Source organism: Chondromyces apiculatus DSM 436 (genome assembly GCF_000601485.1).
Classification (GTDB): Bacteria; Myxococcota_A; Polyangia; order Polyangiales; family Polyangiaceae; genus Chondromyces; species Chondromyces apiculatus.
The window spans coordinates 1-57,208 of sequence record NZ_ASRX01000028.1 but is presented as its reverse complement, the minus strand read 5'-3'; the positions used below and the strand labels follow the sequence as shown (position 1 = coordinate 57,208).

The window sequence follows — 57,208 nt, the reverse complement described above, 5'->3', positions numbered from 1 at the left end:
AGCCGTCCCGAGTCGGGCCAGTACGAAGTCGCGCTCGTCATCGCGGATGCCGCGGATGGTGACCTGCGCCTGCCCTTCTTCAGCCGCGTCACCCTCAGGAGCGCGCAGCGACATCTTGAGCTCATGGGCTACCGGCTCACCATGACGAAGGCGCCGGTGGAACCATAGCCCCCGAACGCAACCTCGTGCCGCGTGGCTCCTTCCGGTCGCTGAGCTACGCGGCGGCCTCGCGCCGACGCGCGTGGGCCTCGGGTGCCCCCATCCGCAACGACGACCGCCGCCTCGGCCCCTCCGCGGGACCAAGGCGGCGATCCCCCCGCCGGGAGCTACCCCGCTGAAGGGTGTGCGCTGCCCTGCTCGATCATCGCGACGAGCTTGAGCAGGTCGACCGGCTTCGTGGCGTGGCGGTCGAAGCCGGCCTTGGTGGCGCGAGCGACGTCGCTTTCCTGGCCATAACCCGTCACCGCGACGAGCAGCACGCCGCGGCCGAGCAGCTCGCGGACCTTGCCGGCCAGCTCGTAGCCATCCATGACGGGGAGGCCGATGTCGAAGAGGCCGATGTCCGGCGCGTGGTCCTGGAGGAGGCCCAGGGCGGTCGGGCCGTCGTGAGCGACGTGAACCACGTAACCGAACGCGGCGAACGCCTCGGCGAGCATCTCTGCCGCATCGATGTTGTCGTCCACGATGAGCATGCACTTCGCGCCGGAGCTCGGGCCCAAGGCCAGCACCCCGGCTCGCGGAGGCTCGGGGGGGGCCGACGCATGGAGGTGCAAGGGGACGTGGATCGTGAATGCGCTGCCCTGGCCGTGGCCGTCGCTGTCGGCGCTCACGGTGCCACCGTGGAGCTCGATGAGGCTCTTCACGATGGCGAGGCCGAGGCCGAGGCCCCCCTCGGAGCGCGCGAGGGTCCGCTTGGCCTGCACGAAGAGATCGAAGACCTCCGGCAGGAGCTCGGGGCCGATGCCCATCCCCGAGTCGCGGACCGTCAACGCGATCTTGTCCCCTGCCCGGTGGGCTTCGACCTCGATCCTGCCCCGCGGCTCGGTGTACTTCGCGGCGTTCGAGATCAGGTTCGTGACGACCTGGACGAGCCGGCCCTCGTCGGCGTCGACGAGGAGCCCCGCAGAGGGCACGTCCACGGTCAAGCGATGCGCGCGTTGCTCAAGGAGGGGGCTCGTCATCTCCAGGGCGCGGGCGACCACGCTGGAGATCTCGATGGGGCGCTTCTTCAGCTCGATCCTGCCGCGCGTGATGCGGGAAATGTCCAGGAGGTCCTCGATGAGGCCCACGAGATGATTCGCCTGCCGTTCCAGGATCGCCCGCTCCTTGACGAAGACGTCTCCGCCGCGCAGGCGCATCAGCTCCAGGGCGGTGAGGATGGGCATCAGCGGGTTGCGGAGCTCGTGCCCCAGCATCGCCAGGAACTCGTCCTTGCGGTAGTGGGCGGCCCGGAGCTGGTCGACGAGCTGGAAGCGTTCCGTGACGTCCTGGAGGAGCACGAGGTAGCCGGGTCCACCGGCGCTGACGGGCAGGGGGACGGCCGTGACCTCGATGCGTACGTTGCCATCGGTCCCGGCTTCGAGCACCTCGGTCGGCCGCGCCTCCGCCTCGTCGTCGACCTCCCGGAGGAGCGACACGACGCAGGCGGAGGCGTCGGGCCCGAACACCTCCAGGAGAGGGCGGCCGACGATCTCGCTGTCCCGCTGCCCGAGAAGCGCTGCGGCGCACGGGTTGACCGCCTGGACGTGCATGGCGCTGTCCGTGGCGAGGACGCCGATCGGCGCCACGTCGAACAGGTGACCCAGCACGCCGAGGGCGACAGGCACGGCGGTGCTGCCGGTCTCGAGCTGGCGGTTCCTGGCCGCGAAGGTCTCGCGCTGTTGTCGACGGAGGCGGGCCCGGTCGAGGGCGGCGCTCACGGCATCGACGAGCAGCGGAGGAGAGGAGCAGGACAGGCAGTGGATGTCCGCCCCGACGAACGGTGAGCGTCGCAGCCGCTCGGACAGGAGTGCGCATTGGCCCTTGGCGCAGACCAGGACGATGGGAATGTCGGGCGTGGCCAAGCGCGCCCGGTAGGCGACGCGGACCGGATCGGGGACCTGGCCGACGAGGACCGCCAGGTGCTCGTCAGGAGACTCGTCGAGTCGCTGCAGTCCACCAAGGGCGTCGATGGCTACATCCCAGAAGGGCGCGATGTCTCGCAACAAACAGAGCGCGTGAGGGTCGAGATCGAGGACGAGGAGGGAAGCCACAGTGGTTCTCCAGGGATGGGAAGGCGAGGAACGCCCGCCCCGTCCAGGTGCGGTCCAGGGTGGTGTCCAGGTTCATCGCTGCACCTGGGCCGGCGTCGTTGAAGCACAGGCCTTGTTCCAGGCCATTGCGTGAATGGCGGCCGCAACACAATGGCTTACCTGGCGCTATGAAAGAGCGCAACGCTCATGGACCGTAGGGCACGGGACGTCAGGTGTTGCCGTACCGCGAACCGCGGAGAGTGCTTGAGCGGATCCCGAGGCCGGCGTGCCATGCGCAGAAACCGGCTTGCACCGAAGGACTTGATTGCTGGGCAGCCGGAGGATGGGCATCGCTGGCGTCCTGCTGCGAGCCGTGGTCGAGGGCGGCACACTGAGCTTTCGGGCGAAAGGCGCCGACAACCTCGGAGCGCCAGACAGGGGCGCCATTTCGGGTCGCGTCGATGGTATTGAGCCATTCAATGAATGGTGCGGGCGACACCGCCGTCGTCAACCGGACGCAATGCGCGCCGCTCGACTGATGACGCTTGGCGTTGTGGCGGGGGTGGGCGCACCATCGCGTCATCATCGCTGGCGTCTCCTGCTGGACGCGAGGGCAGGACAACGGGCGTTCCTCGCGAGGGCCATGGTTGCGCGTGACTCTTTGCGGTCGCAGCGCTACGCACGACACCACCTTGAAGCTCTACGACTGCGTCGATCCCATCGGCACCTGGCTGTACGCGGAGCGCTACCTCGGGGTCGGCACGAGGGCGTACAGCTCGTTCTCGGAGGACCTGGAGATCGCCGAGGCATTTCACCCGCAGCGCGGGGCGGCGAGCTTCACGGTGCCCACGTTCCGGCTGCCGGACAGCGCGGGGAGCTACCTGCAGAACACGCTGCCCTCGGCGCTGCACGCGCTCTACCGTCAGGAAGGGGGCTTCCTCCTGCCGGTGCACCCGGAGACGCTGGCGTTCGAGGGGCTGCACGAGCGGGGAAAGCTCGCGACGTTCGCGGAGGGGCCGCCCATCGAGGTGGTGCCGCTGGCGAATGCGCGCACGGTGTTCGTGAGGGCGATCGGCGGGGAGGCGGTGACGCCGCATTTCCTGAAGCTGCATTACCCGGAGCGGCTCTCGCGGTTCACGCGGCGGCTGCGGAGGCCGATCATCGCGCTGCAACTCTGGGTGGCCGAGGAGCTGTTCCGGGTGGGAGTCCCGTTCCTCGGCGAGGTCGGCGGGGGGGTGTTCGGCCACGACCCCAAGGAGGCATGGGGGTATCTGATCCGCGAGTGTCGTGCGGTCGGGGAGGACGCACCGGAGTTCACGGTGCCGCTGTTCGCGCTCTATGGCGGCGATTACCGCGCGCCAGAGGAGCCGAGCTTGCTGGAGCAGCTCGTCGCAGTGAGCGGGCAATCAGGGGAGGCGTACCTCGCAGAGCGCGTCATCGAGCCCATGGTGGCGCTCTGGGCAAAGGCGTTGCTCACGACGGGGTGCGCGGCGGAGCTGCACGGGCAGAATACGCTGTTCGCGTTCTCGAAGGACGGGGCGCGGAGCAAGATCGTCTACCGCGACTGCGCGATCTACATCGATCCAGCAATCAGGGAGGGGCTCGCTCTCCGGGACCTGCCAGGGCTCAACGTGATCTCCCGGGACATCCGGATGCCGAGTGAGCAGGTGCTGAGCCTGGTGTACGACAGCTTCATGGGGCACCACGCGCTCACGTTCCTCGCCAGGCTCGCCGAGGAGCGGCTGGGGGTGCGGCGCGCGGCGTTGCACGAGGCGGCGAGGGAGGCCTTCGCGAAAGCCACGGGCGGGAGGCGGCTCTTGCCCGAGACCATTTACTATTACGACGACAAGATTCACGCGAATGGCAAATGGCGCCTCGTCGATACGGGCGAAGCGCCGGTGTGGCGATAGCGGCGGAACGAGGGGGGAGGGCACGCCCGCGGCGCCGCGCGGCGTCAGTCTTCCCAGAGCACGCCGAGCTCGATCTCGGAGGCCTCGAACGGCTCGGTGTGCACGGTGGCCGTGCCGCGCCAGGCGCCGATGCGGCTCCAGCGGCCGGACTCGTTGCGGTAGACTTCCAGGGTCTGGGTGCGGGGGTCGAGGAGCCACAGGTGGCCGACGCCCTCGCGCGCATAGATGTCCATCTTGTCGGCGCGGTCGATGGCCTCCGTCGCGGGGGAGAGGACCTCGCAGACCCAGTCGGGCGTGATGAAGATGGCGGCATCCTTCATGGGGATGCGGGGCATCTTGTCGCGGCGCCAGCCGGCGATGTCGGGGACGATGATGTCGGGATCGGGGCCGAGGTGAAGCTCGGGCTCGTCGAGCAAGGCCCACTTGCCAGGGCCGCCGATGCCGCGGCGGAAGGGCAGGTACAGCTCGCCGGCGAGGACGGAGGCTGCGTTGCGGTAAGGGCGCGCCGGGCGGGGGTTGGTGTGGAGGACGCCCTTGAGGATCTCGGCGCAGTGGTTGGGAGGTACGTCGAGGAGATCCTGGTAACTCGCGCGTCGCTGGGAGTCGGTCATGGGGCTCTGGTTCCTTTCTGCGCGCGGTCAGGCGCGGGCGAAGAGCTTCGCGGGGTCCTTGAACGACTTGAACTCGATGGCGTTGCCGCCCGGATCGGTGATGAAGAAGGTGGCCTGCTCCCCGGGCTCGCCAGCGAAGCGGATGTGCGGCTCGACGAGGAACGAGGTGCCGGCCTGCCGGAGGCGGTCGCGGAGGGCGTGCCAGGCCTCCCAGGGCAAGACGGCGCCGAAGTGGCGGACGGGGATGTCGTCACCATCGACGGGGTTCGTGGCAGCTTCGTGGGCGGGGCGGTCGACGAGGTGCGCGGTGATCTGGTGGCCGAAGAAGTCGAAGTCGATCCAGCGGTCGCTCTCGCGGCCGAGTCCACAGCCGAGGAGGGACCCGTAGAAGCAGCGGGTGGCCTCGAGATCGGTGACGGGAAAGGCGAGGTGAAAGGGGGGGCTCATGGTCATGGGCGCTCTCTCTGCGGCTGCATCCTAGAGCACGGGGACGGTGTCGCGGAGGGCTTCCCGATCCGTCTTGTCGGAGCACAGGCCTGACCCGTACCTTCGGACGCCAGCATGAACCGTCCGTCTTCCGTGCTGGTCGGGGTGGCGCTGGCGTCGGTGGCCGGTCTGGGGCTCGGGTGCGGCAAGCACGAGGGGTCGGCAGGCGCGCCGGCTTCGTCCGCGACGCCCCAGGGCTCGGGTGCGAGCACGCCTGGCGCCATGGGTGCTCCGGGCGCTCCGGGCGCTCCGGGTGCCGGGGGGACGCCGGCAGGCGCGGCGAGTCCGTTCGCGGTGGTGCTGGAGTCGGCGTCGGCGATCACCTTCTCGGGGGTGAGCGGCGGCGTGTGGATCGGGCACGAAGGACACGCGCGCATGGCCCAGGCGGTCGGCGCGGGTGACCTCGTGGAGGGGAGCTTTCCCGGAGGGTTGCCGGCAGGACCAGGGCGGGTGGTGCGCGTGGCGGGGCGGTCGCCAGGGGCGCTGTGGCTGTCGTTCGAGGAGACGCTCGCCGAGGGGAAAGGGGGCGCGACGCCGCTCTTCCGGATCACGCGGGGGGAGCTGCGCAAGGTGGCAGACGACTGGTTGCCGCAGATCGCGACGTGGTCGAAGAACCGGATCCTGTCGGCGTCGACGTCGTCGGGGAAGCTGAAGATCAAGGTGCTGGAGCCGCACCAGGAGGCGCCACCAGCGGACATCCCCGGGGCGCGGCTGGACGATGCGGGGTGCGCGCGCTCGTTCAAGCTGAAGCAGCTCGGGGCGCTCGCGACGGGTGAGGTGTTCGGCGCGGGGACGTGCACGCCCGAAGGCGCCAAGACGGCGAGCTACGTGGTCATCCGCTGGGCGCCGCCGGACGGAGGTGGACCCGATGCGGGAGGCGCAGGGCCAGATGCCGGGAGCGCAGGGCCAGATGCCGGGAGCGCAGGAGACGCAGGTTCTCCGGGAGATGCGGGGACCCTCGTCGCTCCGGGTGAAGCCGCGAGCACGGCAGGAGAGGGCGTGCCGGAGCCGGAGGTGGGGCTCCCGGGGGTGGTCTCGGTCGTCCCGGGGTCCTCCGGTCTCGCGTCCCATCGCGCGCTCCACGCGCGCAGCAGCACCGAGGTGTACACGGCAGCGGTGGACGAGCGCCGCGGGACGTCCCACCTCGCGCGCTTCGATGGGGCGGTGTGGAGCGTGGAGCCGCTGCCGGCCACCGCCGAGCCGCTGCGCGCGCTCTCGGGGACGGCGGGTGGGACGCTGTGGATGGTGACTGCACGGGAGGTGTGGCGGCGCAGCCCCGCGGGTGGGTGGGAGCAGGTGCCGCTGCCGGTTCCGGCGTTCACCGGAGGCACTGCGGGCACTGCGAGCGCTGCGGGCTCCGCGGGCGAGGGGCGCTGGGAGCCGCTGGACGTGTGGGGCGGCGGTGGCGAGGAGGTGTGGGTCGCGGCGCGCCACACGACGGGAGACACGGCGCGCCACGTGGTGCTGCGCGCGCGGCAAGGGGCGACGCCGCAGGGTGCTCCGGGGGGTGCCCCCCCTGCCCCACCCGTCGTGCTGCGCTGGCCCTGACCTCGCGTTGAAGGGCAGGCGCGAGGTAGACTGGCTCTCCCTGGAGGCTCCCATGCGCTTTCGCCGTTCGTTGCTCGCGCTTCTCTTGCCGGCTGCCCTCGTCTTCGGGACCGGGTGTAGCGGCGCATCGATGGAGAAGAGCGCGTCCTACGCCTCGGCACCGCCGAGCTATGGCGGCGGCTTCGGAGCAAGCGCGCCTCAGGGGTACTCCTTCGCGGCCGAGGAGTCCGTCAGCACAGGAGGGATGTCCTCCGACGCGGCAGCCGAGGCCTTCGAAGAGCGGAGGGTCGCCGAGGTGGTCACGGCGAGCCGCGACGAGTCGGATTCCTCCCCTCCGGCACCTGCGCCGCCCTCCGAACCTCGTTCGGAAGCCGCGCCTCCGCAGAAACGCGGCCCCGAGTTCCCGGCGCCGCATGCCCCTCCGAAGCCGAGCACGACGCCAGGTACCGCCACGGCGCCCGGCACGGGCGGGCCGGGGGAGTCCACCGAGGTGGCCCAGGTGCGCCGCCCCATGCTGATCTACGTCGCCGGGCTGTGGGTCGTTGTCGACGAGCCCGCGAAGGCGCTCGCGCAGCTCGAAGCCATGACCCGCGAGATGGGCGGGTTCCTCTCGAAGCGCGACGATGCGTCCATCATCCTGCGCATCCCCGTGGCGCGCTTCGAGGAGGCGCTCGCTCAGGTGGGGAAGCTCGGCGAGATCGTCCGCCGCGACGTCTCGGTGGAGGACGTGACCGAGGCCTTCGTCGACATGGAGATCCGCCTGAAGAACCTCCGCGCCATCCGCACGCGGCTGGAGCGGCTGCTGGAGAAGGCAGCCTCGGTCGCGGAAGCGGTGGCGATCGAGCGGGAACTCGCCCGGGTGAGCGGCGAGATCGAGAGCATCGAGGGGAAGATGAAGCTCCTCCAGGAGCGCGCAGCGTTCTCCACGCTCACGGTGTACGTGGCAGCGCGGGGCCGCGAGGTGGTGGGCAGCTCCGCGGCACAACTGCCGGTACCCTGGCTGGGTCAGCTCGGGCTCGGGCGGCTCTTCTCGCTGTAGAGGGAGGGGGGTGAGGCGAGGGAGCGCGCGGCCCCCTCGCCGTCAGCCGGGGGCGATCAGCCCATGTGCTTGATGATCGCGTCGGCGAACTCGGAGCACTTCACCTCGGTGGCGCCCTCGGTCAACCGCGCGAAGTCGTAGGTCACAGTCTTGGCGCCGATGGCGCCGTCCATGCCCTTGTTGATCAGGTCCGCGGCCTCGATCCAGCCGAGGTGCCGGAGCATCATCTCGCCGGAGAGGATGACCGAGCCCGGGTTCACCTTGTCGAGGTTCGCGTACTTGGGCGCGGTGCCGTGGGTCGCCTCGAAGATCGCGTGGCCGGTGACGTAGTTGATGTTGCCGCCGGGGGCGATGCCGATGCCGCCGATCTGCGCGGCGAGCGCGTCCGAGAGGTAGTCGCCGTTCAGGTTCAGGGTGGCGATGACGTCGAACTCCTTCGGGCGGGTCAGCACCTGCTGCAGGGTGATGTCGGCGATGGAGTCCTTGATGCGGAGGAGCTTCTTCCACTTGCCGCCGCCGTGGGTGTCCCACAGCTTGAGCGCCTCCTCGACCTCGGCGCGGAACTCCGCCTGCATCTCGGGCGGGGCCATGTCGTAGCCCGGCTCGATCTCGCGCGCGTTCTGCTCGACCGTCATGTCGGGGTTCTTCTCCTTGTTGCCGAGGATCCACGACTCACGCTCGGTCACGACCTTGTCGCGGAAGTCCTTCTGCGCGAGCGCGTAGCCCCAGTTCTTGAAGGCGCCCTCGGTGAACTTCATGATGTTGCCCTTGTGGACGAGGTTCACGCTCTTCCGGTCGAACTTGAGGGCGTACTCGATGGCCGCGCGCACGAGGCGCTCCGTGCCCTCGCTGCTCACCGGCTTGACGCCGATGCCGCTCGTCTCGGGGAAGCGGATCTTCTTCACCCCCATCTCCTTCTGGAGGAACTCGATGACCTTCTTCGCCTCGGCGCTCTCGGCCTCCCACTCGATGCCAGCGTAGATGTCCTCCGTGTTCTCGCGGAAGATCACCATGTCGACCGAGCCCGGGTCCTTCACGGGTGAGGGCACGCCCTTGTACCAGCGCACCGGGCGGAGGCAGACGTACAGGTCGAGGAGCTGCCGGAGCGCCACGTTCAGCGAGCGGATGCCCTTGCCGATCGGCGTCGTCAGCGGCCCCTTGATGCCCACCAGGTACTTCCGGTAGGCGTCCACCGTGCCATCGGGCAGCCAGCTATTGAAGGTGTTGTAGGCCTTCTCGCCCGCGAACACCTCGTACCAGGCGATCTTGCGCTTGCCGCCGTACGCCTTCGCGACCGCAGCATCGAAGACCCGCACGCTGGCGCGCCAGATGTCCGGCCCCGTTCCGTCCCCCTCGATGAACGGGATGATGGGTTGATCCGGCACGTTCAGGGTGCCGGCAGTCGACATGGTGATGGGTTGCCCGTGGGTGGGCTCGGGGAAGGTGGTCATGGTGCGGGCGCTTAGCGCGCCATGCTTGCTGCGGCAACGGCCAGAACGGCAGCGCACGTCCGCGCATGCCCTGCTCTACGCACGGAGAGCCTGGATCCAGCCGGATCCATATGGTACGGAGGCGCCTGGATGCGTCGACTCCGTCACCTCGCCGTCGCCGGCCTGCTGCTCGCCTCGCTCTCCAGCGCCACGGTCGCACAGGCCATCATCGTGGAGCGCATCGTGGCGGTCATCGGCGACCGCCCCATCCTCCTCTCCGAGCTGCGGCGCCGCGCCCGCCCCTTCCTGATCCAGGTGCACCAGAAGGTGCCCCCGGGCGCGCAGCAGGCCGCCGCCGAGTCGCAGATCTTCCGCGACATGATGGAGAAGATGATCGAGGACGAGCTCATCGCCCAGAACGCCGAGAAGGCGAGCATCACCGTCAGCTCGGAGGAGCTGGACAACGCGATCCGCAACCTGGCCGCCGCGCAGGGGACGACGGTCGCCGGCATCGTCAAGCTCGCCCGCGAGTCGTCGGGCCTGACCGAGATGGAGTACCGCGACGAGATCCGGCGGCAGATCCTGGAGGGCAAGATGCTCCAGCTCCGGGTGAAGGGGAGGCTCCGCGTCACCGAGCAGGACGTGATCGCCATGTACGATCGCGTGGTGAAGGCCGAGCTGCGGCGCCGCGACTACCGCCCCGCGTGGATCGTGCTGCGCGTCTACCCGGGCTCCAGCGCCGAGGTGGTGGAGGAGCGGATGGCGCTCGCGCGGACCATCTCCGAGCGGATCCAGAAGGGCGAGGACTTCGCGGCACTGGCGCAGCAGTTCTCGGACGACACGCCGACCCGCGATCAGGGCGGAGACCTGGGCATCCGCGCCCCGCGCGGCAGCGAGGCGGCAACCGCGCAGCGGCGGCCGGTGATGGACGCGGCGCTGGAGAACGCGCTGATGGCGCTCGAACCCGGGCAGATCGCCGAGCCGCGCCAGGCCGGCAACGACATCGTGATCCTCAAGCTCCTCAGCCGTCAGCCGTCCCGGTACACCACCCTCGAAGCCGCCCGCCCCGAGCTGATGCAGCGCCTCCAGCAGGAGACGATGATGAAGGCGCGCCGCCGCTGGATCGACGGCCTCAAGCGCCGCAGCCACCTCGACGTGCGGCTCTGAGGCCGCGAGCGTCCCGAGCAGGGCCCCGGCCATGCGCCGCCGCAAGGATGACGAGCCGCCCGTCCCGGAGGACTGCACGACCTGCGGAGCGTGCTGCTTCTCCACCCTCCCGGAGTACATCCGGGTCTTCGGCATCGACCACGAGCGGATGGACGACACGGCGCAGGCGCTGACCCATTTCGTCGGCAACCGCTGCTTCATGAAGATCGAGGACGGGCACTGCGCAGCCCTCCGGCTCGATCCGGTGGAGGGCCGGTTCCTGTGCTCCATCTACGCGATGCGGCCCGACTGCTGCCGCGCCCTGGATCGCGGGAGCGGCGCGTGCCGCGGCGAGCTGCACGAGAAGCGTGAGCGGCCGCTGATCGCGCTGGAGAGGCTGCGCCGCGGGTAGCAGCGCGAAGCGTGCAGCGCTAGACCGTCCCCCGGTGGCCGGTCTCGACCCTGGGCACCGGCGTGAAGCTCGGTCGAGAGGCTCCCCGAGATGGCCCAGGAAAAACGCGAAGCTCCGCTTGCATCGACACGCCTCCCCGCGCGCGGCGCGAAGGCCCCCGTCACCCGCATCACCCCGGACCAGAAGGCTGCCGCGGCGGTACCTTCGCCCGCGGAGGAGAGCAACGACGGCTGGGGCTACACCGACACGCGCTTCGTCGTGAAGCCCAACGGCAGCGTGGTGCTCACGGGTCAGCGGTACAACATCAGCAACGTGGAGCTGCCCTCGCTCCTGCCGTGGATCTCCGCCACGCTCGGCGCGCCGCTCTCCTACGACAACCGGAACGAGCCCCACTACCCGCCGTCCGTGCCCGAGGCGCGGGAGGCCCCTGCGCTCGTCGCGGCGCTGCGCGGCTTCCTCGCCGAGGAGCAGATCTCGACGGATCCGCTGGTGCGGCTGCGGCGCGGCCACGGACACACTGGCGCCGAGATCTGGGCCATCCGCTACGAGCACCTCGACCGCGTTCCGGACCTGGTGGTGTTCCCGACCTCGCACGAGGAGGTGGTGAAGATCGCCGAGGCGGCGAAGGCGCACGGCGCGTGCCTCATCCCCTTCGGCGGGGGCACCAACGTCACCGACGCGCTTCGCATCTCCGTGAAGGAGGAGCGGGTGGTCGTCGCGGTCGACATGCGGCGCATGAACCGCGTGCTCTGGCTGGATCCCGTGAACCGCATGGCCTGCATCGAGGCGGGCGCCACCGGGAGGCACATCGTCGCCGAGCTGGCGAAGCACGGGCTCACCATGGGCCACGAGCCCGACAGCCTGGAGTTCTCGACGCTCGGCGGGTGGATCGCCACCAACGCGAGCGGCATGAAGAAGAACCGCTACGGGAACATCGAGGATCTCGTGCTCGACATGCAGGTGGTGACCGCCCGCGGCGTGGTCGAGCGCCCCCAGGTCGCTCCGAGAGAGAGCGTCGGATCGAACCCGAGGAACTTCATGTTCGGCAGCGAGGGAAACTACGGCATCGTCACCAGCGCCGTGGTCAAGCTCTTCCCCCTGCCCGAGGTGCAGCGCTACGGCAGCGTGATCCTGCCCGATCTGGAGCGGGGTCTGGCCTTCCTCTACGACCTGCAGCAGTCCGGCGCGGTCCCGTCGAGCGTGCGGGTCATGGACAACACCCAGTTCCACTTCGGGCAGGCGCTGAAGCCCGCGGCCTCCGGCGTGCTCGCGCGGCTCAAGAGCGGCGCCGAGAAGCTGGTGGTGACCCGGGTGAAGGGCTTCGATCCCCACAAGATGGTGGTCGCCACCATCGTCTTCGAGGGCTCGGCAGACGAGGTCGCGTTCCAGGAGAACACGCTCTACCGCCTCGCCGAGCGGCACGGGGGCATGAAGGCCGGCGCGACGAACGGGGAGCGCGGTTACCAGCTCACCTTCGGCATCGCCTACATCCGCGATCTCACCTTCGAGCACTGGGCCATCGCCGAGAGCTTCGAGACGAGCGTGCCGTGGAGCCGCGCCCTGGAGCTGTACGACCGGGTGCACAAGCGCGTGCTGCGCGAGCACGAGCAGCGCCGCCTGCCGGGCCGTCCGTTCTTCACCGGGCGCATCACCCAGGTCTACCCGACCGGGGTCTGCATCTACTTCTACCTGGGCTTCTACGCCAAGGGCGTCGACGATCCGGTGCGCCACTACGCGGAGATGGAGCACGCCGCGCGGGAGGAGATCCTGGCCTCCGGCGGGTCGCTCTCCCACCACCACGGCATCGGCAAGATCCGGCAGGACTTCGTGAAGGAGATCTACTCGGAGGGCGCCCGCGAGTTCACCCGCCAGGTGAAGCTCGCCGTGGACCCCGACAACCTCTTCGGCGCGGCGAACCACGGCGTCCTCGGCCAGGTCCAGCTCGAGCGCGGCGAAGGGCACGAAGGACGCGAGGAGTAAGGAAAGGAGGCGCGCCATGCACGGCCACGGCGCTCACGCCGCCACAGCGCCCGTGGTCAGGGCGACTCGTCGCGAGGCGCTGCGTCGACGCCGGCATCCTGGGCGCCGCGGTTCACCCGCAGGGTGACGTCGAGCAGCACCGTCTGGCCCGCGGCGATCACCACCTCGCGCTTGTCCTCGGGCGCGTTCGGGTGCCGGAACGTCACGTAGTGGCGCCCGGGCACCACGGGGATCGCGCGTCCGATCGGCGTCACGTCCACCAGGTCTCCGTCGAGCACCACCTCTGCCCACGGCCGCGCCAGCACCCGCAGGTAGCCTCGCGGCCCCGCGGCCTGCTCCGAGCCCTCGACGACTCCGAGCGCCTCCGGCTCGTCGTGGTCGCGGAGGCCGATCTCGATGGCGGCGCCGCCGAGCACCACCAGCGCCAGGATCCCCAGCAGCGGCCGCGCCTCCACCCAGAGCGGCGTCCGCTGCACCGGCGCCGGCAGCCGCGCCGGCTCCCGCACCCGAGCGGCAGCCTCGCGGCGCGCGGCGCTCACCCCCACCCCCTCAAGCTTCGCGGAGACCAGCGCGCGCGCGACGAGTGCCTTCTCGGCCCCCTCGGCGTACCCCCGCTCGGCGAGGACTTCCTCCAGGGCCGCCGCCACCACCCTCCCGCTGGCGTAGCGCTGGTCGGGCTCTTTCTCCAGGCAGCGCAGGGCCACGATCTCCAGCCCCCGCGGCACCTCGGGCAAAAGCCCCCGCAGCGGCCGCGGCGGATCCCGCCGGACACGGTGCGCGTTGGTCCAGGCGTTTGTCTGCGTGCTCGCCCGCGTGCTCACCAGGGCGTTCGTCGGCGCGTTCGCCCGCGTGCTCGCCTGTGCACTCGCCGGCATGTTCGCCTGCGCGCTGGGCAGCGCCTCCGGCCGCCCCTCCGCGGGCGCCGCGCCGAAGGGCCCCTCGCCAGCGACCATCTCGTAGAGCAGCACCCCCAGCGCGAACACGTCGGCCGGCGGCCCTGGCGGCTCGCCAAGGATCTGCTCGGGCGCCATCCCCTCGGCACGACCGAGCTCCAGCGCCTCGAACGGCTCGTCCTCGGCGCGCCCCCCGATCTCCCGCGCCGCCGACAGGTCGAGCAGCTTCACGCCTCCGCCCGGCAAGATCCCCACGCTCTCCGCCGCGAGTGCGCAGTGCACCACGCCTCGCTGGTGGAGGTGCCCCAGGCCGCGCGCGAGCTGCAGCGCGATCGCCGCAGCCACGTCGGGGTCGAGGCGCTTCGTGCGCGCGAGCATCGCGGCGAGCGTCGGCCCTGCCACCGGCTCCAGCACGAGGCCCAGCGCCCCGCCCTCGCGCCGCACGTCCTGGATGGCCACGACGCCCGGGTCGTCGAGCTGCCCGAGGATGCGCGCCTCGCGCTCCAGGCCCGCGGCGAGCGGCCCCCCGGGCGCCACCGACGCCTTGAGGACCTTCACCCGCGCCTCGCGCCCGATCTCCACGTGCTCTGCCCGGAAGGTCGCCGTGAACGCGCCCGACGCGATCTCCTCGCGCAGCACGTACGGCCCGAGCCGCCTCGCCTCCGTCACGGTCCGGTCACGCGGGCGCGCGGAGCGAGCGCCCCGTCATCCCTGCAGGCTGCGGGAGACCGAGGATCTCCAGCAGCGTCGGCGCCACGTCTTCAAGGCGTCCGCCGGACCGGAGCGACACCGCGGCGTCGGCCTCGTTCACGTAGTAGAACGGCACCGGAGCGCGGGCCAGCTCGCCGTGCAGCCCCTCCTGGTTCTCTGCCGGTTGCGCCGTCTGCGCGCCGCTCCCGTGCGCCGCGGTGATCACCAGCGCCCCGCCCGCCGCGCGCACCGCGTCGGCGATGACGCCGATGCCCGCGTCCACCGCCGCGAGGCCGCGCCCTGCCGCCTCCACGTTCTGCGCGTGGGCCAGCGCGTCCACGTTGGCGAAGTTCACCAGGATGAAGTCGAACGCGCCGCCCGTCACCGCAGCCGCCGCCTCCTCGGCCACCTTCGCGGCGCTCATCTCCGGCCGCTCTGCGTAGCGCTCCACGTCGCGTGGCGAGGGCACGATCCGCCTCTCCTCACCGGTGAACGGCGCGGCATGCCCACCGCTGAACATCCAGGTCACGTGCGGCTCCTTCTCGGACTCGGCGCACCGGAGCTGGGTGAAGCCCGCGCTGGCGATCACCTCCCCGAAGGAGTCGCTCACGACCTCCCGCGGGAACGCGACGGGGAGCCCCATCGCGGGGTCGTGCTCCACGAGGGTGCGGTAGCAGTGCTCCTGGAAGGCGTGGACCGCCTTGCCTCTGTCGCTCAGCCACTCGGTCACCTCCGCCGGCAGATCGTGGCGCACGAACATCGCCGAGAGCTGGCGCATCCGGTCGGCGCGCACGTTCAGGGACAGCCCCACCTCCTCGCCGAACCACTTCCACGACGGCACGTTCGACGCGAAGTCCGCCATGAAGGTGCCCACCATGCCCTCGTACTCCCCGATGCGCACCGGAGGCAGCCAGTCCTCGGTGATCCCCATCGCGTGCCCCTCCTGCAGCGCATCGAACGCGGTCGTCGCGTGGTTCGCCTGCCCCCGCACGATGGCCTGGTACGTCGTCCAGGTGCGATCCCAGCGCCCGCTGCGATCCATGGCGAAGTGCCGGCCCGACAGGGTGCCGATGACGCCCGTGCCGCGCAGCGTCTCCTCGACGGGCGCGAGCAGCTCCCAGGCAGCCTCCGCCGAGGCGTGCCGCCCGTCCAGGAAGGCGTGCAACACCACCTGCACCTCGAAGAACCGCGCCATGCGGATCACCTCGTGCAGGTGCGCGCGCGAGGCATGCACGTCGGCGGTGGAGACCAGGCAGAACAGGTGGAGGCGGCTGTTCAGGATCTCCTTGGCGATCGTGAAGGTGTGCGCGAGGACCTCGTTCGTGGCGAGCTTCTCCAGGGCCAGCGCCTCGTCGATGCGCACCCGCTCGGTCCGCGGGATGCGCCCTGCCCCGAGGCCGAGGTGCCCCGTCGCGCTGCAGCCGAGCGCCCCCTCGTGCAGCCCCACGTCGGCGCCGCTCGCCGCGAGCGTGGTCCGCGGCGAGGACCGCGCGATCTCCGCGAGCCGCGGCATCCTCGCCAGGACCCCGGCGTTGCCGTCGGCGCCGGTCTGCTCACCGAAGCCATCGAGGACACAGAGCACCAGGGGTCGAGGGCGTCCCACGGAGGGCGGCGCGGCGTGGCTCATGGCGCGCAATCTACACCGAAGCGCGCGTCCCGGGACGCGCGGCGTGGTCCCCTCGCCACGTCCCGGTCACGCCGTGGGGGGCTGCTCGGTCCGCCGCGACTTGCGGGCCCGTACCGCCTCGCGCGCCAGGGCATCGGCGCGCTCGTTCCCCGCATGCCCCGCGTGCCCCGGCACGTAGCGGATCTGGGTGTTCTTGCGCGCCTTCAGCGCGTTCCGCAGCTCGGCCACCAGCTCCACGTTCGCCTTGGCCTTCCACCCCTTCTGGAGGACCCCGATGGAGTACTGGCTGTCCGTGAAGATCACCACCCCGCGCGTCGCGTCCTGGATCTCCTGCAGCACCCGCAGGATCGCCGTCAGCTCGGCGATGTTGTTGGTCCCCACCCCGAGGTACTCGCTCAGCTCGATGGTGCGCGCCCCGTCTTTCATGGTGACGCCGAGGCCAGCCGGCCCCGGGTTCCCCGAGCACGCGCCGTCCGCATACGCCACGATCGCCCCTTCCGGGATGGGCGCCGGACCGGCAGCCGCCCTGCCCGACGCCGCGCGGCTCCGGGTCCCTGCTGCTGGAGACGCGCCCACCGCCGATGCGCCGCTCACCGCGGCTTCGCCAGAAGCTGCTCCCTTCTCCGGCTTGCGCACAGCGTCGGCAGGGCCACAGGTGTCGTCGGGCAACGGGGGTCCCGGCACCACCTCCAGGTTGCCCTCGCGCGCCTCGTAGCGGCGCCCATCGTTGGGCTTGTAACGGATTTCCACCCGGCCGTTCTCGGCCTGCAGCGCGCCTGTCTCACTGGCGCGGGCATAGATGAGCTGACCACGAAGACGCGCACGGACCCAGGGCACGGGCGCACCCTGGCACGGAACGACGCCCACCGGGAAGGGGGCGCGCACTCCCAGCTCTTCCGCAGCCGGCGAGGTTCGTGCAGAGTGTCTGCTCCCTTTCCCTCTCTTTTTCACCAGGGTCGCTCGGTCCGGCCCACCACGAAGGAGACTCGCCGATGGGTAGGCGACATCATCACTGGCTGATCCTCCTCGGCGCTGCAGCGCTGAGCGCCTCGGCGGCCACCCCCGGCTGCTCGTGCGGCGGCGACGAGAACAACGGCTTCACCGAGGGCACCGGCGCTGGCGACGGCATCGGCGGCCAGGGCGGCGCTGGCGGAGCCCTGTTCCCCGTGGGCTCGGGCGGCAGCGGGGCCGGAGCGCCCGTGGACTGCGCGGAGCCCTGCGAACAAGGCAACATCTGCTCCCACGGCACCTGCGTCCCCCTCGTGCCTTGCACGAACGACAACGGCTGCTCGAACGACACCTACTGCGAGCCGGCCACGGGCTGCGTGCCCTGGGAAGGCGCGATGCCCGGGAACGACGAGCAGTGCATCAACGTCATCGCGGCCGGCATCTTCTCGCCGAAGCTGAAGTGTGAGTTCAGCGTCGCCCCCGCCGGCGACCCGTTCCCCGGGCACGTCGACGTGCAGGGCACGCCCATCGTCGTCAACTTCAACGTCCCCGCGAGCGCCGGTCCCCCCAGCATCGCCGCTGCCTTCACCGCGACGGTCAACAACGGCTACACCGAGGACCTCGGCGTCATCCGCGTGCTCCACGGCAATGACTGCGGCCTGGAGGCGAACCTCGGCGGCACGGACCTGAACGCCGACGGCATCGTCGACTACGTGGTCTCGTCGGCCACCCTCGCCGCCGGAGATCTCGACGGCGACGGCAGCGCGGAGATCGTCGCCTACGCCGCCGACGGCGGGATGATGGCCTTCACCCGCAAGGCAGGGGTCTGGCAGCTCCTCTGGAAGGCGCCCTACCCGGGCGGCGTGAACTGGAGCGCCTGCACCGCGGCCAACCACCGCTGCAGCTTCGGCTGGTCGGGTCCGGCCATCCACGACATCAACGACGACGGCGTGCCCGAGGTGCTCCGCGAGGGCGCCGTCTTCGCCGCCGACGGCACCTTCCTCTCCGGCAATCCTCCGGGCTACCTGAACTACTCGCAGGGCATGTTCCCCATCGTCGCCAACCTCGACGAGGACCCGGCCATCGAGTTCACGAACGGCGACAACATCTGGGAGTGGGCGAACGGCGCCTGGGTGGTCGAGCCCTACTACCCCGGCGCGACCAGCACCTTCCCCGGCCACGTCGCCGTGGCGAACTTCGGCGCCTACGGCACCGGCGTGCCCGCCGAGGCCCCCGAACTCGTGGTGGTGCGCGCCGTCGCCGGCAGCAGCACCGTCGCCGTGCTCGCGCGCGACGGGTCCTACGCGCAGCCCCCCACCAACGTCCCTGGCGCGGGAGGCGGCGGGCCGCCCACCATCTCGGACTTCGACGGCGACGGCCTCCCCGAGGTCGCCGTGGCCGGGCAGGCCTACTACACCATCTACGACATCGACTGCGGCCCGACGCCCCGCCCGAACGGTACCTGCGCCGCGGGCCCTTGCGACTTCGCGAACGGCGCCTGCCCGCCGAACGGCTACATCGCCTGGTCGCGCCAGACCCAGGACATCTCCTCGAACGTCACCGGCTCCAGCGTCTTCGACTTCGAGGCCGACGGTCAGAGCGAGGTCGTCTACGGCGACGAGTGCTTCACCCGCGTCTACAACGGCATGAACGGCGACGTGCTCTTCAGCCAGTACCGCTCGTCCTGCACCTGGAACGAGAACCCCATCATCGCCGACGTCGACGGGAACTTCCGCGCCGATCTGGTGGTGCCCTCGAACAAGGCGTGCTCCCTCGGGGGCGCCGGCGTCGCCTGCACCATGCTCGACGCGAGCGGCGTCGACGTCCAGTTCCCCGGCATCCGCTGCGAGCAGAACACCGACTGCGTGTCGGGCGTCTGCGACAGCGGCTTCTGCCGGTGCACGGCCGACGCCCAGTGCTGCGGCGCCATGGACGACGCGGCCTGCGCCGCCGAGGGTCACCGCTGCGCGCCGCCGCCCGCGGGCACGGCGGGCGCGGGCAACACCTGCCGCGCTGCGCACCCCACCGGCGTCTCCGGCATCCGCGTGTACTCCGACGCCAACGACAAGTGGGTCCGCTCAAGGACCATCTGGAACCAGCACGCCTACGCCGTGACCCACGTGAACGAGGACGGGACCATCCCCCAGAGCAGCCAGTGGACCCAGAACTGGATGACCCCCGGCCTGAACAATTTCCGACAGAACGTGCCCGGCAACCAGGACGGCACCGCCACCGGTGATGCCACCGCGGGGGCGTCGAACACCTTCGGTTGCAGCGGCGCCGGCGCAGCCCTGCAGGCGCCCGTCTGCAACCGCGGCGCCGACAGCATCGGCGCTGGCCTCAGCGTCGGCTTCTACGTGGAGGGCAACGAGGTCTGCAGCACCGCCACCATGGGCGCACTGGCCCCTGGCGCCTGCGAGACCGTGACCTGCACCTGGGCCAACCCGCCTCCCACGGAAAGTGCCGCCGTCGACGTGACCGTGATCCCCAACGACGACGGTGCCTACGCCGAGTGCAAACCCGGCAACAACGAGGGTACGCTGCGCGGTGTGTTCTGCACCCCGCCCCAGTGAGGGGAGCAGCGAGCCAGTACCCGTAGCTTGAGGAGGAAGCCCGTGCAGAGAGAAGTGATCTGGAACCTCGGAGGTGTCGTCGCAGCGGTGATCATCGTCGCCTGCAGCGGGACCACGAGCGGCGGTGGAAGCAGCACCTCCGGCACGGGCGGTGAGGGCGGGAGCACCGCCACCACGACGACGACCACCACCTCGGGCATGAACGAGGGCGGCAGCGCCGGTGGCCTCATGGGCACGGGCGGGGCGGGTGGGGCGGGTGGAGGGGCAGGCGGCAGCCTCGACTGCGGCGACGTCCCTCCCCCTGAAGGCGGCCCCCTCGACCCCAACGAGTGCGGTGGCACCGCCGCATCGAACGGCAGCGGCGGCGTCACCTGCGAGACCCTCTGCGACGACGATGGCGGGAACACGTACAGCGTCGCGTGCAACGGGACGACCTGCTCCTGCCGGGTCAACGGCCAGGAGTACTGCAACTGCCCCGACTCCGGCCTCTCCTGCTCCGACTCCTGCTGTCCCAATCCCTGGCCTCACAGCCAGGGCGGCACGGGCGGCGCCGGCTCCAGCAGCGTCGCCGTGGGCCAGACCGGCGGCGGCTGAGTCGCCGTACCCTTTCCCTTCCGGCCTTTCCTGGCCCGGCCCCTCCCGGCCCGCCCAGATCAGGACTGGGGGTGGGCCGCCGCGCCTCGCTGCACTACGAAGCGGCGCATGGATCCTGTCGCGCGGACGCTCGCCTACCACGAGCAGACCAAGCACCACCTGCGCCGCTACGCCCGATCCCTCGGCTACCTCGACTGGGACACCCAGCCCGACCCCTTCCGCCGCTACGCAGGCGCTCCCGTCGTCGCGCTCCCCCTCGTCGCCGACCGCTTCCCCGCCCGCTACCACGACCTCCACGTCCCCCGCGCCATCGCGCCCGCCCCCCACGACCTCGACGCCATCGCCGCACTCTTCCAGCTCGCCCTCGGCCTCTCTGCCTGGAAGCGCTCGGGCCCGTCACGGTGGGCCCTCCGCTGCAACCCTTCGAGCGGCAACCTCCACCCCACCGAGGGCTACCTTATCGCCCCCGCCACGCCTAGCCTGCCGCCGGGCGTCTACCACTACGTCAGCCACGACCACGCCCTCGAACGCCGCGCGGCCCTCGACGACACGACAGCGCGCACGCTCGCAGCGCTCCTCCCCGAGGGCGGCGCGCTCCTCGGCCTCTCCTCCATCCACTGGCGCGAGGCGTGGAAGTACGGGGAACGCGCTTTCCGCTACTGCCAGCACGACATCGGTCACGCCCTCGCCGCCGCCCGCTACGCCGCCGCGACCCTCGGCTGGTCTGCGCGCCTCCTCGACACGCTGGGCGACGCCCGCCTCGCCACGCTCCTCGGCCTCGACCGCGCCGACGACCACGCGCACCTCGACCCCCTCGACCGCGAGCACCCCGACACCGCCCTCCTCCTCGCCCCGCACCCCATCTCTGCCGAGGCCATCACCACGCTCGTCACCGGCATCGACGAGGTGCTCGCCGCGCTCCAGCAGAGCGCCTGGGCAGGGACACCGAACCCGCTCAGCCGCGACCACACGCACTGGGAGATCATCGACGACGTCGCCGCCGCGACCTCCAGGCCCACAGCCACCTCGACGCCCTCTTCGCCTCCCTCTTCCTCGCCCTCCTCGGCACCGCCGTCCTCCTCGGCATCCCCCTCCTCGTCAGTGCTCACGCCGCTTCCTCACCTCCCTCCGCAATCCCTCCCTCCGCTGCACACGCCTGACCGCCCCACCCGGGCCGTGGCCCTGATCACGGCGCGCCGCAGTGCCGTCGCCATGGACGGCGTCACCCGCATCGGCGCCGGCGCCTTCTACGACGTCCTCGACCGCCTCCTCCCGCGCCCAGACGTCCCGCCCTGGGATGCATGGCCCCTGCCCCCGCGCGTGCACCCGGTCTTCTTCGTCCACCGCGTCGACGGCCTCGCGCCCGGCCTCTACGTCCTCGAACGCTCCCCGGCGGTGCACGACCGCCTCCGCGCCGCCATGCACCCCGAGCTCGCCTGGGAGCGCCCTCCGGCGTGCCCGGCGCACCTGCCCTTCTTCCTCCTCGCCGACGCCGACCTCCGCGACACCAGCCGCATCGTGAGCTGCCACCAGGACATCGCCGCCGACGGCGCCTTCAGCCTGGGCATGCTCGCCGACTTCGCCGAGCCGATCCGCCGCGAGGGCGCCTGGCTCTACCGCCGCCTCTTCTGGGAGGCCGGCATGCTCGGTCACGCCCTCTACCTGGAGGCCGAGGACCTCGCACCCTCCGTGTCACCCGACGAGGATGCGCCACCGCACGCCATCCCCGCGGCCCCCTCCAGCCCCTGGCCGCCGCCCACGCCTCCCCTGCGCGCAACCGGCATCGGCTGCTACTTCGACGACGTGTTCCACGAGATCCTCGGGCTCCGAGACAGCGCCTTCCAGAGCCTCTACCACTTCACCGTGGGCGGCCCCGTGGACGATCCGCGCATCTCCACCCTTCCCCCCTACGCCCACCTCGCTGCCCGTGCCGCTCCCGAAGGCCACGCGCCCTGACACCCCCAGGAGCCATCCTCACCCCGAGGGCGCCACGTCACCCCGAGGGCGCCACGTCCTCACTGCGAGGTCGTCCCTTCCTCAGCGTGAGAACACCACCTCGTTGTCGAACGTCGCCCGCAACGAGCGCGCCGTGCCCCCCTCGCCGGGCGTGAAGGTGATCCGCCGCCCCGCCCACGTGGCGATGAACGGATCCCGCCACGTCGCCCGGAAGGTGTCCCCTTCCCACGGCTCCAGGTCGGCCTCGTACTTGGCGTTGTACCGGAACGAGAGCCGTCCCTCCCGGAGCGTCACCTCGGCGGGCCCGGACAGCGCATCTTCGTACGTGCCCACGTACCCCGAGAGCGGCAGTGAGGGCTTCTTGCTCGCATCGCGTGCCTTGACCTCCGCGGCCTCCTCGTCCCTCTTCTTCGCCTCCGCGTCACGACGGCGCGCGAGCAGCTCCCCGCTCCAGTCGCGCTCGGGCGCGCCGAGGTAACCGTCGAGCACCCGGTAGATCACGGCGTCCGTGACCCCGTGCGGCGTCAGGTTCGTCAGCACCACGACGCCGAGCCGCTCCTCCGGCACCATCGCCACGAGCGCGCGCATCCCGTCCATCTCCCCCGAGTGACGCGCGACCTTCCGGCCCCGGTAGTCGTACAGGCTGAACCCCAGCCCGTACGCCGAGAAATGCGTCCCCTCCCGCGCCTCATCCTCCTCGGTCACCGGCAGCACCCGCTGCGCCGTCATCATCTCCCTCGCCACCGCCGGGCTCAGGATCGTCTTGCCCTCGAACGTCCCCCGACCGAGGTGCAACCGGAGCCACGCCGCCATCTCTACGGCGTTCGACGCGAGCCCTGCCGCGGGTGCGACGTTGTCCAGATCCGGCATCGGGATGGGCCGCACCGCACCGTCGATCACCATGTGCGGCGCTGCCACGTTCGCCGCCGCCGCGCGCGCCTTCGAGAGGGTCGTGCTCGCGTTCATGCCGAGCGGTTGCAGGAGCCGCTCGCGCACCAGATCGTCCCATCCCTTCTCCGCCCCCCCCTCCGCCACCGCCGCCGCCACCGCCGCCGCGAGCTGACCTGCCGCGATGTACATCACGTTGGAATACCCGTACATCACCCGGAATTCCCCCGCCGGCTTCTGGTGCCGCATCCGCCGCAGGATCTCGTCGCGCCCGAACGAGGACCCCTGCCAGAGGTGGTCGGCCGCGTACCCCGGCAGCCCCGAGCGGTGCGTGAGCAGATCCCTCGCGGTCATGTGCGCCGTCACGTACGGGTCGTGCATGGCGAAGTCAGGCAGGTGCTTCGCGACAGGCGTGTCCCAGCCGAGCTTCCCCTCGTCCACCAGCGTCCCCAGCACCGCCGCCGTGAACGCCTTGGTGCACGACGCCACCGCGAACAGGGTCCGCTCGTCCACGCGCTCGGGTTTGCCCAGCTCGCGCACCCCGTACCCGCGCGCCAGCACCACCGCGTCGTCCTTCACCACGGCGAGCGCGAGCCCTGGCACCTGCCACGCCCGCATCACCTCCTCGACGTGGGCATCGATCCCCCCGAGTGGATCGCGCCGCCCACACGACAACGGCGACGCGAGCAGCACCGCAGCGAGCAGCGCCGCCGCGACGAACCCCGTGACCCTGAGCAGCTCCCTCCGACGCACCATGCCCTCAGCGCCCCAGGTAGCGCAGGAGCAGGTCGGGCCGCTCGGTCTGCACGATGTCAACCCCCGTCGCAAAGGCCTCCTCGTAGAGACCTGGATCGTCGCCGAACCCCGCCGCGAGATCGATGACGAAGGAGTCCGTCATCGCCCGGTGCCCCGCGGCGTGGATGAGCGGCACCAGGTCCTCCACCGGACCGTTGTCGTTCACCTCCACGATGACCGGCGGATGCGCCGAGAAGTGCGCGAGCTCCGCGGTGAGTTCGGCCTCCTCCGAGACGCGGATCATGGTGAGCAGTTCCGGCTCCAGCGCGAGCGCCTCGTCGATCTTCTCCACCTCGTCCGTGTCGACGATCGCCCAGTCCAGCGTGTCCGTGGCGCGGATGACCTCGACCAGGAGATCCATCCGGTCCGTCTTGTTGGCATCGAGGAGCACGTGAACGCGCCCGCGCGCGGCGAGGAGCACCTCCTCCATGGTCGCGACGCGCTCGCAGGAGAAGTCGCCCGCGTACTTGTCCGCCTCGATGCCGAGCGCCTGCACCTCCGCGAGGCTCATGGCGTCCACGTTCCCCGTGCCGGTGGTGGTGCCGTCCACGGAGGTGTCGTGCACGTTGACCAGCACCCCGTCCGCCGTGGCCCGCGGGTCCGTCTCGACGAAGTCGACCCCCAGCGCAATGGCCGCGCGCACCGCCGCGAGCGTGTTCTCCGGCGCGATGACGCCGAGCTCCCCCCCGACACCGCGATGTCCGGTGACGAGGCGCTCGGCACAGGTGAGGTCGAGCGCGCACGCCGGCGGCAGCGGTGAGACGCGCTCCGGGACACCGTCCGCCGTGCAGTCGAAGAGCGCCGGGTCGAGCGGTGGAGAGGCAGTGCTCCCGCCGGCACCACCGGCGCCTCCGCCGCCACCAGCACTGCTGCCCTGAGGCGCGGGATCCCCACCGCACGCGAGGAGCACGCAGGAGAGCGCGATGCTCGAAAGGTGACGCTTCAGCATGTCGCCCCTCGTAAATACGCGCTCAGGTCGCCCGCAACCAGCGGCAAATCCCGCAGCGATCGGGTGGATCCCCCCTCTGTCTGCGCCATCTTGCACCCATGGTTTCTCCCGCCTGGGTGATCGATCCCGACGACCCCCGCGCCCCACCCGAGGAGATCTGGGACGCGCTCTCGCCACGAAAAAGGCCGCATGCCAGCGTGGGCCTGGCGTGTAGACTCGAACGCATGCGTACCTTGACCACCTTCGTCGTGCTCGCAACCGTGGGTCTCGCCGGCCTCTTGCTCCAGGCCTGTGGGAGTGACGCTTCGGGAGGGGGAGGCGGCGCAGGGGGGGCGGGTGGATCGAGTGGCACCTGCGGGTTGTTCGGTCCGCAGAACCCGGATGGGTGCAGCATCGAGGGGTTCTCCTGTTACTACGCAGACACGAGTTGCAGCTTGAGCTGGGTCTGCCAGTCGGGGCAGTGGGAGTCCACAGATCGGTGCTTCGGGCCTGGCGGTGGCGGTGGGCAGGGCGGCGCTGGCGCGGGGGGCGCTGGGCAGGGCGGCGCCGGTGCAGGAGGGGCCGGGCAGGGTGGCGCCGGAGGCTCCGGGAGCGGGAGGTGAGCCGACGCTTCCGCGGTGAGCCAGTGCTCCTACGGTGACCCGGTGCGCCCTCGACGATCCGGTGCGCATCGACACGTGCTGGTCATCGAGGCATCGGCCGCGACGGACTGACGCCACGCGTCGCACAGCATGCCGTCACGAAAGTCACCAGGGCGCGATCCTGGCGTGACCCGAAAATGACATTCGGCGGGAGCCTCGCGGACACGCCTCACCGAAGCTGCCTGGTCACGTGAGCGATCTCGAAGCAAAGCCCTCCACCTCTTCCTCCACAGAGCCGGTCCGCGTCGTCGGGCCGCGTCCGCCGCCGTCGTTCGGCCAGATCGGGGCCGTCATTGGCATCGTGCTCATCCACGTGGGCACGATCGTGGCGTTCACCCGCGACTTCACCTGGAAGCTCGTCGCGCTCGCAGCGGCCACGTACTTCGTGCGCATGTTCGCGATCACCGGGGTCTACCACCGCTACTTCTCCCACCGGAGCTACAAGACGAGCCGGTTCTTCCAGCTCGTGCTCGCGTTCCTGGGGACCACGGCGACCCAGAAGGGGCCGCTCTGGTGGGCGTCGACGCACCGCGTACATCACCGCTTCTCGGACACGGAGCGGGACGTGCACAGCCCGATGCAGTTCGGATTCTGGCAGTCCCACATGGGGTGGTGGCTCGGGCGAGAGCACGAGCACACGGACTTCGACAAGATCCCCGACTTCGCGTCGTTCCCGGAGCTGCGGTGGCTCGACCGGAACCACGCGGTGGGGCCGGCCGTGATGGGGACCGCGCTCTACCTGATCGGCGGGCTCGATGCGTTCCTGTGGGGGTACGTGGTGTCGACCTGCGTGCTGATGCACGCGACGTTCACCATCAACTCGCTCGCGCACATCTTCGGGTCGCGGCGGTACGCGACGACGGACACGAGCCGCAACAACTTCTGGCTCGCGCTGATCACGCTGGGTGAAGGGTGGCACAACAACCACCACCACTACATGAACAGCGTCAACCAGGGCTTCTTCTGGTGGGAGATCGACGTGAGCTACTACGCGCTGCGCGGCATGAGCGCCGTGGGGCTCGTCTGGGATCTCCGCAAGCCGTCACCGCAGGTGCTGAAGCGCAACCTGCTCAAGGAGGTCGGCGAGCAGTCGCCGCTCCTCCTCAAGCAGGCTGCGGCGCGGGCCGCGAAGCAGAAGCCGGAGCTCCACGTGCCGCTCGACATGCAGCCCGACGCGCCGCCCCCCGGCATCGGCTGACGCTCTCCGCACCGACGGATCCCCACGGATGCCGCGCTCCTGGCGGCGGTGACGCGAGGTGGCTGCGCTGGTAGAGGCAAGACCAGCGGGCCAGCGATGCGTCCGCAGCTAGGAGCAGCAGCATGAAGCCTTCATCCTTCGTTCTCTCGTCCCTCCTCGGCGTGTCTCTCCTCGGCGCGTTCCCCGCCTGCGGTGGTGACGACGGCGACGGAGGGAGCGGAGGGACCGGCACCACCACGACCAGCGGGCCCGGAGGGAGCGGCGGGGGCGGCGCAGGAGGCGCAGGTGGGGGCGGCGACGGAGGTGGTGGGGGTACGGCCGAGTGGAACGTCGACGCGCTGCTGGAGGGGCTCACGGAGGGAACCCTCCACAAGTACGAGGGCGCGGGCGACGGGGGGCTCGCGCACCTGACGTACTGGGCGATGCCAACAGACAGCGCGGCGTACATGGCACTGTCCGAGGAGGAGAAGGCCAAGGTCGCAAAGCTGAAGGCTGCGGCGGTGGGGCTCGCGAGCGAGCTGTATGCGCCGACGGTCGAGGTCGCGGGGGCCGAGGTGACGGGCCTCCTGACGGCAGGCGATGGGGGCACGCGGCAGCAGCGGGTGGTGCTGAAGCTGCCGGCGCAGTGGAACGGGCGGCTGGCGGTGGTCGGGACGGCGGGGACGCGCAACGAGTTCGGGAACGATGTGATCTTCACCTCGTGGCTCGTGGAGCAGGGCGTCGCGGTCGTCAGCGGGGACAAGGGGATGCCGAACGGGGAGGCGACGCTGCTCTCCGGGACGCACCCGACGCAGCACTGGGGGGAGATGATGCTCGACCTCGGGGTGTGGGCGCGGGAGCGGCTGGCGGCGGCGACGGGGCAGGAGGTGACCAGCGCGTTCGCAGTGGGGCTGTCGAACGGGGGTTATCAGGTGCGGCGGGCGCTGGAGATCGATCATCAGCGGGTCGAGGGAGGCGCGACGCGGGTGTTCGCCGGGGGGCTCGACTGGGCGGGGATCTACTGGCCGGATGCGCGGGTGCTCGACACGGACGGGGATGGGACGGTGTCGACCTGGGAGTACGCGGAGGGGACGCACCTGGTGTCGAGCACGGACCAGGCGGCGCTGACGATGCGGTGGGCGCACGATCCGCAGGCGCTGGCGACGCCGGAGGGATACGCGGAGACGCCGCGCTTCTCGGCGGCGCACCCGGCGATGACGGCGGCCGGATTCGATGCGGCGTCGGCAGAGATCTGGGGGGCGTACAACACGCTGTTCGACGCCTTCAAGACGGCGGCGCCGCAGTTCGAGGGGGTGGGGTACTACAACGTGACGTCGTACACTTTCCGGGCGGAGTTGCTGGGGGACACGGCGGCCGAGAGCGCGGGGTACTCGTGCTATCCGACGCAGCCGGGGCAGGAGCCGGCGCTGTACGGGTGGCTGGCGTCGGCGGTGAACGGGGGGTGGACGGAGGAGAGTATCGAGTACGCGCTGCTGAACGCGACGACGGGGGTGTTCTCGGCGCCGATGATGACGCTGCACGGGGACCGGGATGGGTTCATCGGGCTGGGGACGCACGCGCTGGCGTACCGGGATGCGGTGGAGGCGGTGGGGGATCCGGCGCTGTACCGGCTGTACGTGATCGAGAACGGGACGCACGTGGACCGGCACTCGGATGGGGATCTCGACTACGACTTCGATGGGACGGCGGGGGAGGAAGGGGCGGGGGATCGGATGACGCCCATCCAGGGGTACGTGCAGAAGGCGTTCGGGATGCTGGTGGGGTGGGCGGAGCAGGATGGGGCGGTGCCGGATAGCGGGGTGGTGGCTACGGATCCGGCGAATGATGTGATTGACCCGGTGCAGATCGAGTTCTGAGCGGGGGGCGGTTTCGAGAGGGGGGTGTCTGCCGGGGGGTGAGCCGGTCCTGGGGGGCGTACCGGCCCTGGGGGAGGGTGGTGGCGGGGGGAGGTTCAGGTTGGGGGTGGCTCGGGGAGGATGTCGAGTTGCTCGTAGATCTCGGCGAGGGGGATGGCGAAGCCGAGGGCCGGAAGGTCGAGGGAGGCTTCGTCGCCTTCGTAGACTGTGAGAAGCCACTGGCCTGTTTCCAGGCGGCGGAAGTGCTCCACGCGGTGGGAGGTCTGGGAGATGAGCACGTACTCGGCGAGGGAGGGGATGGTCTGGTAGTGGGCGAACTTGGCGCCGCGATCGTAGGCCTCGGTGGAAGGGGAGAGGACCTCCACGATGAGGGTGGGGTTCAGCAGGTTGTCGTGGTGCTTGGGGTGGAAGTGGGGACCGCCGCAGGCCACAGTCACGTCGGGATAGGTGTAGAGGCCGGTGGCCTCGACATGGACACGCTGGTCGGTGCCAAGGAGAAGATAGGGCATGCGTCGGGTGCGGATGCGCTGGTAGAGGGCGGCACCGATGCTCATGGTGATGGCGATGTGTCGGGCAGATGCACCCGCCATGGCGACGATCTCGCCGTTGATGAGCTCACTCTTGGTTTCGGCCCGACGCTCGCGGTCGAGGTACTCCTCGTCAGTGACCCGGACTTTCGGCGCGGCTGTCATGGTATCTCCTGAAGACGTGTATCACTGCGGCGCCCTGGAAGGTGCGCCGCTGGAAGGAGTGGAGGTCAACGGCGGATGGCGCCGTGGGGGGTGCCTTCGCTGTAGCCGGAGAGGGTCTGCACGCCGATGAGGGCCTTGTCGTGGAGCGCTTCCAGGGAGGCGGCGCCGGCGTAGGTGCAGGCGGATTGCACGCCGGTGATCATCTCGATGAGCAGACCACCGACGCTCTCGCGGCCCTCCTGGATGTAGATGCGGGAGGTGGAGATGCCCTCGCGGAAGAAGCCCTTCTTGGCGCGCTCGAAGGCGTCGAGGTCGGCGGTGCGATCGCTGACGGCGCGGGCGGAGGCCATGCCGTAGTTCTCCTTGTAGAGGTGGCCTTCACGGTCCTCCTTGACGTCGCCGGGGCTCTCGAAGGTGCCGCTGAGCGCCGTGCCGATCATGACCCGGGCGGCGCCGGCGGCGAGGTAGAGGGCGACGTCGCGGGGGTGGCGGACGCCGCCGTCGGCCCAGATGTGCTTGCCGCGGCGGCGGGCTTCGCGGGCGCAGACGAGGGCGGAGGAGAAGGTGGGGCGGCCCGCGCCGGTCTGCATGCGCGTGGTGCACATGGCGCCCGGGCCGACGTTGACCTTGACGATGTCGGCGCCGGCCTCGATGAGGGCGGCGGTGCCCTCGGCGGTGCAGACGTTGCCGGCGATGAGGGGGACGCGGTCGCCGACGACCTGGCGCACGGCGCGGAGGGCTTCGAGCATGCGGCGCTGGTGGCCGTGGGCGGTGTCGAGGACGAGGGCGGAGACACCCATCTCGAGGAGGCGGGCGGCGGCGGCGCCGGCCTGGGAGGAGATGCCGACGGCGGCGGCGACCATGAGGTCTCCGTGGGCGTCGAGGCTCGGGCGGAGCAGCTCGAGGCGGACGGCGTCCTCGCGGGTGAGGATGCCGTGGAGGCGGCCCTCGGCGTCGAGGACGGGGACGGCCTTCACCCGGGCCTCCTCCATGAGCAGGAAGGCGTCGCGGTTGGGGGTGCCGGCGGGGATGGTGACGACACGCGGGGACATCAGGGCGCTGGCGCGGGTGTACTGGTCGCGGTCGCGGAGGTCGGCGTGGGTGATGATGCCCAGGGGGCGGCGCTCGTCGTCGACCACCACCACCAGGTCGTGAGAGCGCTTGCGGATGATGCCGAGCACGTCGCGCAAGGTGGCGCGGGGGGAGACGGAGAGCGCGGTGTCGTAGCGGGGGTCGGCGCCCTTGATGTGCTTGACGATGCGGTCGACGGTGTCGAGCGCCATGTCCTGGGGGAGGACGCCGAGGCCGCCGTAGCGGGCCATGGTCTCGGCCATGCGCTTGCCGGTGACGGCGTTCATGTTGGCGCTGACGATGGGGTGGGAGCCGCCCGCGAAGTCGGCAGGGCGGAGGTCGACCTCGAAGCGGGAGCCGCCGTCGAAATAGCCGGGGGTGAGGAACACGTCCTCCAGCGCAAGCTCCAGGGACTCGTCTCGCTCGGGGTGCAGGAAACGCATGGTGGGCTCCGGGCGGGGGCGATGCGGGAGCGCGCGCCCTCGTCTGTCGCCCTCCAGTGTACCCTCCAGCGTAGTCGAAGCCTCCGGTCAGGTTCACCTGGGGGCCTGCCTGATCGCTGGTTCCGCCGCTGGCGCCGCCGCGGAGGTCGTTGTAAACGGCCGTGCGGCTTCCAGGCGGGGCCACCGCGCACCCGCGCGGGCGAGGGTGCACGAGGCCCGCCGAAGGAGCCCAGCGATCCGGGAGACAAGCCAGTGCAAAGCCTCTTCGCCGCAGGACTCTTCTCCGATCAGGTGGCGCTCGTGACGGGCGGTGGCAGCGGTATCGGGCTCGCGACGGCGAGGGAGCTGGCCTACCTGGGCGCGCGGGTGGCGATCTGCGGGCGCAAGATGGACAAGGTCGAGGCAGGCCTGGCGGCGCTCGCGGCGGACGGGATCCCCGCGGAGCGGATGCTCGGAGGGAGCTGCGACATCCGCGAGCCGGACCAGGTGTCGGCGTTCGTGGGGCAGGTGCTGGAGCGGTTCGGGCGGGTCGATGTGCTGGTGAACAACGCGGGCGGCCAGTTTCCGACCCCGGCCGAGGGGATGTCGCCGAAGGGGTGGGAGGCGGTGATCCGCAACAACCTGAACGGGACGTTCTTCATGACCCGGGAGGTGGCGACGCGGGCGATGATCCCTGCGAAGCGCGGGCGGATCGTGAACGTGACGGCGATGGTGGTCCGGGGCTTCCCCGGGATGTCGCACACCGGCGCGGCGCGGGCAGGGGTGGAGAACCTGACGCGCTCCCTCGCGGTGGAGTGGGCGACGCACGGGATCCGGGTGAACGCGGTGGCGCCGGGGAACAACATCCGGTCGAGCGGCACGGCGCAGTACGGCGAGGCGCTGCTGGAGGTCACCCGCAAGGCGACGCCGCTGATGCGGCTGGGGACGCCGGAGGAGGTGGCGCGGGTGATCGTGTTCCTGGCCAGCGATCAGAACGACTTCGTGACCGGCGCGGTGTGGGGCGTGGACGGGGGGCAACCGCTCTGGGGCGACATCTGGAGCATCCCGGACCCGCAGGCGGAAGCAAAGGGCTAGGCACGTGTCGGAGGGGTCGCGGGAGCACGAGGCGCCTCCGTACGCGCCAGGTCCCCACGAGGTCGCGCAGCCGGGGCAGCCTCCGCCGGGCCCGCTGCCGCCCGTGCCGCTCGCGCCGAGCCTGCCGGAGCGGGTGTTCATGGCGGTGCGCGGGTACTTCCTCGACGTCGACCCGACGTTCCTCTCGGCGCTGGCGCCGCTCGCACTCCTGGCGATCGTGCTGTTCACCCGGGCGCCGGACACCAACTACATCTTCGACGAGCAGGAGGCCTTGCTCGCCAACCCCTACGTGAACGCGACGGGGGGCCTGCGCTTCGTGGACGCCATCCACCGGGACTTCTGGGGGTTGCCGCCGGAGCGGAGCGTGGGGTCGTACCGACCGCTGCCGAACTTCCTGTGGCGGGCGCTTTGGGGCGTGTCGAAGAGCCCGTTCCTGCACCACTTCTACAACGTGCTCTTGCACGCGGTGAACGGGGCGCTGCTGACGTGCGTGGCGTTCCAGTGGACGCGGCGGCGGGGGGCCGCGTACCTGGCAGGGCTCGCGTTCGTGGCGTGCGCGGTGCTGACGGAGGCGGTGAGCGGCATCGTGGGGATCGCCGACGTGCTCGGAGGGCTCGGGGCAATCCTCGGGCTCCTCGCGCTGGCGCTGCCCGGGTGGGGGATGCCGTTCGCGGTGTTCGGGGCGGTGCTGTTCGGGCTGTTCGCGAAGGAGAGCGCGCTGGTGTGCGTGCCGCTCCTGCCGCTGGCGGCGCTGGCGACGGCGCCGCTCACCCACCCCACGCGGCCGGCGCGGTGGCTGCGCGCAGGGCTCGCGCTCCTCGGGGCAGGCGCGGCGTTCGTGCTCTACGTGGAGCTGCGGCGGCGGTGGTTCCCGGCGCCAACGTCGGCGGAGCTGAGCGAGCCGCTGCCGGTGGACGCGTCGCTCGCGCGGCGGGTGCTGCACGCGGCGCTGCTCTGGTTCCACCAGGCGCCGCTGCCGAAGGATCCGCTGAACAATCCGCTGGCCGAGGCGGACACGGCCTACCGGCTCGCGGGGGCGCTGCGGGTGTACTGGCGGGGGCTCGTGCAGGTGTTCTTGCCGAACGCGCTGAGCGGGGATTACTCGTACCCGCAGGAACCGGTGCCAGAGCGGCTGGTGTTCCCGGGCAGCGTGGCCGGTGGGCTGATGATGGCGCTGCCACCGCTCGCGTCGCTCTGGCTGTGGATCGGGGCGCTCGGGCGGGAGCGGCGCGCCCGCCGGACGATGGAGGGGATCGAGGAGCTCGGGGTGGTGGCGCCCGAGGGCTGGGGGAGGCGCCGGATCGTCCAGATGACCGCGGGGGCGGCGCTGCTGATGGCCGCCGTCGTGCTGGGGGGGATGGAGATCGTGCTCTCGCGGAGCGCGGGGCGGGGGCTCATGCCATCGCTGCCGCTCCCGCTGCGGCTGGTGCCCTTCGTGGGGCCGCTCGCGCTGGGGCTGGGGCTCGTCGTGGAGGCGCTGGGCAAGAAGGTCTCTCCCGATGCCGGGCGGGTGCCGCGGCCGCTGGGGTACGCGGGGGCGGCGGCGGTCGCGGTGGGGCTGACGTGGATCGTGGTGAGCTTCTTCCCGCACTCCAACATCCCGGTGGTGCTGCCGACGGTGCGCGCGGAGCGGTTCTGGTACTTCCCGGCGATCGGGTCCTCGCTCGTGGTGGCCATGGCATTCGCGCGGCTGGACGAGGCGCTGGGCGGGGCGCAGGCGCGCGGTGCCGGGCAGTGGGGGTGGCCGTTCGGACCGGGGCCGCTGAAGAAGGCGTGGGCGGTGCCGGCGGTGATCTTCCTGTTCTTCGGGCTGCAGTGCGTGCAGGCGTACCGGCACGCGATGGACTACCGGAGCGATCTTGCCTTCTGGGATGCGACGCGGCGCGCGGTGCCGAACAGCGCCAAGGCGCACCTGAACTACTCGGTGATGAAGGGCGCCCGCAACGATCTCCCGGCGCGCCTCGAATCGAGCAAGAAGGCCCTGGAGCTGGCGCCCGAGTGGCCGATGGCACACGTGTACACGGGGGATACGCTGTGCCGCATGGGGAACGCCGAGGAGGCGTGGCCCTACTACCGGGAGGGGTTCACGCTGGGTCCGAACGAGATGAGCCTGATCGCGCTGGGGCTCCAGTGCTTGCACGATCAGAAGCAGCTCACCGTGCACGACGCGGAGCTGCGGGAGATGGCGGAGAAGCAGCCCGGGACCTGGCTCGCGTACCTGGGGCCAGACACGCTGGACAACGCCGAGAAGAACAACGGCGTGGACCCGAAGTACCGGCCGCGGGGGTACAACGAGGGGCCGAAGGAGTGAGCATGGCGACGGCGGGGGCGCGCACCCTCGCCGCGTGAGTGAGACTCAGAGCGTGGCGTCGATGCGATCGATGTGCGCGCGGATGCGGGCGTTCACGAGGTCAGTGTGGGTGAGGGGGCCCATGTGGCCCATGCCGTCGAGGGTCTCCCGATCGGTGACGGGGAGCAGCTCGACGAGGCGCTCGACGACGCGGTGTGCGACGAGGGGAGACTGGGCGCCGGTAAGGAGCAGGGTGGGGACGCGGATGCGGCGCCACTCACCGGCCGCGGCGCGATGGCCGATGAGATCGCGCACCTCCAGGAAAGCCTTCCGGCTGACGCGCAGGAACTCTTCCCGGGCGGTGGGAGGGATGGCGCTCCAGGCGCTGGGGCCGTTCCAGTAATCGACGAAGGATCGGACCCAGGTCTCGTCGCCGCCCGTGGCGTCGTCGAGGAAGGCGGGGTTCACGACGCGGGCGAGGTCGGTGAGGCCCTGGGTGTCGCCCATGGCGTGGAGCACGGCGAAGGCGACGGGCTCGTACAGCGAGAGGGAGCGGACCCGCTCGGGCGCCGCGAGCGCGACGAGGAGGGCGATGAACGCGCCGTAAGAGTGACCGACGAGGTGGACGGGCCCGTCGAGATCCGCAGCGCTGGCGATCACGGCGTCGCGGTCGAGCGCGCAGGTGAAGGGCGCGTCGTGCGGCCAGGGGGGATTCTTGCCGTAGCCGAGGAGATCGGGGGCGAGGACGCGGTGGTTTGCCGAGAGCCGGTCGACGAGGCGGGCCCACTGCCGCGAGGACATGATGCTGCTGTGGACGAGGAGCACGGGGGTGCCCTTGCCGCGGTCGACGCAGGCGAGGCGTTCGGGGAGGTGAGCGGTCACGGGAGGGCCTCCAGGAGACCCCTGGATACCATGGAGTCCGACGGTGGCGGGGCGCGACCTCGACGCGGGACGCGGGGCGCGGGGCGCGGGCGCGGGCGCGGGGCGCGGGCGCGAACGATTGGAAAGGGGGCGCGACCGTGATCGGTACGCGTTCACGGCAGAGGCTTGGCCCGCGCGGTGACGCGTTCGAGGATGGACGCCATGCGTGCAGCGGCAGCGTCGGCGCTGTGCTCCGCGGGCGGTGACACCGGGTCCGGAAGGGCGCCTGTGGCGCGGTGGCGGGCGAGGTGGCCGGCGAGGGCGCGGGTGATGCCCTCGATGTCGCCCGGGAGGAGGCGCGCGTTGTCGGGGCGGTGGGCGAGCAGCGCGTCGACTTCGGGGTTCGCGGAGATGCTCAGGATGGGCATGCCGGAGGCGAGGTAGTCGTAGAGCTTGGCGTTGATGCGCAGGGTGACGCCGGCAGTGACCATGGCCAGGAGAACGTGGGCGCCGAGCAGCTCCGAGAGCACGTCGCGCTGGGGGATGGGCGGGACGACCTCCACGAAGGGGGTGAGGCCGAGGGCGTCGAAGGTATCGCGCTCGACGGCGGACATGCGCCCGACCTGGCGGAGCACGAGGTCGCCGGGGACGAGGCGCTCGGTGTCGATGAGGCGCCGGAGGGCCGCGACGATGTCGTCGATGGCGGTGTCGGCGCGGAGGGTGCCGAGGTGGAGCAGGGTGAAGGGGCGTGAAGGACGCGCGCGGCGCGGCGTCTCCGGTCGGTGCGTGTAGAGGTCGAGGTCGAAGCAGTTGCGGATGAACGAGAAGCGCTCGGCAAGCTCGGGATAACGGGCGCTGTAGGCCTCCAGGGTGCGGCGGGTGTTGAGCACGAGGTGGTCGGCGCGGGTGAGGAAGCGGCGTTCGAGCGCGGAGACGATCACGCGGCGGGCGCGGTCGGCCAAGGGGAGATCAGGGTCGTCGCCGCTCTCGTGGAGGCTCCAGGGGTCGCGAAAATCGAGGATCAACGGGAGCCCGAGCGCGCGCTTGACGTGCAGGCCCACGGGGATGGCGGAGAAGGGGCCGGCGCTGACGACGACGGCCTCTGCGCCGACGCGGCGCGCGAGGCGGACGGCAGCGGCAGCGGCGTGCGGCGCGTGGGGGACGCAGCGATCGCCGAGATCGCGGAAGGGGCGGTGGCCGCCGAGCTGACGCTCCGGGAGCGCGGTGGACGGCGGTCCCAGTCGGCGGGAGCGCAGGGCGAGGAGGCGGGGCGAGAGGTAGTCCTCGACGACCTCGACCTCCGGCGGGAGCGCGTCGAGGAGCGCCGGATCGCGCCGGTCGTCCGGGAAGGTGGCGGCGAGGACCACCGGTCGGAAGCCGTGGCGCGGCAGGTGGCGGGCGATCTTCACCCAGCGGTAGACGCCGACCGCAGCCTGGGGAGCGAAGCCGGGAGAGATCAGGAGGAAAGGTCGCACGGGTGCGGGGGGTTATGCCCTGGAACCGGCATGGATCCCAGCGTGCGTTTTCCTGCTCGGATTGACCCGCCTTCGCGTGAACCTCTACGGTGGTCGGGTCACCTCGGTTCTTTCTTCGTGCTTCGAGGAGGGTCGTCCAGTGAAGCGAGGAAGTCTGCTCTTTCTGATCGCATGCGTGCCGCTCGCGTCAGGCTGCGAAGGGTCGGGTGAGGAGCGCGGAGCGATCGCCGGCGAGCTCGGTCAAGGCGTCTTCTACTACCAGTGCGCGACGGAGAGCGACGGACAGTGCGACGAGAAAGCCGTGCGCGGTGAGGTCGACGAGACCACCGGGAGCTTCCCTTCGGTGGCCGTCGGCGGGGAGTTCTCCATCGAGTACGTGTCCAACACCGACCAGGGCGCCAACGCCACGTACAGCCTCGTCGCCACCTCCGACTTCGTCACGTTCGCGGAGACAGTCCTCACGGCGCAGGCGACCGGGATCACCGCGCTCGTCGCGACGGACGTGAACGGCTACGCCGAGGACCTCGCGCACGTGCGCTTCGAGACGGCGACGAAGATCCGGGTGTCGCAGACCGAGACCGCCGAGCAGGTCGACACCGGGTTCGCGGGCGGCGTCTCGGCCAACGTGGGTGGCACCGACATCGAGATCGACGTCGGCAGCACCCTGAATCTGCCCGGCAGGAGCTTCCTGCGGGTAGTGCCCACCACCGACGATGGCAGGATCCTCGCCGGGGCGCTGCCTTGCACGTGGAGCACCGGCACGCCGGATGCGGTGCGCATCGTGTCCTCCGCGTCGAACAACGTCGTGGATGTGGAGATCAGCGGCCCGGGGCAGCTCGTGGTGAAGCTCGGGGACCTGGAGCAGACCGTGGTGGTCGGCGGGAGCACGCCATGAGGACCTTCGGTATCGTTCAGGCGGCCGTCGTCGCCGCCCTCGGGCTCGCCGCGGCCGGGTGTCAGCCCGAGATCGACGACATCCAGGTCGTCATCGACTCCCAGCCTCCGGGGGAGGCATCGTTCTCGAAGAGCGAGTTCCGGATCACCCACGGCACCGCGGTCGCCGTGTCGGTCACCGGGGTCGCTGAAGGGGAAGAGCTGGAGTCCGCGGTGACGCTGCACATCAGCGCCTACATCCGGGTCGTCGAGCGCGTGCCGCCGGAGGACACCGACACGATCGGCTCGCGCTTCGTCCTGATCGCCGACGAGGTGGGTGAAGGGACGGCCACCGTGAGCACCACGGACTCGGGCGGAGAACTCTTCATCCCGGTCGTGGTCGTCCCCCAGGCGCCGTGAGCGCACCCATGGCGCGGTTTGCAGGCCGGCGCCGCCTGCGGTAAGCCGGGCATGCTCGGGCCAGCGCGTCGCGCGGATGCCAGCATCGCCCGCGCTCCCCCACGCCCTCGCCCCATGCGCCCCCGTTCCCCGCTCGACAACCTCCCTGACGTCCGCGATGGCCTGACCAGGCCCGAGCGCATCGTGCTGGTCACCCTCGCCGAGCTGCAGGAGGAGCGCCGCGGCCGCAACGTGCCCACGGCCATGCTCTACGGCCGCGTGGTCGAGCGCATCGACATGAGCGTCGACGAGCTGCAGCGCATCCTGCAGCGGCTCGGCGCGGCGCGCGGGTACGGCGGGTGAGCGCCGGAGGCGCGTCGAGCGCCGGAGGCGACGCGGACGCCGCGGACGCCGCGGACGCCGCAGAGGCCCGTGAGGAGGCTGCTACCGGGACGCTCGAACCGCCGCCGGCTGGCACCGTCGAGCGCTGGGCGTGGGACTACGTGCTCACCACCGATCTTGCCCACAAGCAGCACCCGCCGCCGCTCCCGCAGCACTGGGAAGAGGCCCCCCCGCCCCGGCGCCTGAACCGGCCCGGGCGCCCCGAGGCGCTCCAGATCACCGCGCGCGCGCCGAAGAGCCCCGGCCCCGAGGCCATCCGCGTTCCCCTGCGCCGGGCGCAGCTCGTCCACACCTTCCTGCACCACGAGCTGCAGGCCGCAGAGCTGATGTGCTGGGCGCTCCTGGCCTTCCCCGACACGCCCCGCGCCTTCCGCCGCGGCCTGCTCCAGATCGCCGGCGACGAGCTGCGGCACATGGGCATGTACGCGGACTACCTGGCCACCCTCGGGTACCGCTTCGGCGACTTCCCGGTGCGGGACTGGTTCTGGCAGCGGGTGCCCTCCGCGGCCTCGCCCGCGGCATTCACGGCGACCCTGGGCATGGGCCTCGAAGGCGGCAACCTCGATCACGCCGCGCGCTTCGCCGCCCGCTTCCGCGCCATCGGCGACGAGGCCGGCGCCGCGATGCAGGACCAGGTCTGCGCCGAGGAGATCCCCCACGTCCACTTCGCCGTGCACTGGTTCCAGCGGTTCATGCAGCAGGCATCCCCGGACACCCGAAGCGATGGGTTCGACACCTGGACGGCGCACTTGCCGCCCCCCCTGTCGCCGCTGGTGATGCGCGGGGAACCGCTCAACCGCGAGTACCGCGCCCGCGCCGGCTTCTCCGAGGCGTTCCTCGACGCGCTCGCCGCCTGGTCCCCCAAGGCACCTGGCTGCTGAGCCATCACCCACACGCCCCCCACACGCCCCATGCCGCCGAGACGTGCCTGGCTGCTGAACCTCGATGCCGACGAGGAGCTGGCGCGCCCTGCGGGCTACACCCCGAACCGCGCGGTGCTCACCCGCTCACGCGCGCTCGCGGCGCAGGTCGGCCCGCTCCTCGGCCCCGACGATGTCCTGATCTGGCCCGACGAACCGCCCCCCGCCGCGCTCCCAGACGGCTCCCCTACCTCCCTTCCCCTACCTCCCCTCCCCGGCCACGCCTGGTGCCCCACTCCCCGCGCCCTCCGCGCCCTCCGCGACGCGGGGACCGTGCCTGCGCCCGCGCCCCCTCTGGAGGTGATCCGCTGCGTCAACCACCGCCGCTTCTGCGCAGCGCTGGGCCAGCCGCTACCCGGGGCCTGCTTCGCGGACACCGTGGAGGAGATCACCCGGACCGTGGCGTCCCCCTCCCCCACGGGTCTGTGGCTCCTCAAGCGGCCCTTCGGGTTCGCTGGCCGTGGCCGCCTGCGCATCCCTGCGGGGCCCCTCGACGCGAGCGCGCTCTCATGGATCTCCGCCTCGCTCGCGCCCGACGGACGGCACGGCGGGGGCTTGCAGGTGGAGCCCTGGATGGTGCGCTGCGGTGACTTCAGCCAGCATGGCCACCTCACCCCGGCGGGCGCGCTGGTGCTCGGCGCCCCCTGCGTGCAGCGCTGCGACGAGCGAGGCACCTGGCTCGCCACGGCGCGCGCGGCGCCCGCAGACCTGGCACCCGACGAGGCGCGCGCTCTCCACGAGGCAGCCACCACCACCGGGGAGGCGCTGGCTGCCGCCGGCTACTTCGGGCCCTTCGGCATCGACGCCTTCCGCTTTCGCGACGCCGCAGGTGAGGTGCGCTGGAACCCCCGGTGCGAGATCAACGCCCGCTACACCATGGGATGGGCGACGGGCATGGGGGCCGTCCGCCCCGACCTCGCCTGAAGGACCTGCCCCGAGGGCACGTCAGGGCGTCTCCAGGACACCGCGACGACCCGGATCGGCTACGCTCCGCGCTCCGTCATGAGCGAGCACAAGCCGCGCCGCCGCACCCAGTCCTCCTGGGATCCGCCCACCGTCGTGTACCAGCCCGATGGCCAGGTCGCCGACCCCGCGGCCGTGCGCAAGGCGCTCCTGCGCAACGCCCCCGAGGCCAAGGCGAAGCAGGAAGGGCCGAAGCCGGAGGGCTCCGAGGCCGCCGAGGCCGCCGGCGCCGCCGACCCGAAGGACGCGCCGCGAGAACCCGGTGACCGCGGCCCAGACGAGGGCGCGCCCCTCGTGTCGCCCGCCATCCACGACGACCTCACCGTGCGCATGCCCGGCAAGTCCGGGATGCAGGACGATCCCACCGTCCACGTGCCGGGCAAGGCCGCCCGCTCGCGGGACTTCCAGGACGATCCGACGCGGCTCGCGCCGATACGCACGCCGCCCACCTCGAACATCCCCCCTCCCCGCAGCGACCACGACGACGACGAGGAGCGGTCACCTCAGGGCCTTCAGGAGACCGTGCAGTGGATCCTGAAGAAGCACGGCAGCAAGCTCTGGTGGCTGCACACCGCCTATGCGCTCGGCCTCGGCGCCTTCGTGGTCAGCTACGCCCAGAAGGGCTTCGAGCGCGCCCGCTGGCTCGCCGTCAGCGTGGGCGTGGCGTGGCTCGTGGTGGTGCTGTTCTTCCGGCTCTTCGGCTCAGGAGCCCGCCAGGATTTCTCCACCGCGTGGCGCAGCGCCAGGCTGCGCTTCCTGGTGATGACCTACGTCCTGAAGAACCTGTACCAGGGCATGCTCTTCTTCCTCCTGCCCTTCTACTGGAAGAGCGCCTCGTTCGAGGTCTCGAACCGCTGGTTCGTGGTGCTCCTCGGCGCCTGCGCGCTGCTCGCCACGCTCGACCTGGTCTTCGACCGGGTGCTGATGCGCTGGAAGTTCCTCGCCTCCATCTTCTACGGCGTCACCCTCTTCGCCTGCCTCAACCTGGTCATCCCGGCGCTGCTCCCGAACACCCGCACGCTCTACACGCTGATGTCGGCCGCAGCGATCGCGGTGCTCGGCTTCACCATGCTGCACCTGCCCCTCGGGGCGCTGCGGAGCCCGGGCGGCGTGGCGCTGCTCCTCACGGCGCTGGTGGGCGGGACCGGGCTCGCCTACGCGACGCGGCGGGCCATCCCGCCGGTGCCCATGTACCTGTCGAACGCCGCGGTCGGGCCGCTGACCCTCCCCGATGGGCGGCTGGCCATGGAGGTGAAGGCGCTGCACGAGTCGGTGATCGAGAAGCTGCTCGCGGTGACCGACGTGGTGGTCCCCGGCGGCAAGGGCGACCGGCTGCACCACGTATGGCGGCTGAACGGCGTGGAGATCTACCGGGCGCCCGAGGAGACCTCGGTGGTGCAGGGACCGGAGGCCACGGTGCGCCTGCAGTCATCGCTCAGCGGCCGGAAGCTTCCGCCGCGGCTCGTGGGGCACTGGGCCGTCGACGTGGAGACGGAGGACGGGCAGCTCGTCGGGCGGGTGTCGTTCGACGTGAAGGAGTAGCGCGGCTCAGGGCTCGAAGCCCAGGAGCCATACGTCCCGCCCCCCGCCGTGCGCGAGCGGCCTCTCCAGACCCTCCACAGGGAACGAGCTGTCCATGTGGCCCACCACGTAGGCCTGCTGGTCCAGGGGGGAGGTGGCGACGTCGAGCGCGACCTGCTCGACAGGTCCGCGGAGGGAGCTTGCCCAGATCAAGGCGCCGGGCCCCTCCTCGGTCGACGGCCCGAGCTTGATCACGAAGCCGTCCTTGCCGTCCAGGTGCTCGAGCCGGGTCTCGTCCTCGTCCGGCAGGGTGATCTCGCCCATCAGCGAGCCGCACAGGAGCACCCCTCCGGCGCGATCCGTGACCAGCCGCAAGCCCTCGTCGTCAGCGTCACCGCCGTAGGTGACCACCCACGCCGGGGTGCCCTCGTCGAGGGCGTAAGCCGCAAGGAAGACATCCTGCCCCCGCGCGCTCTGCGTGAGGTCCGCGCCGAAGCCCACGTTGTCGCCGCTGAAGGTGCCGGTCATCAGCACCCGCCGGTTGGACTCCACGATCACGTCCTTCGGCTGAAACACGGCGTCGGTCTGGAAGAGGTGGTGCCAGCGGTGCTCCCCGCTGCCGGCGTCGAGCGCCACGAGGAAGCCGTTCGCGTGCCCTCCCTGGCTCGACACCGGAGCATCGCTGTCTCCGTCGAAGTCGATCTCACCTTTGAAGCCACCCGCGAGGACCACCTCACCGTCGGGCCCCACGTCGACGGCCACGGGCTGGGTCGGATTGATGTTGATGGCGTGGGCCCAGACCTTCTTCCCTTCGCTGTCGAGCTTGATCACGAAGAAGCTCTCGGCGAAGCCCGCGCTCAGCGCGCTGTCGAGGTCGATGTATCCCGAGAACTCACCCACCAGGATCAGGCTCCCATCGGGTCCGACCGCCAGGCTGTGGATCCAGCTCTGACCTTCCCCGCGCAGCGCCTCCGTCCAGATGGGCTCCCCGTCAGCGTCGAGCACGGCGATGAACCCCTCCCACAGATCGGTGAACAGGCCGTCTTCGTTCTCAAGATGCTGACCCGCGATGTCGATCCCTTGCTTGTAGTCGCCGACGATCACCACCGCTCCATCGGCGATGGCTTCGAGATCCGTCACCCGGTAGTCACCGCTGCCCGAGAGATGGTGGCTCCAGACATGGCCGAGCGACACATCCAGCTTCACGACGTGGATGCTGCGCTCGTTGGGCTCTCCCATGGGGCCGCCGCCGTAGTCGATCGCGCCGCGCGCGTTGAGCGCGACGAAGACGTCTCCCGTGGTGCTGACGGCGACCCGCGCCTCGTCCTGGGTGTCGGCGTTGCCCCACGACGTGCCCTTCACGGGTGTCGCCAGGCAGTCCTGCGTGCAGGGCTCGGGAGGGGGGAGCGGGAGAGGTCCACCTGCCCCCTCACCTCCCTGTCGCTCGCTGAAATCCGCGCCCACCACGAGCGCGCAGCCCCCGGCGAAGTGCAGGAGACCCAACCCACCGATGAGCGCCGCCCCCGACCCCAGATGACGCATGATCTTCAACGGAACTGCCTCCAGAGGTATCTAGCGACTGCTCCCCCAGCCTTGCCAAACGCACCACCAGGGGAGCCCGCGAGCGCCCTCAAGGCCGGAGCGCCGCGATCCAGACATCCCTCTCCCTGACCTCCCGCTCCGGGGTGCTCGAAGGGGCGATGGGGAACCAGTTGCCGGTGTACCCCACCGCGTACACCTCACCGAGAGGCCCGGCAGCGACGTCGAGCGCCGTCTGCGCGCCTTCACCGCCGATGAGCTGACTCCAGATCTCCCTCCCCGGTCCACCCGGCCGCGAAGGGTCGAGCTTCACGACGAAACCATCTCTGGCGTTGGTGTCGTGCAGCATGCCGCCGTCGGAGAACTGGATGGTGCTCGTGGCGGCGCCCGTCAGCAGGACGTGGCCCTCCGTGTCCTTCTCGATGCGGAACCCGATGTCCTCGCTCTGACCCCCGAACGACTCGGTCCAGAGGGGTGCCAGATCATCGAGCTGGTAGGCAGCGAGGAAGGCATCCAGGCCCTCGACCGCCGAAGGCATCCCTGCTCCTTGCCCGAAATCGAGGGAGTCTCCCTGGTAGTAGCCGGTCACGAGCACTCTCTTGCTCGCTTCGACCACCACGTCGATCGCCTGGCTGGAGGCCTCGCCCGCGAAGAAACGGTGCCGCTGGTAGTCGCCGTCCTTGTTCAGGAGCACCAGGAACCCCGACTCCCTGCCGCCCGAGAGCCCCTGCATGGACTGGGCTCCGAGGGTGATGCCGCCGCGGTAGAGCCCGACGAGCACCACCTCGCTGTCAGGGCCGCAGTCCACGCCCAGCGCGTCCTGGTCCCCGCCGCCGCCGAAGGTCCTGGACCAGTGCACGTTGCCCCCGGCGTCGTACTTCACCACGTAGAGGTCGGCGCCGTCGCTGGCCGCCGCTGCGACGGCGCCGTCGTGCAGCACGAGCGAGCCGCGGTACCAGCCCACCACCACGATCCCGCCGTCGGGCGCGACCGTGACGCTCTTGCCGAAGCGCTCTTGCTGCCCACGCAAATCCCGCACCCAGAGCACCTTGGGCCCCGTGGGCCCCGTGGGGTCGAGCTTGGCCACGAACGCGGCCCGCTCGTTCGCGCGATCGAACGTCACGTCTCCCATGGTGAACGTGCCGAGGAAGCTTCCGACGAGCACCAGGTTCCCGCTGGCATCCACCACGATGTCGCCGAGGTCGTGCGCGAAATCGCTGCCCTGGGTGGTGAAGCTCCACACGTGCTCCAGGGTCGGCGTGAACTTGGCGATGTGGATGGACTGCTGGTTCCCCGTCCCGATGGCGCTGCCGCCGTAGTCCATGGAGCCGATCGTCTCCAGGGCCAGGTACACGGATCGATCCGGGGCGACGATGACCCGCACCTCGGCCTGATCGTTGTCGTTCCCGAAGATCCCGCCGTGTATCGCCGCGCCGTCGCACACCGGGGTCCCGTCACAGTTCTCGTCGTCCTGCGCGGTCGAGCAATCCTCGGCGGCCGGTTGGCTGCCGTCCGGGCACGTTCCGCCCTCGGGCGTCGCGGCATCCGGATCGACGCCCGCGTCCGACGCCTCTCCCCTCTCGCTGAAGTCCGCGCCGACCACGAGCGCGCAGCCGCCAGCGGTGTGCGCAAGCCCAGCAGCGCCGACGAGCGCCACGCCCGAGATCAGGTGACGCACGTTCAACATCAGAACTGCCTCCACACGGAGAGGGTTCCGCCGCCCGGAAGGAACGTGGGACCGACGACCGTCGCCGCGCGCGGCCGCGCCTTGCCGAAGGCCGTCTTCTCGGCGCCGCTGTCGGTCAGCACCAGGTAGACCCCCGCTCCGATGCCCAGCAGGCCCGCGAAGAAGGTCACCGTGCTGACCGTGGAGAGCGTGCGCCCCGCGCTGGCGGCGTCGGCGCCCTCGGGGCTGCACGTCGTCGCGGTGCACTCGTCGTCGACGGTGGACTTCTTGCCGAGCACCAGCCCGCCCAGGATCAGGCTCGTCGTCAAGCTGGCGGCGCCGACACCCCCGACGACATACCCCACCGTGCGCCGCGAGAGGCCACCCGAGGAGGCTCCGACCGTGGCGGTCGCCTCGCTCGCCTCGCCCGCGGCCTCGTCCAGCATCACCGTGCGCACCTCGCCTGCCGCGAGCAGCACGCTCTGGCGCGTCCTGGGCGCACCCGGGATCTCCACCTCGATCTCGTGGCGCCCCGGATCCACGGCCGTCTCCACGCCCATCTCCTCGGGCAAGAGCTGCTGCCCGTCGCGGAAGACGCGGGCCCCGGCGGGCATCGAGCGCGGCGGCTTCACCGTGAGGCGGGCGACGCGCGCCACGAGGAGCGCCGCTTGCTCCTTCGCGAAGGGCACCCGCTGGTCCCCGGGCGCGAGGCGTTCCAGCGCGGCGTTGTAGCTGTGGAGCGCGCCGGCGAGCTGGCCGAGGTGCTCCTGACAGAGGGCGAGGTTGAGGAAGGTCCCGGGCGCGGGCTCGATCTTCGCGCTCTCCTCGAAGCGGGGGCATGCCGCGACGTAGTCCTCGCGCGCCATGGCCGCGCGGCCATCACGGAAGAGCGTGGCAGCGCGCGGGTCCGGACGCGGCGCGGGCTCGGCGAGCGCGCTCGGGGCGCGGACGGCCTGGACCGACAGCGCGAGGAGAAGGATGCCCGCCCGGATCCAGCAGCGATCAGCCATGGGCACAGGCCAGGAATATCCCAACCTTGCCCGCGCAGGGAACGCCTTCAGTACTGGCTGTCGAGGTTTGGCGCCGACTTCGTGGAGCGTGGTCGGGTCGCCGCCGGGATGGCGGACGTGGAGCGTCCGTTCGGCGCCGTCGTCGTGCGGCCCGTCCCGTCACCACCCGACGAGGGGGCGCGCTGAGCGTTTGCGGTGACGGCGGTGGAAGCTCCCTGAGGTGCGGGGGGCTGCGAAGCGACGGTAGCGCTGCCGGAGGGGCTCTCCGCGGGTGCTTCCGCGGGGGGCGCGCTGGGCGCTGGCGCTGCGGGCAAGGCTGCACCCTGCGCAGGCTGGACCTGCGGGGCCTCGCCCGGGCGTTCCGGAGAGGGGATCGCAGTCGCCGCGGCAGCGGTGTCGGGGATCGCTTCCGAGCGCCGTGTCTTCGCCCAGTACACGCCGGCCGCAGCGAGGGCCATCGCAGGGATCACCAGCGCCATCACCAGGAGCGCGGTGCGCAGCGGCCCCCCTGCCCCCAGCGTGCCCCGTTGCCCCTCGGTGACCACCGGCAGGTGGGTCCGCAGCGCGGCTTCCTGCTGCGTCGGCGAGAACGGCTGCCCCACGGTCACCGGCATCGGCCAGCTCACGCTGGAGACAGCGAGGTTCGGCAGCGCGTCGCCGGTGGATGCCGTCGCCGCCTTCACCGCGCGCTGCATCGCGCGCACGTCCGGGAACCGGTAGGCACGATCGAAGGCGAGGGCGCGGTCGACGAGCACACCCACCATCGGCGGCACCGGCACGATGCTCGCGAGCGGCGGCGCGGGCTGGGTCATCGCCAGCAGCAGCACCTCGTTCGCCGTCTCCGCGCGGTGCACCTCGTGCCCTGCGAGCAGCGCGAAGAGCGTCGCCCCGACGGCCCACTGATCCGTGGTGGCGTCGACCATCTCCCACCGACCCCGCGCTTGCTCCGGCGCCAGGAAGGCCGGGGTGCCCATCGCCACCCCCGACTGCGTGGTGTGGCTGTCCTGCTCCACGATGCGCGCGATGCCGAAGTCGAGCACCTTCACCTGGCCGCCCGTGGTGATGAACACGTTGTCTGGCTTGAGGTCGCGGTGCACGATCCCCGCCGCGTGCGCCGTCGCCAGCACGTCGAGGAGCTGATCGGCCATGGCCAGCACCTCGCCCACGGGCATCCTGCCCCCGAAGCGTCGCGCCCGCGCCCCGGCCGTCTCCCCTTCGAGCAGCTCCATCACCAGGAAGACCGAGCCGTCGTCGGCGACCTCGTCGTCGGTCACCACCACCACGCCGGGGTGGTTCACCTTGTTGGCGACGTAGCCTTCCGTGAGAAAGCGGCGCTTGATCTCGGGGACCGCCGACATCTCCGGGTGGAGCATCTTGATCGCGACCCGGTTGCCGTTGCGGTGCGTGGCCACGTAGACCGCCGCCATCCCGCCGATGCCCACCAGCCCGTCGAGACGGTACTTGCCCTTGAGGATGCGTCCGACACGCCCACGTGCGCGGACCAGGATGGAATCGGGGGCAGACATGGTCGGCTGGACGCCCCGAGCGCACCTCGGGCACCGACGAGCGTAAACGAAAGCCCCTGCCGCAGGAAGGCATCCTCACCAGAGCGCCTCACGGAGACCAGATCTGCGGCAGACCTGGAATCCTTGAACCCACCGGGGTGTTTCATCCCTGAACGCCCCCTGCAGCCCCTGCGTGCAACCCTGCACGCGACCCCTGCGCAATCCCGCGCAACGCCGTGAGCAACGCAGCGCGGCGACCCCACCGGCCCCCCTCACCGCCTCATGGTAGGGTGGCTAAGAGCGCTCAGGACGCCCCCCGATGCAGTTCTCTCTCTTCGTCACCCTGTTGACCGCCATCACCGGCGGCCTTGCTTTCTACGTTCACCGCCGCCTCTCCACGGCCTTCGGCTTCTCACCCCGCACCCGCCGCATCCTCGGCATCCTCCTCGCCGTCTCGCTCCTTGCCCTTCCCCTGGGGCGCCTCGCCCGCTCGATCGTGCCCACGGGTGGAGCCCGGATGCTGTCGTCCGTGGGCTTCCTCCTGACGCTCTCGCTCCTGATCACCGGCGTGTGCCTCGCCCTCACCGACCTCCTGCGCCTGGTCCTCCGTCTCGCGCGCCGCATCGTGCTCCGCGGCGAGAGCCGTGACGGGACCCGCGACGCGACCTCTCCAGCCGGCGCGCTGGTGGCCAGCGACGACACCGCTGCACGCGCAGACGACACCGCTGCACGCGTGGACGACGCCCCTGCACGCGCAGACGACGCCCCTGCACGCGCAGACGACGGGGCCTCACGCCCTGTCCCTCCGCAGCGCCCTCTCGCCGCCGACGCCCCGGCGCTGGCCCTCCCGCGCCGCGACTTCCTCGCGCAGGGTGCTGCCAGTGCGGCCCTGCTCGCGGGCGCTGGCACCTCGCTCTACGGCGCGCTGGTCGGCCGCCACGACTACGTCATCGAGGAGGTCGCCGTCCGCATCCCGGGCCTCCCGCGCAGCCTCGACGGGTTCACCCTCCTCCAGTTCTCCGACATCCACTTCGGTCTCTTCATCGGCGAGCGCGAGATCGCCGTCGCCGAGGACCTGGTGCGCAAGGCCCGAGGTGACCTCGTGGTCCTCACCGGAGACCTCATCGACAACGACCCTGCCTACGCCGACATGCTCGGCCGCTTCACCCGCCGCATCGCGCCCCTCACCCGCGGGGGCGTCTCGGCCATCCCCGGCAACCACGATCACTTCGCGGGGATCGACGCCACCGTGGGCGCTCTCGAGCGCGGCGGCGCGACGGTGCTGCGCAACCGCGGCCAGGTCATCGGCGACAAGGGCGGCGCCTTCGCCCTGCTCGGCGTGGACGACGTCTGGGCCCGCAAGCGCATCCCTGGCGGCGGCCCCGACCTCGCCCGCGCCCTCGCCGACGTCCCTCCCGACCTCGCACGCGTGCTCCTCGCCCACAACCCCGTCTACTTCCCCGAAGCGGCGGGCCAGGTCGCGCTCCAGCTCAGCGGCCACACCCACGGCGGCCAGGTGAACCCCGTGGTGCACCCGGGCTCCTGGGTCCTCCCCTACGGCTACGTCGCTGGCCTCTACCAGCGCGACGGCTCCACGCTCTACGTCAACCGCGGCTTCGGCGTCGCCGGCCCCCCCGCGCGCGTCAACGCGCCCCCCGAGCTGACCCGCATCGTCCTCGTCGCTGCCTGACCGTGCACCTCGTCAGTCGGTGTGTGCGACGGCGCGGACCTCGATCAACTGATGAGGGAAGGCCAGCGCGGTCACCCCGATGAGGGTACCGGCCGGCCGATGGTCGCCCACATACTCCTTGAACAGAGCCACGCAGGGCTCGAAGTGTTCCTTCGGGTTCGTCAGAAAGATCTCCATCTCGGCGATGTTCGACCTCGTGACCCCGAATCCCTTCAGCACGCGATCGAGGTTCTCCAGCGTCTGTCGGGTCTGAGCCTCGATGTCGCCCTCGCCAACGAACGCGCCCTGCATGTCGTGGGAGAACTGTCCCGAGATGTAGATGGTGCCGTTAACGCAGTAGCCCTGGGTGACGCCGAAAGCTTCTTCCCAGGAGACCCCGTGATTGTAGGTCCTGGCCTTGGTGGTCATGTCCGTCTTCCTTCCTGTCCCCGTGACATCGACGAGGCGCTGGTTTCTCTAGCCGGTTGATTGACGAATGGACGTCCCTACAGAAGCGAAACGCGCGACGCTCGGGCCGTGCTGCGCGCAAATCTGACGGACATCCTGGTCTTCATGGCCGTCGTCGATGCAGGAAGCTTCGTCGCCGGGGGACAAGCCATGGGCCTGTCCCGATCGGCGGCGGGAAAGGCCGTCATCCGCCTGGAGAACAGGCTCGGTGCGCGCCTCCTGAACCGCACCACGAGGACGCTGAGCCTCACCGACGAAGGGCGGGTGTTCTACGAGCACGGGCTGCAGATCCTGGCGTCGGTCGACGACGCGGAGGCGAGCGTGGCCGGGGGGAGCGGCACGCCACGAGGCGTTCTGCGACTCACCGTTCCCGATGCCTTCGGGCGGCTCGTGGTTCTACCCCTGATCAAGAAGTACCTGGAGGCCTGGCCGGACATCCAGGTCGAGGTGAGCTTCACCGATCGCGTGGCCGACATCGTCGAGGAAGGCTTCGATCTGGCGGTGAGGATCGGGGTCACGACGCCGGACACACGGCTGGTCTCCCGGGTGGTCGCCAGGTACAAGGCCGTGCTCTGTGCCTCGCCGTCCTACCTCGCCGAGCGCGGCGAGCCGCTGGACATCGAGGATCTCGCAGCCCACGACTGCCTGTTCTTCAGCAGCCGAAAGCAGAGGCAAAGCTGGCGCTTTCGCGGTGAAGGAGGTTCCTGGGTCAAGGCGCAGGGTCGTAGCCGCTTGAGGCTCGACAGCGGAGAAGCGATCCGGGACGCCGCCATCGCGGGACTCGGCATCGCGTTTCTTCCGGACTTCCTGGTCGCAGCAGACCTGGCCGCGGGCCGCCTCCGGCTGGTTCTCTCCGATCTTGAGGCTGATGACGACGTGAAGATCCTGACGCTCTATCCCAGCAAGCGTCTCCTGGAGCCTCGTGTCAGGCGCTTCATCGAGCTCATGGTCGAAGCGCTCGGGACCTGATGTGCCAACCTCGCACGCAGAAGCAGAAATCGACACGACAAATCGCAACGCCCGCGCCCACCAACGCGCCCCCGAGCTGATCCGCATCGCCCTGGTCACCGCCTGCCGCTGTGCCCGCAATGCCGTGGTGCCATGGCACCCCGGTTGCTTTCTCGTGGGGGATGCACCGCAGCACGACCCACCTACCCGCTGGACGTCCCGGCGCTGATCGGCAACGAACGGCGCCCGCGCCCGAGATCGTGGAGGCGCCGCCCACAGTGCTCATCCATCACGTCCGCAGCACACCCCAGGCCGTCGCCGAGGTGCTCACGGGCGCCGCAGCGGGCGCTGCACTGGGTGCCATGATCGGCCCCCCCGGCATCGTGGCGGGCGCCCTCCTGGGCGGCCTGGTGGGCGCTGCTGCCGAGGTCATGCTCGACCGCGATCGCGCCCGCGCTGCGCAGCACGAGGCCGAACTCGACACCGCGCTAGGCGTGCTCGACGGGTACATCGGCGAGGCCCCGGCCAACCAGACTGCGCCACGCCTCGGCGTCTACTCCGCGGCCACCGCGACCCTCTCTGGCAGCGCCGCGCGCGCGCCGCAGCCGAGCGAAGGCCCCTTCCAGAACGTCGACGCTGCGTGAGCCGCCCCTGCTGGGTCCTGCCGTGAGCAGCACAGATGCGCGCACATCTGCGCCTGGCACCTGCTTTGCTCGCACCCACGCCATGACCCACGATGCACATGAAGGCCGCCGCGCCGTGAGGGCGCCCGAGTCAATGTCGAGCTGGGGATTGCCCGAACGGGAGCCCCTCGAACCGCACCCGCTTCCGCCCGAGGACGTGCCCCTCTCCGAGCACCGCACCTCGACGATCCCGACCGTGCTTTCGGAGGCGCTGGCGGGAGTCGTCGCGGGCGCTGCGCTCGGCACCGTGGGCAGCCCGCCAGGCATCGTGGTCGGCGCCGTGGTCGGAGCCATCGTCGGTGCCAACGCGGACGTGGTGGTGAAGCGAGATAGGCATGAACGCCACGACGATCGACGCGCTGCCTGACGCGCCGCCTGACACGGGGGACCCGCACGCGCGTCACCGTGACTCGACGGTACCGTGGCTTGACGACCGGGGGAGCCGCTTGTTACCCGCTCGACATGGCGCTTCCCTCCAGCCTCTCGGTGCTCGGTCCTTCGGCCCCTGTCGCTCCCGCCACCCTCGATGCCCTGGAGCGCGCGCTCGGATACCGCCTGCCTCGCGCGTACCGTGATCTCCTCTGCCACCACGGCGCTGGCAGGCTCCTCGGGGAGTTCTGGCTCGCGGCCCCCGAGCCGGCCGAGTTCGCGCATGCGGACCTCGCCGAGCGCGTCGCCGGGTGGAACCCCGAAGCGCGCACGGCCTCGCCGATCGAGGACATCCCGTTTGAAGAGTGGAAGCGCCTCATCGTGTTCGCCGCCCGCGACCGGCTCGAGCTCGCCTTCTTGAAGGGCGACGAGGACGGCCCTCTCTGGGTCGTGCACGAAGAGTTCGGGCGCGCCGTGCGCTTCGACTCCTTCGAGGCCCTGGTGCGCGACCGCGCCCGCCTCGACGACGCCGTCCCCCCTGCGGAAGGATGCCGCTGGGACTTCCCCGCGAGCTACGTGACGGACAACCTGGATCTCGACACCCAGCTCGACCACGCGCTGAGCGACGACAGCGCGCTGAGCGACGACCACGATCCCGTGAACGCCGTGCTCGACACCTTGCTGGAGCGCGCGTCGGGCTACGCGGTGTGGTCCCACGCCTTCGAGTCGTGGGTGCGCGCCGCTGGCACCCACCGGGACGCCCCGGACTTCCGCGCTGGAGGAGAGCGCATCGTGCGCAACTACCGCGAGCGTCTCCCGGGCCTCTGGGAGCGACACCATGCCGCCGAGGGCGTGGCGCTCCTGCGCGCGGGCCTGACCCCCGCGACCATCGCCACCCTCGTCCTCCACCCCGACCTCGCCTTCCTGAACGCGCGCCTCACCGTCGGCGAGCAGGGCGACTTCACCTACGCCTCGATCACCACGGACACCCCGATTCCGGAGACCGTCGCGATCTCTGCCGAGGACGCGAGCGGCAATCAGGGCCCCTGGCGCCACAAGTTCGAGCCTTCCGGCGAGGAGCCCGCAAGCATGTTCGTGCCGTTCGGACCGTTCATCCCCCGCCGGGTGCGGATCGCCCCCGCAGACGCCTGAGCCCGTGGACGGCGAGCGCCCTCCGCAACGGCACGCCACGGCTCGTTCGCACCATTGCATCACATATTCGCAAGACCCACCGCGCAGTGCGTTCATCGATACACAGCGCACCGCGCGACACACCGCGCGTGCGCACCCTTCGCTCCGCGCCGCTTCACTGGTTTTGCGGGGCGTACGTCTCCCTGCTTTCACCTTGTGCATCCCCCATCCACGCCTAGACTGAGGATCATGAAAATCGCTTGGACCATTCCGTTGCTTGCCCTCTCCCTCACGGCTTTCACCGGCTGCGCCTCGGACGACGGTGAGGACCCTGGCCCCACCGACCCCGAGGCCGTCACCATCGCCGAGGCGCGCGCCCAGGAGGCCGACTCCGAGGCGACCGTCGAGGGCACCGTCACCGTCGCTCCCGGCATCTTCACCTCCTCCATCGGCGACCAGGGCTTCGCCATCCAGGACGACACCGGCGGCATCTACGTCAGCGCCCCTGCGCAGCTCGACGTCGAGCTCGGCGACAAGGTGCGCATCCACGGCAGCCTGAAGCAGGTCGCGCAGCTCACCACCCTCGTCGCGGACGCTGCGAGCCTCGAAGTGCTCGAAGGCACTGCGGCCATCACCCCGGAGGACGTCACCACCGGCCGCATCGGTGAGGACACCGAGGGCACCCTCGTCCGCGTCTCCGGCGCCCTCACCAAGGCCATCGAGGACGACACCCCCTACGGCCACAAGATCTACATCGACGACGGCTCGGGCGAGGTGCAGATCTTCGTGCACATCGTCGACGGCGCCCCCATCGTCTCCCTCGACGGCCTCGACATGGGCGACGAGATCGAGGTGACCGGCCTCTCCGCGCAGTACGAGGCGACCTACGAGGTGGCGCCCCGCCTCGCCACCGACCTCACCGTCGCTGCCGCCCCCTGAAGCGGCACGGCCTGCGCCGGCAGGCCCCTCAGCACGACCCCCGCCGCGCCAGCGCCTGCTCAGCGCGTGAAGCCCAGCATACCCCTCAAGGCATGAGGCCCGGCGTCTCCCTCAAGGCGTGAGGCCCAGCGTCCGCCGCAGCGTCTCCGCGAAGGGACTCTCGGGGTGACGCTCCAGGAAGGCCTCGCCCCGGCTGCGGGCCTCCGCGCCCCGGCCGCTCGACATGAGCGCGGTGATCATCAGCACCTCGCGCTCCTGCCAGAAGACGCCCTTCGGAAAGCGGCTGTGCCCCTCCTGCGCCATGGCGGCAGCGCGGGCCGGATCGGTGCGGGAGAGCTGGCGCAGGGTGGCGAGGTGCTCCATCTCGTCCTTGAGCGTCGGCCCCTCCTGCGCCGGCGTCTCGCCCGCAGCGGACGACGTCGCCGAGGAGGGAGGCGCGCCCCTCACGGCAACTTCCGGTGCTGTCGGTGAAGCCCCCTCGATGCCGCTGCGTGCCCCCGCAGCGACCCGCTCGGGCGTGCCCGCCGTCGCTGCCCCTCGGCCTGCGCCTGGCGCTCCGGGCTCAGCGCCGTTCTCCGCGATGCTGCCTGAGCCAGCGCGCTGTCCGGGCGACTGTCCGCTGGGAGCCTCTTGCGCGCCCTGCGCACGCGTCCTGGTACCGCTCTCGCCGGTGGCACTCTCGCCGGTGGCGCGCGCCTCGGGGGCGCTCTCGCGCACCTGCGCGCTCGTGACCACCATGGGCTTCTCCGGCGCGCGGTTCTGGAGGACCACCCCGGCGCCGAGCGCGCCCAGCACTGCCAGACCCGCCACGATCTTCGCCGCCAGCAGGCCACCGCCAGTGGAGAGGCCCGGGATGGCGATCGGTCCCATCTCCGCCGCGCCCCCCGCGAGCCCACCGGCGCCTCCCGCCTCGCCTCCCGCGAGGCGCCCGGTGCCGCTCACGTCACCTCCCCCATCCAGCAGCGCGCTGCCCCCGTCGCCTCCCGCGTCCAGGCCCTCGCCCTCGCTGCCGGCGCTCCCCCCGTCGCTCCCCGCGCCGTCGCCACCGCCGCCCGGATCGTCCTCGGGCCCTCCGGCGCCACTGGCGATCAGCGCCTCGAAGCGCGCGAATCCCGCAGCCACATCGTACTCGGAGGCGTGGGGCAGCGCGGCGCGCAGGTCATCGCGCAGCGCCGCCGGCATCGCCTCGTCCTCTTGCAGGCGCATCGGAAACTCGCTCACAGCTCACCTCCTGCCGCCTGTCCCGTGATCCGCCGGGCTGCCACCGGGCCGCCTCGCTCCAGCCGCTCGTGAGCCTTCTGGAAGGCGCGCCGCGCCGCGAACAACCGCGAGTGCACGGTCCCCACCGGGATCCCCAGCCCACGCGCGATGTCCTCGCAGGACTCGCCCATCATCTCGTACAGAACGAACACGGCTCTCCGGTCCACATCGAGGTCGTCGAGCGCCCGCTGCACCCGCGCCAGCGCGTCGCGGTGCTCGGCCATTTCCTGGGGCGACGACGCGGTCTCGATGGCGCGGTCGAGGGCCGCCTCGTCCGGCACCACCCGGCGCCGCCGCTCGGTGCGCTTGTGGGTGGAGACCACGCGCAGGGCAATCTCGGCGAGCCAGGTGGTCGGCTTGGCGCCCCCCTCCTCGAACCCCCCGCGGCGGTGCACCGTCAGAAAGACCTCCTGCACCACGTCGTCCACCTCTCCCTGCGGCACCCCGAGGCGCGCCACGAAGGCCGCCACGAACCCGGCATGAGCCCGGAACAGCACATCGGCCCTCACCCGCACCCCCCCTCCAGCCGCGGCGGACGCGGCGACCGGAAGCGCGGGTTGCAGGGAGGCGCCAGGCTGCACCCCCCTGGATGGCCGGTGCCCGGTGTTCGCTTCACGGTTTCTTGCGCCCCCCTCCGGAGAGCCCCGGACCGGGGACCCACCCCTGCTGCCACCTCTGCCCACCCCCCGGACCAGCGGGGCTACGAAGGCGCGTGCCTCGACGGCAAGCCCCTGAGCCTCTCACGGCACAGGACATCGTCCGGGTGGAGAACACCCTACTCGAACTCGACGCGGACCGAGGCTCCCTCACGGAGGATGCGCACGCGCCGGTCCATGCCCACCTGGAACTGCGGCACCTCCATCATCTGGACGCAGCGTTCCGCGGTGCCCATCCACCCTGGCCCACCCGCGTCGGGCTGGATGGCCAGCGAGAAGCGCAGGATGTCTTTCTTCCCCTGCGACCACCCGGTCCGCTCCCAGCCCTGGATACGCGCCCACCCGGGCTCCCCGCGCTCGAGCACCTTGGCGCGCCGCATCTCGCCGCCCACCGCGAGGCACACCATGTACCCCATGTACCCGAAGAACACGAGAACGCCGACGGCGGCCAGCAAGAGAATGACGACCATCGCGAGAGTCTACTTTCCTCCGCAGCACCGTGTCCCGTGCTGGCACGACCCTCGTCGGACCTCGGCGCGCGCTGCGACGGGCCCACCGCGATCGTTCGTTCAGCAAACTTCAGACGCCGGGGTGACGGCGAGCCCATCGACGGGGTCATCGGGCGCCATGCACGCCATGCGCGGTCACGGAGACGTCTCTCCAGCTTTGTCTACGGCGCGCCACCGAGGACGCGCCTTTCGAGGGAGGCTCTGATAGGCCGCGTCGTCCAGCGCAGCCATCGCCACCTTCGTCACGAGGAGATTACCTGTGTTGCGCGTTGACGCTTATCAACCGACGTGCTGCCGTCACGGCGTCAAGGGTCAAGGAGAGTTCATGCAGCCGTTGGAAGTGCCGAACTGGGAGCGGGCGAACGCGGACTTCGCTCAAGAGTTCGAGCGTGGGTACAAGGAGGCCAAGGCCGCGCTGGAGGCGGGTGACGAAGATCGGAACGGCGAAAGCTCGTCCGTCTTCTACATCGACGTGCTCCTGGAGAACGTGGTCGACGGGGAGCACGCTCAGCACATGCCGTCGTTCTACGCGGCCGGGTGGGAAGCCGGAATTGCGCGTCGCCGCTCCGGCGAGGCCACGCTGAGCGTCGTAAATGGTCCCGACAGCCGGGAGGCGAGCCTCACCGGTCAACTGCGGTGGGTCGTGCGGCTCAACCGCTGAAGAGCACCCTGTGGAGGAAGCTCCACATCAGCACGCGGTGTCGAGGCCACCAAGCGCGGTTGGTCAAAACTGACCACTACCCCCCGAGGCGAGAACAAAACTCCACCTGGCGCCCCGTCAGGCCTCCAACATCTCCGCCGCCCCTCCCACCTTTCCCCTCACCACAGCGCGAGCAACGCTCCCAGGCTGATCCCCACCCCGGCCAGCGGGAACCGCCGCGCGGCGACCACCGTCCCCTCGGCGTCGACGATCTGCAGCTCGGGGCGGAGGCCCGGGAAGTAGCCGTCCACACCGAGAACGAGGCCGAGGGGACGCGCCACGTGCCAGGTGGCGTCGAGGCGGAGGGCGGGGGTGATCCAGGGGGAGACGGCGGTGCGCGGGTCGGGGACGGAGAGGCCGCTGGCGTTGACGGCGCCCGCGAGGAGGCCGGCGCAGGCGCGGAGCCGGATCAGGTCGCGGGGCCAGCCGGCGGCGCAGGCGTCGAGGCGGCCGGCGATGAGCGAGGACTCGGCTGTCGCGCTCTCGACGGAGGTGGTGGCGGTGCCGGAGACCAGCGCGGAGGCGCGCAGCTCGGCGCGGCGGGAGAGGGACAGCTCGATGGTGGGGGCGATGCCGTAGGTGATCGCGGGCAGGACGTTGAGGAGGGCCATGCCCTCGACGCCCACGGAGAGGACGACGCCAGCGCGGGCGTCGGCGCGGGAGGTGGACGTGGCTCCGGGAGCGGGGGCGCCGGGGGGGACAGGGGTCCACGCAGGGGTCCAGGGGGGCTGCGCCCAGGGAGAAGGAGGCGACCACGGGCCCGGGGGGGCG

The 57,208-nt window shown here is 71.1% G+C and carries 49 protein-coding genes and 1 pseudogene (1 of these 50 cut by a window edge); 28 read left to right on the top strand and 22 right to left on the bottom strand.

Annotation, left to right across the window (positions count from 1 at the left end):
• Positions 1–168 carry the end of a DUF6119 family protein gene (locus CAP_RS19370; RefSeq protein WP_044243181.1) on the top strand. 1,413 nt of this gene lie to the left of the window's left edge, so the window shows 168 of its 1,581 coding nt (coding positions 1,414–1,581); the start codon falls outside the window, past its left edge; it ends in the stop codon at positions 166–168.
• 158 nt (positions 169–326) lie between these two features.
• Here the strand turns inward: CAP_RS19370 and CAP_RS44970 are convergent, their stop codons facing one another.
• On the bottom strand, positions 327–2,252 hold the full coding sequence (locus CAP_RS44970) for a hybrid sensor histidine kinase/response regulator (RefSeq protein WP_052375508.1): 1,926 nt from the start codon (positions 2,250–2,252) through the stop codon (positions 327–329).
• Positions 2,253–2,923: 671 nt separating this feature from the next.
• Here CAP_RS44970 and CAP_RS19360 point away from each other — a divergent pair.
• Positions 2,924–4,141 (top strand): ferric iron reductase, encoded by a 1,218-nt coding sequence (locus CAP_RS19360; protein ID WP_052375507.1) that lies wholly within the window; start codon positions 2,924–2,926, stop codon positions 4,139–4,141.
• A gap of 44 nt (positions 4,142–4,185) precedes the next feature.
• Here CAP_RS19360 and CAP_RS19355 read toward each other — a convergent pair whose 3' ends face one another.
• Positions 4,186–4,752: a Uma2 family endonuclease gene (locus CAP_RS19355; protein ID WP_044243177.1), complete on the bottom strand. Its 567-nt coding sequence runs from the start codon at positions 4,750–4,752 to the stop codon at positions 4,186–4,188.
• 27 nt (positions 4,753–4,779) lie between these two features.
• Complete coding sequence (locus CAP_RS19350; protein ID WP_044243175.1) at positions 4,780–5,205, bottom strand: VOC family protein; 426 nt, start codon at positions 5,203–5,205, stop codon at positions 4,780–4,782.
• Positions 5,206–5,313: 108 nt separating this feature from the next.
• On the opposite strand from CAP_RS19350, the gene CAP_RS44965 reads away from it, so the two are divergent.
• Both CAP_RS44965 and CAP_RS19335 read left to right on the top strand, forming a co-directional pair.
• Entirely contained in the window at positions 5,314–6,786 is a 1,473-nt protein-coding gene (locus CAP_RS44965) for a hypothetical protein (RefSeq protein ID WP_156040942.1), read from the top strand.
• Positions 6,787–6,838: 52 nt separating this feature from the next.
• A complete protein-coding gene (locus CAP_RS19335; RefSeq protein ID WP_044243272.1) occupies positions 6,839–7,825 on the top strand; it encodes a DUF4349 domain-containing protein in 987 nt (328 codons plus the stop codon).
• 56 nt (positions 7,826–7,881) lie between these two features.
• On the opposite strand, the gene icd is transcribed toward CAP_RS19335, so the two are convergent.
• On the bottom strand, positions 7,882–9,276 hold the full coding sequence (icd, locus tag CAP_RS19330) for an NADP-dependent isocitrate dehydrogenase (protein WP_044243169.1): 1,395 nt from the start codon (positions 9,274–9,276) through the stop codon (positions 7,882–7,884).
• Between the two features lie 129 nt (positions 9,277–9,405).
• On the opposite strand from icd, the gene CAP_RS19325 reads away from it, so the two are divergent.
• The 3 genes from CAP_RS19325 to CAP_RS19315 all read left to right on the top strand — a co-directional run bounded on the left by CAP_RS19325 (position 9,406) and on the right by CAP_RS19315 (position 12,793).
• Complete coding sequence (locus tag CAP_RS19325) at positions 9,406–10,422, top strand: peptidylprolyl isomerase (protein ID WP_044243166.1); 1,017 nt, start codon at positions 9,406–9,408, stop codon at positions 10,420–10,422.
• A gap of 31 nt (positions 10,423–10,453) precedes the next feature.
• A complete protein-coding gene (locus CAP_RS19320) occupies positions 10,454–10,813 on the top strand; it encodes a YkgJ family cysteine cluster protein (RefSeq protein ID WP_044243165.1) in 360 nt (119 codons plus the stop codon).
• 90 nt (positions 10,814–10,903) lie between these two features.
• On the top strand, positions 10,904–12,793 hold the full coding sequence (locus tag CAP_RS19315; RefSeq protein WP_044243163.1) for an FAD-binding oxidoreductase: 1,890 nt from the start codon (positions 10,904–10,906) through the stop codon (positions 12,791–12,793).
• Positions 12,794–12,849: 56 nt separating this feature from the next.
• On the opposite strand, the gene CAP_RS19310 is transcribed toward CAP_RS19315, so the two are convergent.
• The 3 genes from CAP_RS19310 to CAP_RS48265 form a co-directional block, all read right to left on the bottom strand.
• Positions 12,850–14,355 carry a serine/threonine protein kinase gene (locus tag CAP_RS19310; protein WP_081865045.1) on the bottom strand — a complete coding sequence of 502 codons (1,506 nt, stop codon included), beginning with the start codon at positions 14,353–14,355 and terminating at the stop codon, positions 12,850–12,852.
• Between the two features lie 7 nt (positions 14,356–14,362).
• Positions 14,363–16,003 (bottom strand): 2,3-bisphosphoglycerate-independent phosphoglycerate mutase, encoded by a 1,641-nt coding sequence (gene gpmI / locus CAP_RS19305; protein WP_044243158.1) that lies wholly within the window; start codon positions 16,001–16,003, stop codon positions 14,363–14,365.
• 66 nt (positions 16,004–16,069) lie between these two features.
• The gene (locus CAP_RS48265; RefSeq protein ID WP_052375523.1) at positions 16,070–16,840 is read right to left on the bottom strand and encodes a ribonuclease HI; all 771 of its coding nucleotides are present in this window, start codon (positions 16,838–16,840) and stop codon (positions 16,070–16,072) included.
• A 155-nt stretch (positions 16,841–16,995) separates the two neighbouring features.
• On the opposite strand from CAP_RS48265, the gene CAP_RS19295 reads away from it, so the two are divergent.
• The 3 genes from CAP_RS19295 (at position 16,996) to CAP_RS19285 (ending at position 22,074) form a co-directional block, all read left to right on the top strand.
• Positions 16,996–19,524, top strand: coding sequence for a hypothetical protein (locus tag CAP_RS19295; RefSeq protein ID WP_044243156.1), 2,529 nt, complete (start codon positions 16,996–16,998; stop codon positions 19,522–19,524).
• 42 nt (positions 19,525–19,566) lie between these two features.
• The gene (locus CAP_RS19290; protein WP_156040941.1) at positions 19,567–20,118 is read left to right on the top strand and encodes a hypothetical protein; all 552 of its coding nucleotides are present in this window, start codon (positions 19,567–19,569) and stop codon (positions 20,116–20,118) included.
• A 108-nt stretch (positions 20,119–20,226) separates the two neighbouring features.
• Positions 20,227–22,074: a nitroreductase family protein gene (locus tag CAP_RS19285; RefSeq protein ID WP_044243151.1), complete on the top strand. Its 1,848-nt coding sequence runs from the start codon at positions 20,227–20,229 to the stop codon at positions 22,072–22,074.
• Between the two features lie 81 nt (positions 22,075–22,155).
• Here the strand turns inward: CAP_RS19285 and CAP_RS19280 are convergent, their stop codons facing one another.
• Together CAP_RS19280 and CAP_RS44955 are read right to left on the bottom strand one after the other, a co-directional pair.
• Complete coding sequence (locus CAP_RS19280; protein ID WP_052375504.1) at positions 22,156–23,718, bottom strand: serine hydrolase; 1,563 nt, start codon at positions 23,716–23,718, stop codon at positions 22,156–22,158.
• A 4-nt stretch (positions 23,719–23,722) separates the two neighbouring features.
• Complete coding sequence (locus CAP_RS44955; protein ID WP_052375503.1) at positions 23,723–24,706, bottom strand: glycerophosphodiester phosphodiesterase family protein; 984 nt, start codon at positions 24,704–24,706, stop codon at positions 23,723–23,725.
• A gap of 98 nt (positions 24,707–24,804) precedes the next feature.
• On the opposite strand from CAP_RS44955, the gene CAP_RS50600 reads away from it, so the two are divergent.
• The 3 genes from CAP_RS50600 to CAP_RS53745 all read left to right on the top strand — a co-directional run bounded on the left by CAP_RS50600 (position 24,805) and on the right by CAP_RS53745 (position 28,401).
• The gene (locus tag CAP_RS50600) at positions 24,805–25,308 is read left to right on the top strand and encodes a hypothetical protein (RefSeq protein WP_231511564.1); all 504 of its coding nucleotides are present in this window, start codon (positions 24,805–24,807) and stop codon (positions 25,306–25,308) included.
• Positions 25,309–25,537: 229 nt separating this feature from the next.
• On the top strand, positions 25,538–26,545 hold the full coding sequence (locus CAP_RS19270; protein ID WP_044243149.1) for an acyl-CoA desaturase: 1,008 nt from the start codon (positions 25,538–25,540) through the stop codon (positions 26,543–26,545).
• A 122-nt stretch (positions 26,546–26,667) separates the two neighbouring features.
• The gene (locus CAP_RS53745; RefSeq protein WP_044243146.1) at positions 26,668–28,401 is read left to right on the top strand and encodes an alpha/beta hydrolase family protein; all 1,734 of its coding nucleotides are present in this window, start codon (positions 26,668–26,670) and stop codon (positions 28,399–28,401) included.
• Positions 28,402–28,496: 95 nt separating this feature from the next.
• Here the strand turns inward: CAP_RS53745 and CAP_RS19260 are convergent, their stop codons facing one another.
• Positions 28,497–29,093, bottom strand: a complete 597-nt coding sequence (locus tag CAP_RS19260) for a Uma2 family endonuclease (RefSeq protein WP_044243143.1) — start codon at positions 29,091–29,093, stop codon at positions 28,497–28,499.
• 65 nt (positions 29,094–29,158) lie between these two features.
• Complete coding sequence (locus CAP_RS19255) at positions 29,159–30,607, bottom strand: GuaB1 family IMP dehydrogenase-related protein (RefSeq protein ID WP_044243141.1); 1,449 nt, start codon at positions 30,605–30,607, stop codon at positions 29,159–29,161.
• A gap of 252 nt (positions 30,608–30,859) precedes the next feature.
• Between CAP_RS19255 and CAP_RS19250 the strand changes: the two genes are divergently transcribed.
• The gene (locus CAP_RS19250) at positions 30,860–31,681 is read left to right on the top strand and encodes an SDR family oxidoreductase (protein ID WP_044243138.1); all 822 of its coding nucleotides are present in this window, start codon (positions 30,860–30,862) and stop codon (positions 31,679–31,681) included.
• 4 nt (positions 31,682–31,685) lie between these two features.
• Positions 31,686–33,992, top strand: coding sequence for a tetratricopeptide repeat protein (locus tag CAP_RS19245; RefSeq protein WP_081865041.1), 2,307 nt, complete (start codon positions 31,686–31,688; stop codon positions 33,990–33,992).
• 45 nt (positions 33,993–34,037) lie between these two features.
• On the opposite strand, the gene CAP_RS19240 is transcribed toward CAP_RS19245, so the two are convergent.
• Entirely contained in the window at positions 34,038–34,853 is an 816-nt protein-coding gene (locus CAP_RS19240; RefSeq protein ID WP_044243136.1) for an alpha/beta fold hydrolase, read from the bottom strand.
• A gap of 152 nt (positions 34,854–35,005) precedes the next feature.
• The gene (locus CAP_RS19235; RefSeq protein WP_044243134.1) at positions 35,006–36,307 is read right to left on the bottom strand and encodes a glycosyltransferase; all 1,302 of its coding nucleotides are present in this window, start codon (positions 36,305–36,307) and stop codon (positions 35,006–35,008) included.
• Positions 36,308–36,446: 139 nt separating this feature from the next.
• On the opposite strand from CAP_RS19235, the gene CAP_RS19230 reads away from it, so the two are divergent.
• The 6 genes from CAP_RS19230 (at position 36,447) to CAP_RS19205 (ending at position 41,406) form a co-directional block, all read left to right on the top strand.
• Positions 36,447–37,202: a hypothetical protein gene (locus tag CAP_RS19230; RefSeq protein ID WP_044243131.1), complete on the top strand. Its 756-nt coding sequence runs from the start codon at positions 36,447–36,449 to the stop codon at positions 37,200–37,202.
• Positions 37,199–37,600, top strand: a complete 402-nt coding sequence (locus tag CAP_RS19225; protein WP_044243128.1) for a hypothetical protein — start codon at positions 37,199–37,201, stop codon at positions 37,598–37,600. Before CAP_RS19230 ends, CAP_RS19225 begins: the two co-directional genes overlap by 4 nt.
• 114 nt (positions 37,601–37,714) lie before the next feature.
• On the top strand, positions 37,715–37,942 hold the full coding sequence (locus tag CAP_RS19220; RefSeq protein WP_044243125.1) for a hypothetical protein: 228 nt from the start codon (positions 37,715–37,717) through the stop codon (positions 37,940–37,942).
• Positions 37,939–38,862, top strand: coding sequence for a ferritin-like domain-containing protein (locus CAP_RS19215; RefSeq protein WP_081865040.1), 924 nt, complete (start codon positions 37,939–37,941; stop codon positions 38,860–38,862). The genes CAP_RS19220 and CAP_RS19215 overlap by 4 nt, the downstream gene beginning before the upstream one ends.
• Positions 38,863–38,892: 30 nt before the next feature.
• The gene (locus tag CAP_RS19210; RefSeq protein ID WP_044243123.1) at positions 38,893–39,825 is read left to right on the top strand and encodes an ATP-grasp domain-containing protein; all 933 of its coding nucleotides are present in this window, start codon (positions 38,893–38,895) and stop codon (positions 39,823–39,825) included.
• 78 nt (positions 39,826–39,903) lie between these two features.
• Positions 39,904–41,406, top strand: a complete 1,503-nt coding sequence (locus CAP_RS19205; RefSeq protein ID WP_052375502.1) for a DUF5924 family protein — start codon at positions 39,904–39,906, stop codon at positions 41,404–41,406.
• Between the two features lie 6 nt (positions 41,407–41,412).
• Here CAP_RS19205 and CAP_RS19200 read toward each other — a convergent pair whose 3' ends face one another.
• From CAP_RS19200 to CAP_RS44950, 4 genes are all read right to left on the bottom strand, one after another.
• Positions 41,413–42,927 carry an NHL repeat-containing protein gene (locus tag CAP_RS19200; RefSeq protein WP_197041259.1) on the bottom strand — a complete coding sequence of 505 codons (1,515 nt, stop codon included), beginning with the start codon at positions 42,925–42,927 and terminating at the stop codon, positions 41,413–41,415.
• Positions 42,928–43,015: 88 nt separating this feature from the next.
• On the bottom strand, positions 43,016–44,611 hold the full coding sequence (locus CAP_RS19195) for a hypothetical protein (protein WP_044243117.1): 1,596 nt from the start codon (positions 44,609–44,611) through the stop codon (positions 43,016–43,018).
• Positions 44,611–45,600 (bottom strand): tetratricopeptide repeat protein, encoded by a 990-nt coding sequence (locus tag CAP_RS19190; RefSeq protein WP_044243115.1) that lies wholly within the window; start codon positions 45,598–45,600, stop codon positions 44,611–44,613. The genes CAP_RS19195 and CAP_RS19190 overlap by 1 nt, the downstream gene beginning before the upstream one ends.
• A gap of 47 nt (positions 45,601–45,647) precedes the next feature.
• Entirely contained in the window at positions 45,648–47,126 is a 1,479-nt protein-coding gene (locus tag CAP_RS44950) for a serine/threonine-protein kinase (RefSeq protein ID WP_052375501.1), read from the bottom strand.
• A gap of 298 nt (positions 47,127–47,424) precedes the next feature.
• On the opposite strand from CAP_RS44950, the gene CAP_RS19180 reads away from it, so the two are divergent.
• Positions 47,425–48,795 (top strand): metallophosphoesterase, encoded by a 1,371-nt coding sequence (locus CAP_RS19180; RefSeq protein WP_052375500.1) that lies wholly within the window; start codon positions 47,425–47,427, stop codon positions 48,793–48,795.
• Between the two features lie 12 nt (positions 48,796–48,807).
• Here the strand turns inward: CAP_RS19180 and CAP_RS19175 are convergent, their stop codons facing one another.
• A complete protein-coding gene (locus CAP_RS19175) occupies positions 48,808–49,203 on the bottom strand; it encodes a RidA family protein (protein WP_044243112.1) in 396 nt (131 codons plus the stop codon).
• A gap of 108 nt (positions 49,204–49,311) precedes the next feature.
• On the opposite strand from CAP_RS19175, the gene CAP_RS19170 reads away from it, so the two are divergent.
• The 5 genes from CAP_RS19170 (at position 49,312) to CAP_RS19150 (ending at position 53,312) form a co-directional block, all read left to right on the top strand.
• A complete protein-coding gene (locus CAP_RS19170; RefSeq protein WP_044243109.1) occupies positions 49,312–50,211 on the top strand; it encodes a LysR family transcriptional regulator in 900 nt (299 codons plus the stop codon).
• Between the two features lie 161 nt (positions 50,212–50,372).
• A complete protein-coding gene (locus CAP_RS19165; RefSeq protein ID WP_197041258.1) occupies positions 50,373–50,834 on the top strand; it encodes a glycine zipper domain-containing protein in 462 nt (153 codons plus the stop codon).
• Positions 50,835–50,916: 82 nt separating this feature from the next.
• Positions 50,917–51,240 (top strand): hypothetical protein, encoded by a 324-nt coding sequence (locus tag CAP_RS19160; protein WP_156040939.1) that lies wholly within the window; start codon positions 50,917–50,919, stop codon positions 51,238–51,240.
• A gap of 95 nt (positions 51,241–51,335) precedes the next feature.
• Positions 51,336–52,394 carry an SMI1/KNR4 family protein gene (locus CAP_RS19155; RefSeq protein ID WP_044243099.1) on the top strand — a complete coding sequence of 353 codons (1,059 nt, stop codon included), beginning with the start codon at positions 51,336–51,338 and terminating at the stop codon, positions 52,392–52,394.
• A gap of 228 nt (positions 52,395–52,622) precedes the next feature.
• Positions 52,623–53,312 carry a DNA-binding protein gene (locus CAP_RS19150; protein WP_044243098.1) on the top strand — a complete coding sequence of 230 codons (690 nt, stop codon included), beginning with the start codon at positions 52,623–52,625 and terminating at the stop codon, positions 53,310–53,312.
• 111 nt (positions 53,313–53,423) lie between these two features.
• Here the strand turns inward: CAP_RS19150 and CAP_RS19145 are convergent, their stop codons facing one another.
• The 3 genes from CAP_RS19145 to CAP_RS19135 form a co-directional block, all read right to left on the bottom strand.
• Positions 53,424–54,533, bottom strand: a complete 1,110-nt coding sequence (locus tag CAP_RS19145; protein ID WP_044243096.1) for a hypothetical protein — start codon at positions 54,531–54,533, stop codon at positions 53,424–53,426.
• Entirely contained in the window at positions 54,530–55,081 is a 552-nt protein-coding gene (locus tag CAP_RS19140) for an RNA polymerase sigma factor (protein WP_044243247.1), read from the bottom strand. The genes CAP_RS19145 and CAP_RS19140 overlap by 4 nt, the downstream gene beginning before the upstream one ends.
• Before the next feature lie 266 nt (positions 55,082–55,347).
• Positions 55,348–55,698 carry a hypothetical protein gene (locus CAP_RS19135; protein ID WP_044243094.1) on the bottom strand — a complete coding sequence of 117 codons (351 nt, stop codon included), beginning with the start codon at positions 55,696–55,698 and terminating at the stop codon, positions 55,348–55,350.
• 364 nt (positions 55,699–56,062) lie between these two features.
• Between CAP_RS19135 and CAP_RS19130 the strand changes: the two genes are divergently transcribed.
• Entirely contained in the window at positions 56,063–56,398 is a 336-nt protein-coding gene (locus CAP_RS19130; protein ID WP_044243092.1) for a hypothetical protein, read from the top strand.
• A gap of 158 nt (positions 56,399–56,556) precedes the next feature.
• On the opposite strand, the pseudogene CAP_RS52405 reads toward CAP_RS19130, so the two are convergent.
• Positions 56,557–57,208, bottom strand: a pseudogene (locus CAP_RS52405) (hypothetical protein); the annotation flags it as partial.

Excerpts from the sequence above, each read along its gene's own strand:
- CAP_RS19295 (WP_044243156.1), top strand. The coding sequence starts at position 16,996 with ATGGGTAGGCGACATCATCACTGGCTGATCCTCCTCGGCGCTGCAGCG.
- gpmI (WP_044243158.1), bottom strand. The coding sequence starts at position 16,003 with ATGAGCCACGCCGCGCCGCCCTCCGTGGGACGCCCTCGACCCCTGGTG.
- CAP_RS19160 (WP_156040939.1), top strand. The coding sequence starts at position 50,917 with ATGACCCACGATGCACATGAAGGCCGCCGCGCCGTGAGGGCGCCCGAG.
- icd (WP_044243169.1), bottom strand. The coding sequence starts at position 9,276 with ATGACCACCTTCCCCGAGCCCACCCACGGGCAACCCATCACCATGTCG.
- CAP_RS19315 (WP_044243163.1), top strand. The coding sequence starts at position 10,904 with ATGGCCCAGGAAAAACGCGAAGCTCCGCTTGCATCGACACGCCTCCCC.
- CAP_RS19205 (WP_052375502.1), top strand. The coding sequence starts at position 39,904 with ATGAGCGAGCACAAGCCGCGCCGCCGCACCCAGTCCTCCTGGGATCCG.
- CAP_RS19155 (WP_044243099.1), top strand. The coding sequence starts at position 51,336 with ATGGCGCTTCCCTCCAGCCTCTCGGTGCTCGGTCCTTCGGCCCCTGTC.
- CAP_RS19225 (WP_044243128.1), top strand. The coding sequence starts at position 37,199 with ATGAGGACCTTCGGTATCGTTCAGGCGGCCGTCGTCGCCGCCCTCGGG.
- CAP_RS50600 (WP_231511564.1), top strand. The coding sequence starts at position 24,805 with ATGGTTTCTCCCGCCTGGGTGATCGATCCCGACGACCCCCGCGCCCCA.
- CAP_RS19350 (WP_044243175.1), bottom strand. The coding sequence starts at position 5,205 with ATGACCATGAGCCCCCCCTTTCACCTCGCCTTTCCCGTCACCGATCTC.
- CAP_RS19175 (WP_044243112.1), bottom strand. The coding sequence starts at position 49,203 with ATGACCACCAAGGCCAGGACCTACAATCACGGGGTCTCCTGGGAAGAA.
- CAP_RS19180 (WP_052375500.1), top strand. The coding sequence starts at position 47,425 with ATGCAGTTCTCTCTCTTCGTCACCCTGTTGACCGCCATCACCGGCGGC.
- CAP_RS19220 (WP_044243125.1), top strand. The coding sequence starts at position 37,715 with ATGCGCCCCCGTTCCCCGCTCGACAACCTCCCTGACGTCCGCGATGGC.
- CAP_RS53745 (WP_044243146.1), top strand. The coding sequence starts at position 26,668 with ATGAAGCCTTCATCCTTCGTTCTCTCGTCCCTCCTCGGCGTGTCTCTC.
- CAP_RS19285 (WP_044243151.1), top strand. The coding sequence starts at position 20,227 with ATGGATCCTGTCGCGCGGACGCTCGCCTACCACGAGCAGACCAAGCAC.
- CAP_RS19325 (WP_044243166.1), top strand. The coding sequence starts at position 9,406 with ATGCGTCGACTCCGTCACCTCGCCGTCGCCGGCCTGCTGCTCGCCTCG.
- CAP_RS19355 (WP_044243177.1), bottom strand. The coding sequence starts at position 4,752 with ATGACCGACTCCCAGCGACGCGCGAGTTACCAGGATCTCCTCGACGTA.
- CAP_RS44955 (WP_052375503.1), bottom strand. The coding sequence starts at position 24,706 with ATGCTGAAGCGTCACCTTTCGAGCATCGCGCTCTCCTGCGTGCTCCTC.
- CAP_RS19165 (WP_197041258.1), top strand. The coding sequence starts at position 50,373 with ATGCACCGCAGCACGACCCACCTACCCGCTGGACGTCCCGGCGCTGAT.
- CAP_RS19320 (WP_044243165.1), top strand. The coding sequence starts at position 10,454 with ATGCGCCGCCGCAAGGATGACGAGCCGCCCGTCCCGGAGGACTGCACG.
- CAP_RS19150 (WP_044243098.1), top strand. The coding sequence starts at position 52,623 with ATGAAAATCGCTTGGACCATTCCGTTGCTTGCCCTCTCCCTCACGGCT.
- CAP_RS19135 (WP_044243094.1), bottom strand. The coding sequence starts at position 55,698 with ATGGTCGTCATTCTCTTGCTGGCCGCCGTCGGCGTTCTCGTGTTCTTC.
- CAP_RS19260 (WP_044243143.1), bottom strand. The coding sequence starts at position 29,093 with ATGACAGCCGCGCCGAAAGTCCGGGTCACTGACGAGGAGTACCTCGAC.
- CAP_RS44965 (WP_156040942.1), top strand. The coding sequence starts at position 5,314 with ATGAACCGTCCGTCTTCCGTGCTGGTCGGGGTGGCGCTGGCGTCGGTG.
- CAP_RS19195 (WP_044243117.1), bottom strand. The coding sequence starts at position 44,611 with ATGTTGAACGTGCGTCACCTGATCTCGGGCGTGGCGCTCGTCGGCGCT.
- CAP_RS19280 (WP_052375504.1), bottom strand. The coding sequence starts at position 23,718 with ATGGTGCGTCGGAGGGAGCTGCTCAGGGTCACGGGGTTCGTCGCGGCG.
- CAP_RS19335 (WP_044243272.1), top strand. The coding sequence starts at position 6,839 with ATGCGCTTTCGCCGTTCGTTGCTCGCGCTTCTCTTGCCGGCTGCCCTC.
- CAP_RS19210 (WP_044243123.1), top strand. The coding sequence starts at position 38,893 with ATGCCGCCGAGACGTGCCTGGCTGCTGAACCTCGATGCCGACGAGGAG.
- CAP_RS19130 (WP_044243092.1), top strand. The coding sequence starts at position 56,063 with ATGCAGCCGTTGGAAGTGCCGAACTGGGAGCGGGCGAACGCGGACTTC.
- CAP_RS19255 (WP_044243141.1), bottom strand. The coding sequence starts at position 30,607 with ATGCGTTTCCTGCACCCCGAGCGAGACGAGTCCCTGGAGCTTGCGCTG.
- CAP_RS44950 (WP_052375501.1), bottom strand. The coding sequence starts at position 47,126 with ATGTCTGCCCCCGATTCCATCCTGGTCCGCGCACGTGGGCGTGTCGGA.
- CAP_RS19190 (WP_044243115.1), bottom strand. The coding sequence starts at position 45,600 with ATGGCTGATCGCTGCTGGATCCGGGCGGGCATCCTTCTCCTCGCGCTG.
- CAP_RS19200 (WP_197041259.1), bottom strand. The coding sequence starts at position 42,927 with ATGCGTCATCTGGGGTCGGGGGCGGCGCTCATCGGTGGGTTGGGTCTC.